We start from the raw sequence: 57,671 nt of genomic DNA, 5'->3' as shown, positions 1-57,671 counted from the left end.
GCGCGTTCGCGGGGCTGTACCAGGCGGGCGGTCAGCCTGCCATCGACGCGGCTCAGGCGTACCTCACCGGCCAGCCCTGACCCACCCCTTCGTTCGGGGCGCAGGGGTGAGCTTCTGCGTCCCGATGACCCGCGTACGTTTGGTCGACGCCGGGCGGAGTCTGTCGACAGCCTGCGCACGGCCGGAGCGAAGGCGGAGGTTTCGCCTAGCCGACGCAGCCGGACGGGGTCTGTCGATAGCCCGCGCACGGCCGCGGCGACGGCCGGGGTACGCCCAGTCGATGCTGCCGGGCGGAGTCTGTCGACAGCCTGCGCATGGCCGGAGCGAAGGCGGAGGTTTCGCCTAGCCGACGCGGCCGGACGGGGTCTGTCGATAGCCCGCGCACGGCCGCAGCGAAGGCGGAGGTGCGCCTACTTCCTTCTCGGCCGGATGACAGCGGTGAATCTCGCTGCGGCAACCGGCTTTCCGGCGCCGTCGGCAATCTCGACCGGCACCTCGAGCTCCACCGCGACGCGCCCCGCGATGTCCGAGCGAAGGCGCTCTAGGGTGTCCGCGTCGAATTCCGAGGTGGCGTGGAAGGGGCCCGCCGAGCCCTTGGCTCGCGCCAGATACTCGATGCGGCCGTCGCGGGCGACGATGAACGTCTCGCCCATCAGGTCCACGATGCCCGAGACGGCGGCGCCCATCGCGGCCGTCTCGGCCAGGCCGAACAGCACGGCCGCGTGCAGATCGCCGTTGTGGTTGAGGTGTTCGGCGCGCGGGGCGATGGCGACGACATTGCGTCCCGCGTCGAACTCGACGCCCTCGATGCCGGCGTACTGGATGAACCCCAGCTTCTGGAACCCGGCCATCACCAGGTCACCCATGGTCGCGCTGTCCATCCGAACTCCCACCGGGTCGCGGCAATTGAAACGTGTTCCAGTTTTACCCGACCCTCGCCGGGCTTGTCCACTTCGGGCGGGCGTTCGCGGAGACGTCGATCGGATTCGCGCGCGGGTATTGACTCGCGACCACGGGCTCGCAATACTGAACCTGATGGTTCAGTATGACTTCCTCGACGCCTCGTTCGGGGCGCTGGCGGACCCCACCCGGCGTGGGATCCTCGAGTGCCTCGGCCGCGGGCCCGCGACCGTCAGCGAACTGGCCGAGCGTTTCGAGATGACCCTCACCGGCATCAAGAAGCACATCCGGCTGCTGGAGGACGCGGGCATGATCGTCACGGAGAAGCGGGGCCGGGTCAGGTATTGCCGACTCGGCGAGAACGTCTTCGACCGCGAAGTGGCGTGGCTGCAGGGTTATCGGCGGATGGTGGAAGCCCGGATGGACCGTCTCGGTGAATTCCTCGAACGAACGGAGCCAGACCAATGAGCACGACAACCCGCGACGCCGACATCACCACTCCCGTCGATCGGGAGATCCACGTCGAGCGGATTTTCGACGCCCCGCTCGACCGGGTGTGGGACGCCTACAGTCGGATCGAGCAACTGGTCCAGTGGTGGGCGCGTGGCAATCGAATGGACGTGGAGCGCTGGGAATTCCGCAAGGGCGGCCACTACCGCTTCGTGGAGAACTCCGAGGACGGTTCGCACGGCTTCGAGGGGCGGTTCCGCGAGATCACCCCGAAGGAGCGGATCGTGCAGTCCTTCGAGTGGGACGGCATGCCCGCGCACGTCGCCATCGACGCCACCACATTCATCGATCTCGGCGACGGCCGCACCAAGGTCGTCACCGTCAGCCAGTTCCACACGCCGGAAGAGCGCGACGGCATGCTGCAGTCGGGCATGTCCGATGGACTCAACGCCAGCTACCGGAAGCTGGACGAACTGCTCGCCAAGTCGGCCTGAGCCGGATCGCCCGCGGGCGGGGTCGAGCTGCTTGTCGACTCCGCCCGGCGGATCCGCCGATCGCCCAGAGCGCCGGGCGATCTCGTCTGGCGCGAGCCGCCGAGTCCACGGATGCGGTGCCGGACTGGCCCGGAAAGCTCCGGGGCGGAACGTGATTCAGGAACGATCCACGCCGACGCGCCGCTTGCGCGGCTTCAGGTGCAACGCGGGCATCGGCGGCGCGGGGATGCGCTGCTCGGGCGAGTGACCGGCGATATCGGCGAATCGCTCGACCCGGCGGTTCTCCCAGTCCTCGCGCGCGGCCACGATCTCGTCGTGACTGCGCCCCACGAAGTTCCACCACATCACCAGTTCCTCGCCGAACGGCTCGCCGCCGATCAGCGCGAAGTGCGCACCGGTGCCGCTGACCAGCCGCAGCTCGGTGCGGTCGGAACCGAGGTAGAGCAGCGGACCCGGCTTGACCTCCGTGTCGGCGGCGGTCACCTCGCCCTCGATCACCAGCAGGGCGTGCTCGAAGGCCGGGTCGAGCGGAACGGTGATCTCGGCGCCGGGATCGATCCGCACGTCGGCGCCGACGGTCGGGGTATAGGCGATGGCGGGCGAGGTCAGGCCGGCGAACGAGCCGATCAGCACGATGGCGCGCACGCCGTCGGCCTCGTAGACCGGCAGGTCCCGATGCTGTTCGAAGTGCGGGTCGATGCCGGTGCGATGGCCGGGCAGCGCGATCCACAGCTGCAGGCCGTGGCCCGCGGGGGCGTCGGGGACGCTGTACTCCGAATGCGCGATGCCGCGGCCGGAGGTCATCAGGTTGAGCTGACCTGGATTGATCTCGACATCGGAGCCCACCGAGTCCCGATGCCGGATGCGGCCCTCGAACGGCCAGGTCACCGTCTGCAGACCGATGTGCGGGTGCGGTTCGATGTCGGGTGGTGCGTCGGTCTTGGTGACCGTCGGCGAGCCGAAATGATCGAGGAAACACCACGCGCCGACCGTCGGCAGATCCCGTTGCGGGAGCACGCGTTCCACGAAAACGCCGCGCACGCCGCCAAGCGGCACCTCCCGCGCGGGGTAGAGCTCGGCCACCGGACCCGGGCCCGGCGCCGGTTCACACACCGACTCCGCCGGATGCGGATCGAGATCGCTCACTGCTGCCCGCTCTTGGCGGTCATGTGCTTTTCGTACTCGGGGTGCTTCTCGATGTAGGCCTTGATGAACGGGCAGTGCGCGGTGATGGTCCGGCCGCGCGCGACCACGTCGTCGAGCGCTTCCTTGGCGAGCTTGCTGCCGAGGCCCTTGCCCTCGAAGGCCTTGTCGATCTCGGTGTGCACGAAGTCGCTGTCGTTGCCGCGTTCGACGTATTCGGTGAAGCCCGCGAGCTCGCCGCCGTAGTAGATCTCGTAGCGGTTCTGCTCCGCATTGCGCGCGACCTTGGTCTCCGCGAGATCGGTCATGGTTGCCTCCTCCTTGTGCGCCCGAACCGGGTGCTGGCTCATGATCGACACGCGGTTGAACGCGCCGATCGTGGTGGCCACCCAGACGATTACCGACATCTGGTCGTCCGACAAATGCTCTCGTGCCAAAGCGTACTCACGCTCGAGTGTCGCTTCATCCGGCAGAACGGCCGTGACCTCGGCGAGGGCGAGCGCGGCTCGGTCCAGTGCCGAGTACGGTCCGCCGCGCCGCCAGCCGGGCAGCACCGCGATCTCCTGCTCGGTGGCGCCCGCCCGCAGCGCCGCCCGGTGATGGACGTCCAGGCAGTGCGTGCAGCCGTTGAGCTGGGAAACCCGCATGTTGACCAGCTCGACGAGCCTGCGGTCGAGCCCGGCCGCCGCGGCCGCGGCCCTGACCTCTTTCGCCGTGGCGAGCAGGGCGCGGTAGGCGACGGGTGTTTGCTTGTCGACCCACACCCGGTTGTCGAGGTTCATGGTGTCGAATCGTAGCCGCATTTGGTTGACATGTCACCCTCAAGTGATCGATCGACGCCCTTTGCCCGACCGGGCGAGGATCGTGTCCTACTCCCGTCCGGCGGAAGTGAAAGACATATCCGCGTAACGGTTTCCGGCCACCTGCGCCGCGATCGGCTCGAGCGTCGCGAGCTCGTCGGCGGACAAGGTGAGCGCGGCGGCGGCCACGTTCTCGACCAGGCGCTTGCGGCTGCGGGTGCCGGGAATCGGAACCACCGGCAGACCGTGCGCGGCCGCCCTGCTGTGCACCCAGGCCAGCGCGACCTGCGCGGGCGTGACACCGCGCGCCTCGGCGACGGCGCGTACCGGGGTAAGCAGTTCGGCGTTGCGCGCCGCGTTGTCGCCGGTGAAGCGCGGCATCGCCCTGCGGAAGTCGTTCGTGTCGGCCAATTCGCCCGCCGCCTTGAACGATCCGGTGAGGAAGCCGCGGCCGAGCGGCGAATACGGGACGAAGGCGACACCGAGTTCCGCCGCGGCGGGCACCGCGGTGTTCTCCACGTCCCTGGAGAACAGCGACCACTCCGACTGCACCGCGGCGATCGGGTGCACCGCGTGCGCCGCGCGCAGTTCCGCGCCGGTCACCTCGGAGAGGCCGAGCGCGCGCACCTTGCCCGCCGCGACGAGCTCTGCGAGGACGCCGACCGTATCCTCGATCGGCACCCGCACATCGCGGCGGTGCATGTAGTAGAGGTCGATGGTCTCGATGCCGAGCCTGCGCAGGCTCGCGTCGACGGCGGCGCGGATGTACTCGGGGGAGTTGTCGATGCCGCGATAGGTGGGGTCGTCGGCCTTGCGGACGATGCCGAACTTGGTGGCGAGCACCACCCGATCGCGATTGGCCCGCACGAAATCGGCGAGGAATTCCTCGTTGTGCCCGGAGCCGTAGATATCGGCCGTGTCGAACAGGGTGACACCGAGTTCCAGCGCCCGATCCAGGGTGGCCCGCGACTCGGTGAGGTCGGACGCGCCGTAGAACTCGCTCATTCCCACGCAGCCAAGGCCCTGCGTCCCGACCTCGATGCCGCTCGCGCCGAGCGCGGTGGTGGGGAGCGTTTCGGTGATGGTCATGTCTTGATCCCTTCGCTGTCGTCCGTGGTGCTCGCGGCCGGCCGGACGGCGGATTTGCCCTCGTAGATGGCGATCTTGTAGTCCAGCACGGCCACGGTCCGTTGCAGTTCGGCGATCTTGGCGACTACTTCGGCGCGCGTCTCACGGAACATCGCGAGCCGCTCGGGGAAGGTGGAATCACCAGCGCGCACCAGCTCCGCGTAGCGGAGCATGTCGGCGACCGACATGCCGGTCGTGCGCAGCTTGCCGATCAGGTCGAGCCACTCCAGGTCCCGATCGCTGAACCGGCGCTTGCCCGTGTGGTCGCGGCCGATGTAATCCATCAACCCGATCCGCTCGTACCAGCGCAACGTGTCGCGGCTCAGACCCGACCGTTCGGCCGCCTCGCCGATCGAGTACCTCGGCCGTTCCCGCTCGCTGTCCCCGACGCTACGCGCCGTTGCCGTCACGACTCCGCCTCGCCGACGCTCGGCTGCGTCGTGCCCGTTGGCGGACTGTGCCTATGGTTCACTCGCTGACGCTCGCTCACGACTGCGCCTCGCTGCCGCTCGGCTCCGTCGTGCGCGATGGCGCGCTGTGTCGATGGTTCACTCGCTGACGCTGGCTCACTGAACTCGCCCCTCTCGTCGAACACGGACGACGCTAATCACCTGGAGTGCACTCCAAGCAACACCGATTCTGCCGACCGTGCGCGGCGTGCGGCACGACGTGGGGAAAGGCGCGGGTCAGTTGTACTTCGGCAGTTCCTGGACGGCCCACTTGTTGCCGTCGGGATCGCTGAAGAAGGTGAACAGGCCCCAGCCCATGTCCTGCACGGGTGTGGCGTCCACGCCCGCCTCGATCAGCTGCTGATAGGCCTTCTCGGCGCTGGCGACCACCATCTGCATGCCCTCGACACTGCCGGGGGCTGCCTCGGTGATGCCGCGCCCGATGCAGATCGAACAGCCCGAACCGGGCGGTGTCAGCTGCACGAAGCGGATGTCCTCGCTCGGCGAGTGGTCGTGGTCGGCGTTGAAGCCGATGCGGGTGTAGAAGTCCTTGGCCCGGTCGACGTCGGTGACGGGAATCGCGACGAGTTCGATTTTCCAATCCATCGGGTCAGCATCCCACCGCCCACCGACATATCGGCCGATATCGGCGGTACCGAGTCGGCGGGCCGAAACGGGCTTACTCTGGTGGCATGCCTGGAAAGGAAATCGACCGGATCCGGGCCCGCTCGGCCTGGGCCACGGTCAAGGAGAGTCCCGTGATCACCGCGATCGCAGTGGCGCCGTTCGTCGTCGCGCTGGGCGTCGTCTGGTGGCTGACAAACGGATTCGTGGCGTTCCTGCTGCTGATCCTGCTCGGCGTCGGCGTCGTGGTGGGCGGCAAACTGCTGAAATGACCGGCGGCAGCCGACGCCGGGGTAGCTCAGCGGGGAATGTGGAAGCGCACGAGTTCGCCGGTGCCCGCGTCGATGTCGGACCACGGACGGTCGAATTCGAGCACGGCGAGCGCCGACGTCGGGAACTTCCTGCTCAGCTCGACAGCCTGATTCGAATTGCGATTGGCCGCGAGTTCCCATGCGGTCCACGGCATTCCGGGTGCGTGGCCGATCAGCAGCAGGGTCTCGACGTCGTCGTCGCTGAGCTGGATCAGTTCGATGAGGGTCCGCGGCGACGCTTCGTAGATGCCGCGTTCGTAGACGACAGGGGCGGTGATGCCGGTGGCGGCCAGTGTTTCGCGGGTCCGTACGGCGGTCGAGCAGCGCACCGCGTCGATCGGCGGCTGGGTCTCGCGCAGCCAGTCGCCCGCAAGCCCGGCCTCCCGCTGTCCGCGCGGCGCGAGCGGGCGCTCGTGATCGCCGACGCCGTCCGGGTAACTGGACTTGCCGTGCCGCATCAGGATCAGGGTCCGAACCATGGCAATACCGTAAGCCTCCGCCTGTGACCGGGGTGTGATAGGCACGTAGGCAGTCCGAAGAGAGGCGTACGCCACTCTCGAGGCACACTGAAAGCGGCGTCACATATCGCTATCCGCTCGCTGTGACACCGCGGCCCACCGCAACCCAGGGTGGCACCAGCCCACGTACATTTTCGAGGATCTGCACAATATGGCCTACGTAATCACGCAGCGTTGTTGCAACGACGCCAGCTGCGTCTCCGAGTGCCCGGTCGACTGCATTCGTCCCACGCCGGACCAGCCGGAGTTCGCGACGACCGAAATGCTCTACATCGACCCGGACACCTGCATCGACTGCGGCGCCTGTGTGGACGCGTGCCCGGTCGAGGCCATCTTCCCCGAGGACGATCTGGCGGCCTCGCTCGCGCGGTTCCGCGACATCAATGCGGCCTACTTCGAACGGCACCCGCTCGAATCCAACTTCGACCCGATCGTGCCGCCGCAGCGCCCGCCGAAGGAACTCGGCACCCTGCGCGTCGCCATCGTCGGCGCCGGGCCCGCGGCCTGCTACGCCGCCGACGAACTGTTGCGCCGCTGCGATGCCGAGGTCGAGATGTTCGACCGGCTGCCGACGCCGTGGGGTCTGGTGCGCGCGGGCGTCGCCCCCGACCACCCGGGAACCAAGACGGTCTCGGGCATGTTCGAGTCCGCGTTCCGCCGCGAGACCCTGCAGTACTACCTGAATGTCGAGGTTGGCACACACATCTCGCACGAGGAGCTGCTCGGGCACCACCACGCGGTGATCTACGCGGTCGGCGCGGCCAGCGATCGCCACATGAACATTCCCGGTGAGGACCTGCCCGGCAGCCACTCGGCGACCGAGTTCGTCGCCTGGTACAACGGCCACCCCGACTACGCCGACCGGCAGTTCGACCTGTCCGGCGAGCGCGCCGTGATCGTCGGCAACGGCAACGTCGCGCTGGACGTGGCGCGCGTGCTCACCGTCGACCCCGACGAACTCGCCAAGACCGACATCGCCGACCACGCGCTGGATGCCCTGCGCGGCAGCAATATCCGCGAGGTCGTCGTGCTCGGCAGGCGCGGCCCGCTGCAAGCGGCCTACACCTCGCCGGAGTTCCTGGCGCTCGCCCACCTGAAGGGCGTCGACGTGATCGTCGACGAGGCCGAGCTCGAGCTCGACCCGGCCAGCCAGGCGCTGCTGGACGACCCGGAGGTCGAGCCGTCCTTGCAGCTGAAGTACACCCTGGCGAAGGAGTATGCCGCCGGTCGCCGCGACCCCGCCAACAAGCGGATCGTCTTCCGCTACCTGGCTTCGCCGACCGCGGTCACCGGCGCCGAGCGCGTCGACGGCATCGAATTCGTGCGCAACGAACTGGTCGAGGAAGGTGGCCAGCTGGTCGCCCGCGCGACCGACCGGACCGATCGGCTGGACGCCTCGCTGGTGCTGCGCTCCATCGGCTACCGCGGCGAGCCCGTCGCGGGACTGCCGTTCGACGAGCGCCGCGCAGTAGTGCCGAACGAGCACGGCCGGGTGCTGGGTGAGGACGGCGTCCCGCTGCCCGGCGTGTACGTCAGCGGCTGGATCAAGCGCGGTCCGCGCGGGGTCATCGGCTCGAACCGCGTCGACTCCGAGGAGACCGTCGAGCAGCTCGTCGCCGACTTCATCTCGGGCAAACTCGCTGCGCCGCAGGGTGATCGGGGCGCGCTGAAGGCGCTGATCGCGCAGCGGCAGGCCGATCTCGTCGACCGCGCCGGTTGGAAGTCCATCGATCAGGCGGAGAAGGCGGCGGGCAAGGCCGCTGGCCGTCCGCGCGTCAAGTTCACCACCCGCGAGGACCTGCTCAAGGCGGCGCGGGGCTGAGTGCCGAGGCCGTCGGGCGGGTCCGCGTGGTCTGCCCGGCGGTCGGATCGTCGGGCGTACGGGTTCGGCCGGAGGGCGTTCAGCGCGTCAGCCGGGCAGCGGCATGATGCGCACGACGGTCGTGGTCGTCCCGCCGACCACGAACCACAGCCGCAGCACCGGCCGCCCGTTGCGGTCGCCCGGTTCGTAGCGGCTGCGCACGCTGATGTGCTGGCGCGCGAGCACCGGGGCGACGTACTCGATCACCGCGCGGTGCGGACCCGCGACCAGCTTCGGATAGTCCACGAGGAACTGCTCGACGGCCTGCCAGTAGCAGGCGTTGTTCACGTGGTTGTACTGGTCGATGTCGGTGGCCCGCACCGGAAAAGGTAGGTCGGTGTCCGATTCCGGGGGAGTCGAGTCGGTCAGGTACGGCCGCCACCGCAGCCGGTGCTCGCTCGCGGTCCTGGCCAGGTAGGAAAGGCCCTCGTCGCTGATCCGGGTCGGCCGGTTGGTCGACTCGTTGATATTGATCCAGAAGCCCTCTGTCTCGATCAGCCCGCCGTTGTCGCTGGTGATCCGCACCCGCATGTTCGTCCACCTGGTCGACATGCTCGAACACCAGCGCAGCAGGTGCACCTGGTCCGGCCAGACGATCGGGCGGATGACGTCGATGACCGTGCGGCGAACGATCCAGCTCGGATCAGACCGGTGCAGGAACGTGTGATGCAACTGTTCCCAGGCGATATCCTGCAGGTATCTGGCGACGGCGTCGAACCTCAATCGGTCGTACGGATCCACATCGCCAGCCCGTACCGGCCACGCCGAGGCATAGCCCATGCCCTCCTGGGTCAGCGGGGCGAGTGGCTGATCGAGTGACACTTGTGCTCCTCGCGCTGCACGTTGTGCCGCGTCTTCTTGCGGTGCTGTTGTGAGACGACTTTACGGGGCGTACGTCACACCCTCGCGTCGAGCCGCCTGTACTCACTGGTATACGAACCCCCGCACCACACCCCGAATCGTCCACGGACCGGGCGGCCCGGTGAAATGCCCGAGCCGCGAAACCGCGGGTGATCAGTAGCCGACGTACCCCTCTCCCCGGCTCATCGCCGCGATACCTGGAACATTGCTGAGCGATCCGTAGCGCTCGATGGCGTAGCGCGTTCCGGCGATGATGTTGTCGACCGGGTTCCAGATGTCGTCGTGGCCGGGCAGCTTGTAGGAGTTGAACGTCGGGTCGATGGTCTGCATGATGCCCTTCGACGGAATGCCCGCCGCGGCGTTGCTGTCCCAGAGGTTGATCGCGTGCGGGTTTCCGCCGGATTCCTTGTCGATGATCATCGAGATGATCGCGGCGTCGCTGTCGCTGATGTCGTATCCCTTGGCGCGCAGCGCCTGGATCGCCTCTTGGATCCACTTGGCCTTGTCCCCGGTCGGCATTGGGCCGGTCGGGGCGCTCGAACTCGGCCCACCCGAGTACGAGGAATCGGAAGGTGAGCCGGAGTAGCTGTTGTTGCCGCCGGACATCACGTAGTTCGGCTTGCTCGGGGATTGCGTGGTGGGTGGGGTTGTGGCGGCCGGGGTAGTGGTGGTCGATGGGGGTGGGATGAGGTTGGGGTCGGCGAGGCCGTCGAGGGCCGACTGGAGTTTGGTGATCGCGGTGTCGACCTTGCGCTGTGCTTCGGTGGCCACGTTCTCGGCGGTTTGCAGCGCGGTGGTGATCTGGGTTTCCCAGTTCGCGGCGTCGGCGCGGATGCGAAGGCGCAGGTCGTCGGCGGCTTGGCCGGTGAGGTCGCGGAGCAGCTCCTCGGTGCGCGCGGTGGCGTCGACGGTGCCGTTGTCGTTCACGGTGAACCCGGTGATCAGACCCATGCCCGCGGCCGGGACCGGACCCGCGCTCGCCGCCTGGTCGCGCAGCCGCAGCACGTTGGATTTGGCTTCGTTCAGGTTGCCGACCTCGGCCTCGAAGGCGGTGGCGAGCTCGAGCAGGGCGGCGCTCACCGCGCCGGACCGGCTCTTCTCGGTGTCCATCCGCTGGTTGGCGGCGTCGGCGGCCGCGCCGGACCACACCCTGTCGGTGCCGAGCCGTGCGGTGTCGTCGGATCCCTTGCGCACCGCGGCGTCGAGTTGCTCGGAGAGCTTGCGGGCGTTCGCCCCCGCGGTGCCGATCTGGTCGGGCTGCCATGCGGAGACGTTCGCGATGGTGAGCGTCATGGCAGCTCGAGTGCGATGGTGCGGAGGCGGGCCGCGAAATCGTTCTCGGCGACTTCGTAGGCGCCTGCCGCGGTGCGGGTGCTCTGGGCGACCTTCTCCAGCCGGTCGGCGATGCGCTGCAGGCACTGGTTGGTCAGGTCGGTCGCGCGGCCCGCGGAGTTACCGAAGGGGGTGCCTCGCAGGGCGGAGACGGCCGGATTGAACCCGTTGCCGATGTTGAGCCCGCGAATCAGCCCCGCCTCGGCGCCCAAATTGTTCGCGAACGTCTGTAGCGCTTGCGGATTCACCTGCAACTGTGCGGCAGGCTGTGCGCCGTCGACCATGGAAAAGCCCCCTTCTCCCCGACCTGAAAGTCGCGCCCAGCTTAGCGTTATGTTGGTCACGGTGTCATCGACGACGACCGATGTCGTCGAATCGGACAGAGAGGTCGGCACATGCGCGCAGCCCAGGTCAGCAAGCTGGAAGGACCGGAAGCGGTCGAGGTCGTCGAGATTCCCGAGCCCGCTTCGTATCCGGGCGGTGTGGTGATCGACGTGCACGCCGCGGGTGTCGCGTTTCCCGATGTGCTGATGACGCGCGGGCTGTACCAGATGAAGCCGGAGCTGCCGTTCGTCGTGGGCGGCGAGGTCGCGGGCGTGGTGCGCGAAGCGCCCGCCGACGCGCATGTCGCGGCCGGTGACCGGGTTGTCGCGCTGACGCTGCTGGGCAACGCCATGGCCGAGGTCGCGGTCGCGCCCGCGCAGATGGTGTTCAAGCTGCCGGACAACATCTCCCTGGAGGCAGGCGCCGGCATCCTGTTCAACGATCTGACGGTGCACTTCTGCCTGCGCAACCGCGGCAGGCTCGCCGAGGGCGAGACGGTGCTCGTGCACGGCGCCGCAGGCGGCATCGGCACCTCGACGCTGCGGATGGCCGCGGCGCTTGGCGCGGGCCGGGTGATCGCGGTGGTGAGCACGCCGGAGAAGGCCGAGGTGGCCAAGGCCAACGGCGCCACCGACGTGGTGCTCACCGACGGCTGGCTCGCCGCGGTGAAGGAGCTGACCGGCGGCCGGGGCGTCGACATCGTGCTCGACCCGGTGGGCGGCGACCGCTTCACCGACAGCATCCGCTCGCTGGCCTCGGCCGGTCGGCTGCTCGTCGTCGGCTTCACCGCGGGGGAGATCCCGACGGTGAAGGTGAACCGCCTGCTGCTCAAGAACGTCGAGGTGACGGGCGCGGCGTGGGGCGAGTGGGTCATGACGCACCCGGGCTACCTGGCCGAACAGTGGGCCGAGGTGGAGCCGCTGCTGGCCTCCGGCAAAATCGCGCCGCCGCAGCCGGTGCTCTACCCGCTGGACCGGGCCGCCGAAGCCGTCGCCTCGCTGGACAACCGCACCGCGACCGGCAAAGTCGTCGTCACCCTGCGCTGATCGCTGCCACCGCGTCATGACGCTTTCCCACCGGGTGTTGAACCGGACCTTGTTGCAGCGCCAGCACCTGCTGGAGCGATCGTCGCTGACGGTGGCGCGGATGTGCGATCACCTGGTCGGCCTGCAGGCGCAGGACGTGCCGCCGCCGTTCGTCGGATTGTGGAGCCGCCTGGCGGATTTCGATCCCGAGGTGGTCTCGGCGGGGCTGGAGGACCGTTCGCTGGTCCGAATCACGTTGATGCGCGGCACCATTCACCTGGTGACGCCGCCGGACGCGCTGCGCATCGCGCCGCACATCCAGCCGGAGTTGGAGAAGGTCCCGTTCCGCAAGGGCTTCAACTTCGGCGCGATGGTCGGCCTCGACCCGGACGAAGTGCGGGCCCGCGGCGAGGAAGCGCTCGGCGACGAGCCGACGCCCGCCGCAGAGCTGCGGGCCCGCGCCGCCGCGTGCTATCCGGACCGCGATCCCGGCGCGGTGGTGCAGACCTGGCTGTATCAGTTGCCGGTCTTGCAGACGCCGCCGCGCGGAAAGTGGAAGGACAGCAGCCGTCCGGTGTGGTCGCGGGTGGAGCCGTGGCTCGGCGCGCCGCTGGACCCGGACTATCCGCTCGCGGAGCTGCTCGTCCGGTATCTGCGCGCGTTCGGCCCGGCGACGACCATGGACATGCAGACCTGGTCCAAGCTGACCGGATTGAAGAAGGCCGTCGACGCGCTCGGCGACCGGCTGCGCACCTACACCGACGAGCGTGGCCGCACCCTCTACGACCTCGCCGACGCCGAACTGGCCGACCCGGACCTGCCCGCGCCGGTCCGGCTGCTCGGTTGGTACGACAATGCCGTTCTCTCGCACCAGGATCGGAGCAGGATCGTGCCGAACGGTGCGACGCCGACCCTGCGCGCGTACGCGACGGCGGTGGCTCCGGTGCTGGTCGACGGCTTCGTCGCGGGTGTGTACAAAATCTTCCCGCAGTCCGGGGTCGCGCGGCTGCGGATCAGCCCGAGCCGCGCGTTGTCGTCCGCCGAGCGCGCCGAGGTGGAGGCGGAAGCGCTTGCGCTGCTTGCCTTTCTGGAGGACGACAAGCGGCCGAGTGTGGAGATTCTCGAGGTCGGCGCGGACCTGCGGCCGTGAGTCAGCGCTCGTGGGAGTCGCGGTAGGCGGGGGCCTTGCTGCTTCCGGTCGGCGTCAGCGTGCGCAGCAGCGGCAGCGTCCGGCGCGGCACCACCGTGGACAGCACGATGACGCTGTGCGACCGGTCCACCGAACTGGTCCGGTCGATGCTGAGCAGTACCGCTTGCAGCCCGGCGTGCGAGTCGGCGCCGATGCGGCACAGCACATCACCCGATCCGGTCGTCGCGTACGCCTCGAGCACGCCGGGGATGGCGTCGAGTTCGGCGGCGACGGTGTCGAGCGCGCCCTGGGCGATCTCCAGCGTGACGAAGGCCTGCACGTCGAAACCCGCTGCGGTGACGTCGATCTGCGGGTCGTAGGAGGCGATCACGCCCGCCTCCTCCATGCGCCCGATGCGCGACTGCACCGTCGCCCGCGCCACCCGGGTGCGCCGGGAGAGCTCCAGGATTCCGGCCTTCTGGTGCTCGTGCATCGCGGTCAGAATGGCGAGGTCGAGCTCGTCCAGCTTCGCCGGGGTGCGTGACATGGCGACCTCCTGTGGGGGCGCGGGCGGGGGCAGCGTGGTGTCCCGTGAGTACTATTCAAATTGTCCAGCATCTCGCGGGCTTTGCTAGCCGAATCCGCCACTGTGTCTACAGAAAATCGGAGCGGTTGCCTACCGGTCGGCGGCGGATATTTGCTTGATCCATGACCATCGAACTGCCGACCGACGGCGAGTTGCGCGGGCTCGTCGGACTCGTCGACCACGACGACAGCGTCGACCCCTTCCCGGTCATCGGCTGGGACGCGCTGGTCTGGGTGGTCGGCAACGCGACGCAGACCGCGCACTTCCTGGAATCGGCCTTCGGTATGCGGCTCGAGGCGTACTCCGGACCCGAGACCGGCAACCGCGACCACAAGGCGTTCGTGCTGCGCAGCGGCGCGGCGCGGTTCGTCGTCACCGGCGCGGTCCACCCGGACAGCCCACTGATCGCCCATCACCAGCGGCACGGCGACGGCGTCGTCGACATCGCGCTCGAGGTGCCCGACGTGGACCGCTGCATCGAGTGGGCCCGCACGCACGGCGCGACGGTCCTGGTCGAACCGCACGACGAGAGCGACGAGAACGGCACCATCCGCACCGCGGCGCTGGCCACCTACGGGGAGACCAGGCACACCCTCGTCGACCGTTCCAACTACTACGGTCCGTACCGACCGGGCTATGTGGCGCGGCGCTCCGGCTACCAGCCGCCAGAAGGCGCGCCGAACCGGCTGTTCCAGGCCATCGACCACGTCGTCGGCAACGTGGAACTCGGCATGATGGACCGCTGGGTCGAGTTCTACCGCCGCGTCATGGGTTTCACGAACATGGCCGAGTTCGTCGGCGACGACATCGCCACCGAGTACTCGGCGCTGATGAGCAAGGTCGTCGCGAACGGAAACCACCGGGTGAAGTTCCCGCTGAACGAGCCCGCCGTCGGCAAGAAGCGCTCCCAGATCGACGAGTACCTGGACTTCTATCGCGGGCCGGGCGTCCAGCACATCGCACTGGCCACCAGCGACATCCTGACCTGCGTCGACCACCTGCGCCGGGCGGGCGTCGAATTCCTCGAGACTCCCGACACCTACTACGAGGACCCGGAACTGCGCGCCCGCATCGGACGGGTGCGCGTGCCGGTCGCCGAACTGCAGCGCCGCGGCATCCTCGTCGACCGCGACGAGGACGGCTACCTGCTCCAGATCTTCACCAAGCCGCTGGCCGACCGCCCCACCGTCTTCTTCGAACTGATCGAGCGCCACGGCTCCCTAGGCTTCGGCAAGGGCAACTTCAAGGCCCTGTTCCAGGCGATCGAACGCGAGCAGGCCGCCCGCGGGAATCTTTGACCAGGAGGCCGCGCCCGCCGAACAAGTAGAGTTCGAATCATGCGGATCGCGTCGGCGCTCATCACTTGTCTCGCCCTGACATTGACGCTGTCGGCGTGCGGTTCGGACGATGATTCCGGGTCGTCGAACACCCCGCTTCGCCCGCCGCCGAAGGTCGCGACGCTCGGTCCGTTCGTCGGCGAATGCGGGCACGTCACCGACGACGAGGTGCGCGAGATCGCGGGGCTCGGCCAAATCTCGACCGTGTTCAAGAACTCGGTCGGCTGCAACTACCAGTCGGCCGGATTGGCTTCGCCCAGCGTCACCTTCGCGTCCTACCGTGGCAGCCCGATCGACCGGGAGAAGGCATGGGTGGCGAGCGTCGGCCGGGAGCCGGACAAGATCGAGGTGGGCGGCAAGCCGGGATTCCAGGCGCTGGATCCCAGTGGCACGGTCTGCGATCTGGCCGTGCAACTCGACGACGACTTCTTCGAATGGTCGATGTCGTACGGGGCGTTCGCACCCGCGGGGAATCCGTGCGAGAAGACGCGCAAGCTGGCCGAACTCACCGTGCAGCGGCTGAAGTGAGGGGACGGGCATGAGTGCACATTCGAAGACGCGCAACGCGGTGCTCGCCGCGACGGCCGCCGCGCTGGCGCTCACGATGACGGGCTGCGGCAAGACCATCGAGGGCGAGGCGTTCCCGGCCGGCGGCAGTCAGCAGATCAACACGAATTTCGACAAGCTGCTGCGCGAATGCGAGGTGGTGGAGCCAACCAAGATCGGCAAGGCGGTCGGCGACGCGCGGTTCGTGCAGGGCTCGTTCAACGGCGCGGTGTGCATGTGGGACGTCGAGGACGCGCCCGGCGGGCGGGCCATGGTCACCCTCAACTGGTACGAGATCGGCTCGCTGAACAACGAGAAGGCGACCAACGACAAGCTCGGCTACCTCTCGGAGAACACCACCGTCCAGAGCAGTCGCGCGTTGCAGACCCGCCGCCCCAATGACCCCGATTCGTGCGGCGTCAGCGCGAGCGCGGCCGACAGCGGCGTGGTCGGTTGGTGGATCAACTACCGTGCGGGTTCGACGCATCCCGATCCGTGCGCGGCGGCCAAGCAACTGGTGGAGCTGACACTGAATCTGGCCAGGTAAACGCGCCCACGCCGGACCCCGCTTTGACCCTTCGCGAAGCCCGCGAGTATCGTGGATCGCTGTGCCCGGAAGCATACGGGCAAGTTCGTGCGTTCGACGTAGGCCAGCGAAAGCGGCCGACCTCCCCGGCGTGCCCGGAATCAGGGTCCTGTCTCACGCACGACACGCCCGACCTCGGGACGCGAGAAACGTGGTTGGACGTGCGAGTGAAGACTCGATGAATACAAGACATAAGTTCCAGACACCGCGTTAGACAACAAGGAAAGCCGGTCTATGCCAACCATCAACCAGCTGGTCCGCAAGGGTCGCCGTGACAAGGTCGCCAAGACCAAGACCGCGGCCCTCAAGGGGAGCCCGCAGCGTCGTGGCGTGTGCACCCGCGTGTACACCACGACCCCGAAGAAGCCGAACTCCGCGCTGCGTAAGGTCGCGCGTGTTCGCCTGACCAGCGCGGTCGAGGTCACGGCTTACATCCCCGGCGAAGGCCACAACCTCCAGGAGCACTCGATGGTGCTCGTCCGTGGCGGTCGTGTGAAGGACCTCCCCGGTGTCCGCTACAAGATCATCCGTGGCTCGCTGGACACCCAGGGTGTGAAGAACCGCAAGCAGGCCCGCAGCCGCTACGGCGCCAAGAAGGAGAAGAGCTGATATGCCGCGCAAGGGCCCCGCTCCCAAGCGTCCGTTGATCAACGACCCGGTCTACGGGTCGCCGCTGGTCACCCAGCTGGTCAACAAGATCCTGCTGGACGGCAAGAAGTCCACCGCCGAGCGCATCGTCTACGGCGCGCTCGAGCAGGCGCGCGAGAAGACCGGCACCGACCCGGTCGTCACCCTGAAGCGCGCGCTGGACAACGTCAAGCCGTCGCTCGAGGTGAAGCCCCGCCGCGTCGGTGGCGCCACCTACCAGGTTCCGGTCGAGGTTCGTCCCGGCCGTGCCAACACCCTTGCGCTGCGCTGGCTGGTCAACTTCGCCCGCGCGCGTCGCGAGAAGACCATGGTCGAGCGTCTGGCCAACGAGCTGCTCGACGCCAGCAACGGCCTTGGCGCTTCGGTGAAGCGTCGCGAGGACACCCACAAGATGGCCGAGTCGAACCGGGCGTTCGCGCACTACCGCTGGTGATTGTCGGCCGGCCCGTCGCTCCGTGTCGGCGCCGGAAGGCTCACAGTCGAGAGGCGGCACTTCGGTGCCCCTCCCGGCGTTGACATAGTGATGACCCGACAGGGTCTGGAACCCGAAGATCCCAACTAGCTACGAGCGGGGAAGATTTCCGTGGCACAGGACGTGCTCACCGACCTGAACAAGGTCCGAAACATCGGCATCATGGCGCACATCGATGCCGGTAAGACCACCACTACCGAACGCATCCTCTTCTACACCGGCATCACCTACAAGATCGGTGAGGTCCACGATGGCGCGGCCACCATGGACTGGATGGAGCAGGAGCAGGAGCGTGGTATCACCATCACCTCCGCGGCTACCACGTGTTTCTGGAAAGACAACCAGATCAACATCATCGACACCCCCGGGCACGTCGACTTCACCGTCGAGGTGGAGCGTTCGCTGCGCGTGCTCGACGGCGCCGTCGCGGTGTTCGACGGCAAGGAAGGCGTCGAGCCGCAGTCCGAGCAGGTGTGGCGTCAGGCCGACAAGTACGACGTGCCGCGGATCTGCTTCGTCAACAAGATGGACAAGCTCGGTGCGGACTTCTACTTCACCGTGCGCACCATCAAGGAGCGCCTCGGCGCCAAGCCGCTCGTCATCCAGCTGCCGATCGGCGCGGAGGACACCTTCGAGGGCATCGTCGACCTGGTCGAGAACAACGCCAAGGTGTGGCGCGGTGAGACCAAGCTCGGTGAGCAGTACGAGGTCACCGAGATCCCGGCCGAGCTGAAGGAGCAGGCCGAGCAGTACCGCCAGGAGCTGCTCGAGACCGTCGCCGAGTCGGACGAGGCGCTGCTGGAGAAGTTCTTCGGCGGCGAGGAGCTCACGGTCGAGGAGATCAAGGGCGCCATCCGCAAGATGACGGTGAACTCCGAGCTCTACCCGGTGCTCTGCGGTTCCGCGTTCAAGAACAAGGGCGTGCAGCCCATGCTCGACGCGGTCATCGACTACCTGCCCTCGCCGCTGGACGTGGAGGCCACCACCGGCCACGTGCCCGGCAAGGAAGAGGAGCTGCTGACCCGCAAGCCGAGCGCCGACGAGCCGTTCGCGGCGCTGGCGTTCAAGATCGCGGTGCACCCCTTCTTCGGCAAGCTGACCTACGTCCGCGTGTACTCCGGCAAGGTCGACTCCGGCGCCCAGGTCATCAACTCGACCAAGGGCAAGAAGGAGCGTCTCGGCAAGCTGTTCCAGATGCACTCCAACAAGGAGAACCCGGTCGGTGCGGCCTCCGCGGGCCACATCTACGCGGTCATCGGCCTCAAGGACACCACCACCGGTGACACCCTGTGCGATCCGCAGAACCAGATCGTGCTGGAGTCCATGACCTTCCCGGACCCGGTCATCGAGGTCTCCATCGAGCCCAAGACCAAGTCCGACCAGGAGAAGCTGGGCACCGCGATCCAGCGTCTCTCGGAAGAGGACCCGACCTTCTCGGTCAAGCTGGACGCCGAGACCGGCCAGACCGTCATCGGCGGTATGGGCGAGCTCCACCTCGACATCCTCGTCGACCGCATGAAGCGCGAGTTCAAGGTCGAGGCGAACGTCGGCAAGCCGCAGGTCGCCTACCGCGAGACCATCACCAAGACGGTCGAGAAGCTCGAATTCACCCACAAGAAGCAGACCGGTGGTTCCGGTCAGTTCGCGAAGGTGATCATCGCCCTCGAGCCGTTCGTCGGCGAGGACGGCGCGCACTACGAGTTCGAGAACAAGGTCACCGGTGGCCGCGTGCCGAGGGAGTACATCCCTTCGGTCGACGCCGGTGCCCAGGACGCCATGCAGTACGGTGTGCTCGCTGGCTACCCGCTGGTCAACCTGAAGGTCACCCTGCTCGACGGTGCCTACCACGACGTCGACTCGTCGGAAATGGCATTCAAGATCGCAGGCGCGCAGGCCCTGAAGGAAGCGGCCCGTAAGGCCGGTCCGGTGATCCTCGAGCCGATGATGGCTGTCGAGGTCACCACGCCCGAGGATTACATGGGCGACGTGATCGGCGACCTGAACTCCCGCCGTGGCCAGATCCAGGCCATGGAGGAACGCAGTGGTGCCCGTGTCGTCAAGGCGCTGGTTCCGCTCTCGGAGATGTTCGGTTACATCGGTGACCTGCGGTCGAAGACCCAGGGCCGGGCGAACTACTCCATGGTGTTCGATTCGTACGCGGAGGTTCCGGCCAACGTGTCGAAGGAGATCATCGCCAAGGCGACCGGCGAGTAAATCGTTTGGGGCCAAGTGGCACACTTGGCCCCAGCCGGGCGTCAGTACTACCAGATCCCCGCATCCGCGGGGATGACCCACGCACTGCTGCAAATGCACGCACCAACAAGTCCAGGAGGACCCAAAAGTGGCGAAGGCGAAGTTCGAGCGGACGAAGCCGCACGTCAACATCGGCACCATCGGTCACGTCGACCACGGCAAGACCACGCTCACCGCGGCGATCACCAAGGTGCTGGCTGACAAGTACCCGAATCTGAACGAGAGCTTCGCGTTCGATCAGATCGACAAGGCGCCTGAGGAGAAGGCTCGTGGTATCACGATCAACATCTCCCACGTCGAGTACCAGACCGAGAAGCGCCACTACGCGCACGTCGACGCTCCTGGTCACGCTGACTACATCAAGAACATGATCACCGGTGCGGCCCAGATGGACGGCGCCATCCTCGTGGTCGCCGCCACCGACGGCCCGATGCCGCAGACCCGTGAGCACGTGCTGCTCGCCCGTCAGGTCGGCGTGCCCTACATCCTGGTCGCGCTGAACAAGTCGGACATGGTCGACGACGAGGAGATCCTCGAGCTCGTCGAGATGGAGGTCCGCGAGCTGCTGGCCGCCCAGGAGTTCGACGAGGACGCGCCGGTCGTGCGTGTCTCCGGTCTGAAGGCGCTCGAGGGCGACCCGAAGTGGACCCAGTCCGTGCTGGATCTGATGGACGCCGTCGACGAGTCGATCCCGGACCCGGTCCGTGAGACCGACAAGCCGTTCCTGATGCCGGTCGAGGACGTGTTCACCATCACCGGTCGTGGCACCGTCGTCACCGGTCGCGTCGAGCGTGGCGTGATCAACGTGAACGAGGAAGTCGAGATCGTCGGCATCCGTCCGGAGAAGACCAAGACCACGGTCACCGGTATCGAGATGTTCCGCAAGCTGCTCGACCAGGGCCAGGCGGGCGACAACGTCGGTCTGCTGGTTCGTGGTATCAAGCGCGAGGATGTCGAGCGCGGCCAGGTCATCGTGAAGCCGGGCACCACCACCCCGCACACCGATTTCGAGGGCCAGGCGTACATCCTGTCGAAGGACGAGGGCGGCCGCCACACCCCGTTCTTCAACAACTACCGCCCGCAGTTCTACTTCCGCACCACCGACGTGACCGGCGTCGTGACCCTCCCCGAGGGCACCGAGATGGTCATGCCGGGCGACAACACCGAGATGAGCGTCAAGCTCATCCAGCCGGTCGCCATGGAAGAGGGCCTGCGCTTCGCGATCCGCGAGGGTGGCCGCACCGTCGGCGCCGGCCGCGTCACCAAGATCATCAAGTGATTCCCTGAATCACCGATCTCCCAACGGCGCCGCTCCACCAGGAGCGGCGCCGTTCGGCGTTTCGGGGGTCCGCTCGGCTTCCGCCCGCATTGGCGCGGGCGCTGGCCAGTGAGGGGCACGATGCCGTCGATGTGGTCCAGCTGATCGAGGCGGGCGAGAAGGTCATCGAGGTTCGCTGATCGCCTGCCGAGGGGAGTAATTCGGTGGACGGTGGGGTGGGTGGGGCGGTAGATATGGGGCATGGTTACTTCGGGTCCGCGAGCGCGGGGGTAGATCGGCGGCGTGTCTTCGGCGCCGGTCGGCGTCGCGCGACACGATGCTCGTGCCGTCACCGGAGCGCACCAACTAGGCGAGCGTCGACTATTTCGACGGAACCAGTTGGGGGATCCCATGACTCGCGGGACGCCTGCCGATCTCGGCCGGGTACGCAATATCGGCATCATGGCGCACATCGATGCCGGAAAGACCACCACCACCGAACGAATCCTGTTCTACACCGGCGTCACTCACAAGATCGGTGAGGTGCACGACGGCAACGCGGCGATGGACCGCATGGTGCAGGAGCAGGAGCACGGCATCACGATCGCCGCTGCGGCAACGACCTGTTTCTGGAAACAGCACCGCGTCAACATCCTCGACACGCCCGGCCACGTCGACTTCACCGTCGAGGTGGAGCGTTCGCTGCGCGTGCTCGACGGCGCCGTAGCGGTTTTCGACGCCAAAGAGGGTGTCGAGCCGCAGTCCGAGCAGGTGTGGCGGCAGGCCGACAAGTACGACGTGCCGCGGATCTGCTTCGTCAACAAGATGGACAAGCTCGGTGCGGATTTCGACTTCACCGTGCGCACCATCGCGGAGCGTCTCGGCGTGCGGCCGCTCGTCGTGCAACTGCCGATCGGCGCGGAGGACACCTTCACCGGCGTCGTCGACCTGGTGGAGCAGAAAGCGCTTGTGTGGCAAAGCGATACGGATCTCGGCGCGCGCTACGCCGTCGCCGACATCCCGGCCGAGCTGCGCGAGCGGGCCGAGCACGAACGCGAGCGACTGCTCGAAACCCTCGCCGACACCGACGAGGAACTGCTCGAGCAGTATCTCGCGGGCGCGCCGACGATCGCGCAGATCAAGGCCGCCATCCGGCGGTGCACGATCGCCTCGCGGCTCCATCCGGTGCTGTGCGGTTCGGCGTTCCGGAACAAGGGCGTGCAGCCGATGCTCGACGCGATCGTCGACTATCTGCCCTCGCCCCTGGACGCGGGCGGCGTCGACGGCCACCTGCCCGGCGACGAGGACACGATCGTGCACCGCGACCCCCGGGTGGACGCGCCGTTCGCGGCGCTGGCCTTCAAGGTCGCGGCGCACCCGTACTTCGGCAAGCTCACCTACCTGCGGGTGTATTCGGGCCGCGCCGAAACCGGTGCCGCCGTGCTCAATTCGACGAAGGGAGGGAAGGAGCGGCTGGGCAAGCTGTTCCAGATGCATTCGAACATCGAGCGTCCGATCGCGGCCGCGTCGGCCGGTGACATCTGCGCGGTGATCGGCCTGAAGGACACCGCGACCGGCGACACCCTGTGCGACCCGCACGACCAGATCGTGCTGGAGTCGATGACGTTCCCCGATCCGGTGCTCCAGGTCTCGATCGAGCCGCGAACCAGGTCCGATCAGGAGAAGCTGAGCGAGGCGATCCAGCGCTTGGCGGACGAGGATCCGACGTTCTCGGTGCGGGTCGATGCCGAGACCGGGCAGACCGTCATCGGCGGCATGGGCGAGCTGCACCTGGAGATCCTGCTCGACCGGATGCGGCGCGAGTTCGGCGTCGCGGCGAACATCGGCGCGCCGCGGGTGGCCTACCGCGAGACCGTCACCGCCGCGGTGGACCGGTTCGAGTACACCCACCGCAAACAGGTGGGCGGACGCGGCCAGTTCGCGAAGGTGGTGCTCGCGGTGGAGCCCTTCGCCGCCGACGACGGCGCGAGCTACGAATTCGAGAGCCGGGTGACCGGCGGCCGGGTGCCGAAGGAGTACCTGCCCGCGGTGGACGCCGGTGCGCAGGACGCACTGCGCAGCGGTGTGCTGGCCGGGTATCCGGTGTTCGGCGTGCGTGTGGTGCTGCTCGACGGTGCCGCGCACGCGCAGGATTCGTCCGAGCTCGCGTTCCGGACCGCGGCCGCTCAGGCGGTGCGGGAGGCGGTGGTGCGGGCAAGGCCTGCGCTGCTCGAGCCGGTCATGGCGGTCGAGGTCGTCACCCCGGAGGAGTACCTCGGCGAGGTCATCGGTGATCTGAACGCGCGGCGCGGCCGGATCCAGACCGTGGCGCAGCGCGGCGGCGCGCGGGTGGTGCGGGCGCTGGCTCCGCTGACGGAGATGTTCGGCTACATCGGTGACCTGCGGTCGCGGACGCAGGGCCGAGGGAACTACGCCATGGTGCTGGATTCCTACGCCGAGGTGCCCGCCGCGCTCGCGCACGCGATCATCGCGGGCCGGTGACCTGGACGGCGCCGTTCCCCATGGGGAGCGGCGCCGTTCGCGTGTCGTAAGGGCGTGTCGCAACGACGGATTCGGTTCGTGCGATGCATCGGCTGTCGGCCCGGGCGGGTCGGGGAGAGGATGCGGTAACCGATGAGCAACGACCTATGCGCCGAGTGCGGACGGCGCGGAATCCCGATTCTCTACGGCATGCCCGCGCCTTCTGCCCGCGCTCTGGCGGCGGCCGGATTGATATCGCTCGGCGGTTGCGTCGTCGTAGCGGGCAACCCGGACTGGAGTTGTCGGGCCTGTGGGCATCTGTGGAGCGATCCGGAGGGGGCCGCACGAGCGCTGAAACTGATCTTCCAGCGGCTTCTAGACCCCGCAGACCGGACAGAGGCTCGTTAGGGGCGGTTGCGCATCGCGGCGAGCGGTGTCCCGAGGGCAGCTCGGTACCCGAGGTCGAGCCGACAGGGTTTCGACGCGAGGCCCACCTTCGACGATTTGTCGGAGCCTGCCGATACGGTCGACATGTCGAGCCGTCGCCGTCATCGGAGGGAAACATGAGCAGGTCCGCGCACACCGATCTCGATATCGTCGAGGGTGCGCTCGAGCACGGAATGCCTTATCTCGCCATGGGTTCCGGCCGTCCGCTGGTGTTCCTGCGGTGGTTCACTCCCAACCACGCCAACCCGACCGGGTGGATGCGTGAGTCCGAGATCAAGACTCTGACGCCGCTGGCCAGGCACTTTCGCGTGTACGCGGTGAACAGGGCGCCCGGCATGGCGGCGGGAACCACGATGTCCGAGATCGCCGCCCAGCACGCCGAGGCGCTGCGCGCCGAATTCGACACGCCCGTGGACGTTCTCGGCATCTCCTCCGGCGGGTCGCTCGCGCTGCAATTGGCCGCCGACCATCCGGATGTCGTGCGCAGGCTCGTCATCGGCGCCTCGGGCTATCGACTGGAGGACGCGGCGCGCGCCGCGCAGCTGAACTACGCCGAAGCGGCGGCCGAGGGCCGCAGAGCGCTGCACCACATGATTCCCGCGCCGTCCGGTTTCACCGACCGCCTCATGAAGGGCGCGATGTGGCTGCTCGATCCGTTCGCACGCCCGGCGAACCCGTCCGACACCCTCGCCTTCGTCCGCGCCGAGGACGCCTTCGACGTCTCCGACCGCCTCGGCGAAATCACCGCCCCCACCCTCGTCATCGGCGGCGAACGCGACGAGTTCTACTCCACCGCCACCTTCCGCCGCACCGCCGACGGCATCCCCGACTCCCGCCTCCACATCTACCCCGCCGCCTCCCACATGGGCACCGTCAAACACCCCCGCTTCGCCCCCGACGTAATCGAATTCCTCACCGACCACGAGGATTAGGGCCATTCAGCGGCACCAAACGTGTCGACTCCGCAGGTGCCTCAGGGCAGGAGCTTGAAGCCCGGCGTGTGCCTCGGTGTCACGGCGTGAAAGTGGCGATGATCCAGCGTGGCGATCTCGACCGCATCGAGGCGCTCGGCGACGGCTGTGACCGAGGCGTCCGCCACGCCGAGCGGAAAGCCACGGTACTGCGTCATCAATTCGGCCATCCGGTCCAGGTCGGCATCGGTGATGTCGACCTGTGTCAGGTCGCCCGCCGCGATCGCTTCGACGAGATTGATCTCGGCCGCCGCGCCGACGTACTTGCAGACCAGGTAGCAGGCCTCGGTGACGACATAAGGCGTCAGCAGCAACTCGTCGGTTCGTCCGGTGAAGAGTTCGGCGCAGCGCTGGTGGTCGTTGTCGTGGCGGTTGAGGTAGGCGACGAGTGGCCCGGTGTCAACGATCAGCATCGGATTCGCCGATTTCGTCGCGCAGGACGTCCTTGGCGCGCGCGCCGAGGTCTGTCGACGGACCGTCGAATGTTCGGAGGACCGAGAACCGCTCGGAACGGGGCTGGACCAGTCGCAGCACGTGGCGACGCACCTCGTCGGCCTGGCTGGGATTCAGCTGGTCGATGAGCGCGTGGAGCTCGGAATAGTCGCGCGCGGCGGTCACGATTTCCATGCTACGACAGCCGCCACGCCGATCGGCGTCAGCCGAGTTGGGTCATGCCTGCGGCGACGACCTGGGCGACGTTGAGGATTTCGTCGGTGGTGGGGAGGGGGATGCCGTCGAGGGCGTGTAGGCGGTCGGTGCTTGCGATGGCGAACATGGCCGAGACCCAGGCGGCGGCGCAGGCGCGCAGGGTGCCGGGGCGGACGGGGGCTGGTGCGCTGGCCTGGAGGACGCGGGCGGTCACGTCGAGGAGCTGGTCGCGCAGGTGGCGGAGTTGGCGGCGCACGTCGGGATGGGTGTCGGCCTCGCGCCACATGATCACCCGCAGCACCGAGGAGTGGTGGTCGCGCAGGTTCAGCGCGGCGTCGAGGTTGACCAGGCTGGTGGCCGGATCGCCGGGGGCGACGACGGCGCCGATGTCGTCGATCGGCTGCGTGGGCATGCGCTCGGCCATGAGCGCGGACAGGATCGAATCCTTGGTCGGGAAGTAGTAGAAGACAAGGCCTTTGGGGACGCCGGCGCCCGCGGCGATGGCCGCCGTCGCGGTGGCGTCGAATCCCTGTGCCGCGAAGAGATTCTCGGCGGCGTCCAGGATGAGTTGCCGGGCGTCGCCGTCGATCTTGGCGCTGCGGCGGCGCCCGGTCCGGGCGGGATCGTCCGGTCGCCGGACCAGGTGGCGACCGGGTTTGGGCATCTGCATCAGTGGTGCGTCCTCGTTGCCGTCCGGCCGAAGACCGGTTCGCGGTTCAGGATTCGCACGTCACGCATCAGAGGTGCGGAGCGACTCCGCCGCTCGTCGTCCGGTGCATGCGCGCCGTGACCGCGGGCAGCGCAGCGATCGCGACGACAACCGTGACCACGCCGACGACCCATGAGGTCCAGGATGCACCGCGGAACTCGGTGTAGTCCATCGCCCATGGCGCGATGAACAGCAGTGCGCCGAACAGCGCCATCGCGTAGTCGGCCATAGCCATGGCCGGTCGGGCCATCTGGGCCAGGCCGGTGAGGGCGATCAGGACGCCGAGGACGATCATCGTCCACATTGCCCTGTCGTTCGTGTCCACCCAGATGGGGGACAGCGCGGTGAAGGCGCCGAGGATGACGGCAAGCAGGTCCTGCGCGCGACTCTCGGTGAACATGGTGTGCCTCCTAGGGCTCGAATTATGTTCTGACCTCGGTATAGTCCTGATTGACCGCCCGATCAATATCGGTACGGACACGATTGCGTGGCGATCCCCAGCCCCCTTCGAGAGTGACCGCCGACACATCCGAACTGAACCAAGCAGACGCTAGGGTGAGGGTCGTACCGACGGATGAAGGGATTGCCGCATGACCGCGCCGATCGTGATCGTGGGGGCCGGACTCGCCGGGCTGCGCACCGCCGAGGAACTGCGCCGCGCCGGATACGCCGGCGAGCTGGTCCTGGTCGGCGACGAGTCGCGATTGCCCTACGACCGCCCGCCGCTGTCCAAGCAATTCGTCCGCGGCGAGACCGACGACACCACGCTGCGCCCCGCGGAATTCTTCGAGGAGAAGCGGATCGAGCTGCGCCTGAACGCCACGGCGACCGCCGTGGACACCGCGGCGCGGCGGATCACCCTGGCCGACGGCAGCACCATCGACTACGACCAGCTCGTCATCGCGACGGGTCTGCGTCCGCGCCGCCTGCCCGGCCTGCCCGAACTGACGGGCGTGCACGTGCTGCGCGGGCACGCGGACGCGGCCGCGCTGCGCGACGAATTGCGCGGCGCCACAAGGGCGCTCGTGGTCGGAGCGGGCTTCATCGGCTGCGAGCTCGCGGCCAGTTTCCGCGCGAGCGGCGTCGAGGTGACGCTGATCGAACCGCAACCGACGCCGCTGGCCTCCGTCCTCGGCGAGCGGGTCGGCGAGCTGGTCGCGCGCATGCACCGCGCCGAAGGCGTCGACCTGCGCTGCCACACCGGACTGGACACCTTCCTCGCCGACGCCGCGGGCCGGGTGCGCGGCGCGGTGTTGTCCGACGGCACCGAGCTGCTCGCTGACCTGGTCGTGATCGGTGTCGGCTCGCGACCGGTGACCGAATGGCTGACCGATTCCGGGATCGCGCTCGCCGAACCCGCCGACGGTGGCGGCGTGCTCGCCGACGAGGTCGGCCGGACCTCCGCGGATCGGGTGTGGGCCGTTGGCGATGTCGCCGCGTGGCGGCACGAGACGGGCGAGCGCAAGCGGGTCGAGCACTGGACCAACGCGGGCGAACAAGCCAAACTGCTGGCCTGCGCGCTGCTCGGCGCCGAGCCGCCGAGCGCGGCGCGGGTTCCGTACTTCTGGAGCGACCAGTACGACGTGAAGATCCAGGCCCTCGGCACCCCGAGCGCCGCCGACGAGGTCACCGTCGTCACCGACAACGGCCGCAAGTTCCTCGCCTACTACACCAAGAACGGCGTCCTCACCGGCGTCGTCGGGGCGGGGATGACGGGCCAGGTCATGAAGGCCCGCGCCAAGATCGCCGCGGCGGCGCCGGTCGCCGACCTGCTCGCGTCCACCTGAGACGGTTCGGCCGGGGGATGCGCCTGTAATACGGTGGTCGATGTGATCGTCGCGCTCATCGACTCGGGGCTGGGTTTGCTGCCCACGGCCGCTTGGCTGCGCAAGCTGCGGCCGGACGTGGACCTGCTGCTGCAACTCGATCCGGACGGCGCTCCCTGGGGCCCGAAGCCGGAGCGGTGGACCGTCGATCGCGTGGTGAGCGCGGCACGCACGTCGGTCGAGTCGGGCGCCGAAGTGATCGTGCTGCCCTGCAATACGGCCAGCGTCACCGCGCTGGAACACGTGCGCGCCGACGTCGGCCCCGGCATCCCGGTGATCGGCACCGTGCCCGCCATCAAGCCCGCGGCCGCGGCCTGTCGTTCGGTCGCGGTCTGGGCCACCGCGGCGACCACCGCGAGCAAGTACCAGGCCGACCTCATCGCGGAGTTCGGCGGCGACGCCAAGGTGGTCGGGGTGGCCTGCCACGGCCTCGCCGACGCCATCGACCGAGGCGATCTCGTGGCGGCCCGCGATTCCATCACCCGTGCCGCCGAGCAGACCCCCGACGACGTGGAGGGCGTCGTCCTCGGCTGCACGCACTACCCGCTGGTCATCGACGCCATCGTGGCGGCGCTGCCGGTCGGTGTTCGCCTGTTCGACAGCGCGCAAGCCGTTGCCGCGCAAACCATTCGGCGGATGGACGCGCTCGGCAGGCCGACCACCGGCAACGGCGTCGTGCGCGTCCTGAACAGCGGCCGCCCCGGCACACTCCCCGCCAGCGCCGCGGCCTTCGAATCCGGTCGCATTCTGGGCGCCCAGCCCTGACCATCGGCACTGGGACCCCCGACCGAGGGTGTCCCCGACCCGGTCGGACGGACTGAAAGTCACCTTCGATCCGAGGGACTCCCGCGACTGGAGGTGGCATCTGGTCGGACCGGTCGGCTGAATGTCACCTTCGGTCGTCTGCCGCTCGGCGGGTGTTGAATGGTGTGCGTTGCGCCGAGTCGAGGAATCGGAGGGCTGTTCATGATCGAAACCGCGCCGACCGCGGCGGATGTGCGGCAGGCGCTCGCCGAGGTCGCCGACCCCGCCGATGCGATCCATCTCCAGCGCTTCTTCAAGACCGGCCCCGGTGAGTACGGCGAGGGCGACGTGTTCATCGGGGTGCGCGTCCCGACGACCCGCGCGGTCGCCAAACGCTTTGCCGCACTGGACCTCACCGAGATCGACGACCTGCTCGACAGCGCCGTGCACGAGGAGCGCCTCGCAGGTCTGGTCATCCTGAACGCCCGTTTCGCGAAGGCGGCCAAGCCGCGCACGCTCGACGTGGCGGGACAGGAGAAGATGGTGCGGCTGTACCTGGACGCGGTGCGCCGCGGCCGGGTGAACAACTGGGACCTCGTCGACGTGTCCGCCGAGAACGTCCTCGGCCCGTGGTTGCTGGACCGGCCGCGGGATCTGCTCTTCGAACTGGCCGCCGCGGATTCGCTGTGGGAGCGCCGCGTCGCCCTGCTGACCACCTTCGCCTTCATCAAGGCGGGCGATCCGAGCACGACCTTCCAGCTCTGCGAACAACTCCTGACCGACCGCCGCGACCTCATTCAGAAGGCGGTCGGCTGGATGCTCCGCGAGGTCGGCAAGCGCATCGACCGTGCACTGCTGACCGGTTTCCTGGACGAGCACGCACCCCGAATGGGCCGCACCGCGCTCGGCTACGCCACCGAACACCTCGAAGCATCCGAGCGCAGCGCCTACCGAGCTGCGCGCTGACCGCCTAGCCGTCTGCGCCGCCCGGCGACCGGACCGCACCGAGCGCCGCGCGGCCCGGAGATCGCACGGCCCTCAGCACCCGACAACTAGCGGCCGGGGGAGCGCATGGTGCCGACCACTCGGCCGCTGGGTCGAGTGCGTGGCGCGAAGATCGCATCGCGCAGGGGCTCGCGTCGCTCGACCACGCGCACCCACGCTTCGCTCAGAACTGGATGCGCAAGCGATCCGTGACCGGCCGCGCCTGGCAACCGAGGATGTACCCGTTCTCGATGTCCTCGGGGTCGAGGATCTCGGCGTTCTCCATCTCGACCTTGCCCTCCAGCACCGTGCAGGCGCAGGACCCGCACTCGCCCTCCTGGCAGGAGTAGGGCACGTCGAGCCCCTTGGCGAGCATGATGTCGACCAGCGTCTGCTTGCGCGGCCAGCTCAGCTCGTGCACCTCGCCGTCGAGTTCCACCTCGACGGTCGCCGCGTCGGCGGCCTCCTCGTCGCTCACCTCGACCGGCGCCTGGTCGGCGAACGGGTCTCCGGCGAGGGAATTGAACACCTCGGCGTGCGTGCGCGAGCGCGGAACGCCGAGGTTGCCGAGCGCGTCGTGCACCCGGTCCATGAACGGCTTCGGCCCGCACATGAACGCCTCGTAGCCGGTGTAGGGCGCGACCAGGGTGGCGAGCGTGTCGGCGGTCGGCAGGCCGAGCAGCGGCTCGAGCCAGTGGATCACGGTGAGCCGCTGCGGGTGCTTCTCGACGAGCTCGCGCAGTTCGCCCGCGAAGATCACGGTGTCCGCGTCGCGGTTGGCGTAGACGAGCACGATCTTGCCGTTGCCGCGGGCCAGCGCGGACTTCAGGATCGACATGACCGGCGTGATGCCGCTGCCCGCGCCGAACAGCAGCAGATCCTCGTCGAGGTTCTTCGGTGTGAAGACGCCGGAGGGCGGCAGCACCTCGAGCTGATCGCCCGCTTTCACGTTGTCGCACACCCAGTTCGAGCCGTAGCCGCCGTCGGTGCGCTTCACGGTGACCTTGGGCTGGTCGTCGGTGTGTGGCGAACTGGCCAGCGAGTAGCAGCGGGCCACCGAGCCGGTCAGGTCGCTGGGGATGCGCAGCGTGAGGAACTGGCCCGGCTTGTACTGGAACTTCTCGCGCAACTCGTCGGGGACGTCGAAGACCAGCGAATTGGTGTCGGCCGTCTCGGTGATGACCGCGGCAACCCGCAGCACGACCGAGCGTGAGCCGTGGGGAACTTCGACGGTTGTCATGACGTCCTCTCGAATCCGGCACCGTCGGCGGCAGCTGGTCCGGCGGCCACCGACAAAACTAGAACGTGTTTCAGTTTCATCGTACGTCGCGGTCCGGCTGGTGGACAAGCTGGGCCTCTAGACCGGCGATCAGCACCTCCATGCCGAAGTCGTAGGCGTACTTGCCGCGCAGGTCGGATATGTACTTCGTGGCCCGCTCCACCGACTCCGGCAGCGCGACTTCCGACAGCGGGGCACGGTCGCGCGGGTTCACCCGGCTGCGGCCGAACAGGTAGGTGTGGATCGTCGCGTAGGCGGCGAGCACGTTGCGGTCGGAGAACCCCGCCTCGAACAGGATCTCCATGATGGCGGCGATCAGGTCGAGCTGTTTGCCCAGCATCTGCTCGATGAGCACATCGCCGAGTCCGGGGTGCTTGCGCAGTTTCTCATCGATCTGATCGATGAGTTCGCGCAGGCGCTGCTGCCAGGGCCCGGATTCCGGCGGTGGCTTGCGCACTCCGGTGAGCGCGGCGCTGGCGACGAGGTCGAGCAGCTCGCGCTTGTCGGCCACGTAGTAGTACGGCGCCATGGGGGAGACGCCGAGTTCGCGGGAAAGTCGCCGCATGGACAGCTTTTCCACGCCATCCGCGCGAACCACGCGCAGCGCGGCCTCGACGATCTCGGACTCCGACAGTGTGTTTCCGCCCCCGCTCGCCTGCATTCGACCGACTCCCATGCCACCTCTACTGCCGCGGGCATGTGCCGCCCGTCACGTTCTGTTCAGCTGCGCTACACCCGAAGTCTAGAGTGCGGCGCTGCCGACCGGTGGGGGTGCGGCCGGTGCCCGCGCGACCGGCGGTTGCGGCGCACTGGTGCGGCGACGGGGAAGGGTGGGTCCCATCGATTGGAACGTGTTTCACTTTTGCGGGGCTTGTCGCTATGGTGTGACAGGGACTACACAGGTGGTCGCGTTCCGTCGTCAACTCGGAGGTTCTCATGCCGCATCAGTTCATCGCACCGAGCGACACCGACGAAGCGGAGCTCGTCGAGGAGAGCCTCATCGAAGAGGTGTCCATCGACGGCATGTGCGGCGTCTACTGACGGGGCGACCGGCATGCTCGATCTCGATGCCCGATGGCAACTCCATCCGAGGGTGGCGCTGCGGCCCGAACCCTTCGGCGCGCTGCTCTACCACTTCGGCACACGCAAGCTCTCGTTCCTGAAGAGTCCGCGCGTCGTCGAGATCGTGCGGTCGCTGCCGGAGCACGCGTCGGCACGTTCGGCCCTGCGCGCGGCAGGTGTGGCCGACGAAGGCGCCGCGCCGTACGTGCGGGCGCTCGCGCAACTCGCCGAAGGTGACATGATCATCGGCGCGCCGGTGCATTCGGCCGGCGCCGCGGGAGCCAAGCCCGCGCTGGCGCAGGCCGTCCGGCCGGATGCGGGGGTGGTCCCGCGGTCGGGCGGCGCTGCATCGTCGAGCGCCGCGTCCGCCGGTGCCGCGTCTCGAGCCGATCGGGCGGTGCGGCTCGTCGATCGTTTCGAGAGCGGCCTCGCCGCGCCGATCTGCCTCACCTGGGAACTCACCTACGCCTGCAATCTGTCCTGCGTGCACTGTCTTTCGTCGTCCGGGCGTCGCGATCCGCGCGAGCTGAGCACCGAGCAGTGCAAGGCGCTGATCGACGAGTTCGAGCGCATGCAGGTGTTCTACGTCAACATCGGCGGCGGCGAACCCACTGTGCGCCCGGACTTCTGGGAGCTGGTCGACTACGCGACCGCGCACAACGTGGGAGTCAAGTTCTCCACCAACGGTGTTCGCATCACGCCGGATGTCGCGGCCCGGCTGGCCGCGAGCGACTATGTGGACGTGCAGATCTCGCTGGACGGCGCGGACGCGGCGGTCAACGACGCGGTGCGCGGACCCGGCTCCTACGACATGGCTATCCGGGCGCTGGAGAACCTGTCCGCCGCCGGTTTCAAGGATGCGAAGCTCTCCGTCGTGGCGACCAGGCACAACATCGGCCAGCTCGACGAGTTCCGCGCGATCGCCGAAAAGTACGGCGCGACATTGCGTCTCACCCGCCTGCGGCCCTCCGGTCGCGGCGCGGACGTGTGGGACGAGCTGCATCCCACGCCGGACCAGCAGCGGGTGCTCTACGACTGGCTGTTGCGCAACGGCGAGGGCGTGCTGACGGGCGACTCGTTCTTCCACCTCTCGGCCTTCGGGCAGGCGCTGCCCGGTCTGAACATGTGCGGCGCGGGCCGCGTGGTCTGCCTCGTCGACCCGGTGGGCGACGTGTACGCCTGCCCGTTCGCCATCCACGACCGCTTCCTGGCCGGAAACGTGGTGTCCGACGGCGGTTTTCGCGCCGTGTGGCAGACCTCGGAGCTGTTCTCCGAGCTGCGCGCGCCGAGCGGCGGCGGCGCCTGCTCGGGATGCGCGCACTACGACGCCTGCCGCGGCGGCTGCATGGCGGCGAAGTTCTTCACCGGACTGCCCGCCGACGGACCGGACCCCGAGTGCGTGCAGGGCTACGGCGAGGCCGCGCTTGCCGACACCGGACGGACCATTCCCCGCTCCACGGTGGACCACTCGCGCCGGGCGGCGCCGCGCCGAGGCACGGCACGCAAGGCGGGGCCGATCCCGCTCACCCTCTCGGCCCGGCGTCCGTCGCGCGCCTGTGACGAGAGTCCCCTGGCATGATCACCCGCCGGTTGCCAGCCGTGCGCTGCCAGCCGGCGAGCGCAGCGGATCGAGGGTCGGTCGATGAATAGCCGACGTGTTGCTGCACAGCGCGATCGACGTGCCCGCAACTTCACCGCAACACGCCGCGGTGCGGGTGGCGCACGGTCACGGGCCTATTCGCGCGGAATTCGATCCTTTTTTCGGGACCGATGATGCCCGCGCGCGAATCTCCGCCTAGCATGCCAGGAATGCGCCATGATCGACTGCCCGACGGCTTCGGGGTACGGATCGATCCACGGGTACGCGCATACTCCGGGGGACGCATCCTGATCGGGGGCTCACCCGCCAGGTTGCTACGACTTGCCCCGGAGGCCGCCGAGATGATCGGCGACGGGTACCTCGAGGTCACCGACCCCAAGTCGGCGGTTGTTGCCAGACGGCTGCTCGATTCCGGAGTCGCCAACCCGCGGCCGCAACTGCTGCCTTCGCCCGACGACGTGACCGTCATCGTGCCGCTGCACAACAACGCCGACGGCCTTGCCCGGCTGTTGGCTGCGCTGCGCGGCCACAACGTGATCGTCGTGGACGACGGCTCCGACCAACCGGTGCGGATTCCCGAATCGCGGGGCACCCGCTGCCGGGTCACCGTGCTGCGCCACGACCGGCGGCAGGGGCCCGCGGCGGCCCGCAATGCCGGGCTGCGGGCGGCGACAAGCGAATTCGTCGCGTTCCTCGACTCCGACGTGGTGCCGCGCAGCGGCTGGCTCGAGGTGATGCTCGGGCACTTCAGCGATCCCGAGGTCGCGCTCGTCGCACCGCGCATCGTGGCGCTCGATCCGGAGTCCAACGCGCTGGCCCGCTACGAGCACACCCGCTCCTCGCTCGACCTGGGCAGGCGGGAAGCGGCCGTGCAGTCCCGCGGCCTTGTCTCGTACGTGCCGAGCGCCGCGCTGCTGGTGCGGCGGCAGGCGCTGCTCGCCGAGGGCGGCTTCGACGAGACCATGCGGGTCGCCGAGGACGTGGACCTGTGCTGGCGGCTGGAGCGGGCGGGCTGGCGGCTGCGCTACGAGCCGGCCGCGCACGTGGCGCACGATCACCGCGTCTCGTTCCCGTCCTGGTTCGGGCGAAAGCTGTTCTACGGCACCGGCGCGGCGCCGCTCGGCGAGCGGCACGGCAACGGCATGGTCTCACCGCTGTCGGTGCCGTCCTGGACGGTGCTCGCCGCGGTGCTGTTCGGGACGATGACGAAGTGGGGCCTGCTCGGCGGCATCGTCACCCTGGCGACCGCGCTCGCGCGGCTGCGCCGGGTGTTCACCGCGCTGGACAACCCGACGCGCATCGCGGCCATCTACCTCGCCCGCGGGTTCTTCGCGGGGCTGTGGCGGCTGGCGTCGGCGATGTGCAGGCACTACTGGCCGGTGACCGTGCTCGCGATGCTGGTGTCCCGGCGTATCCGGCGGATCGCGGTGACCATGGCGGTGGCCGACGGCCTCGCCGACTGGTTCACCCACCGCGACGCGGGCGGGCTCGATCCGTTCCGCTACCTGGCCTACAAGCGCCTCGACGACATCGCCTACGGCACCGGGCTCTGGCTCGGCGCCTTCCGGGCGCGCAGCGTCGAGTCGCTCAAACCCACGGCGCCGTCGCGGTGAAATCCACCGCGCCACCGCGCTGATCGTTGTTTGCCGGGCCGACGGCCCGCCCGTCGGATGAGCTGGTTCCTATGGTCGACACCCTGATCGTCGGTGGCGGCACCGCGGGCTGCGTGCTCGCGGCAAGGCTGAGCGAACAGCCGGACCACACCGTGCGCCTGCTGGAGGCGGGCCCGGTGTGGTCGGCCGCGGCCGACATGCCCGCGGCGCTGCGCGATGCGACGCGGCTGCCGATCGGGCCGGAGTCGCGGTGGCTGTGGCGGTATTCCGCGACGCTGGCGGCGAGCTCGGACGACGCTCGCGCCGTCGAGGGAAACCTGGTGCGCGGGCGGGCGCTCGGCGGCTCGAGCACGATCAACGGCAGCTATTTCGTGCGCGCGCCCGCAGCCGATTTCGCGGCGTGGAGCGCGACGCTCGGCGGGGCGGCGGAATGGTCCTTCGAGTCCGTGCTGCCCGCCTATCGCAAGCTGGAGGACGACCGCGACTACGGCGACCGACCCGGCCACGGTCGCGGCGGCCCGATCCCGGTGCGTCGCACGGCCGTTCCGACGCCGGTGAGCCGCGAGTTCGCCGCGGCGGCGCGCGCCGCGGGCTTCGCCGAGGTGCCCGATTTGAACGCGCTGCCGGGGACGGGTCCCGCCGAAGGCGTCGGCCCGGTGCCGTGCAATGTCGACGGCGGTGCGCGGGTCGGCACCGCGTCGGCCTATCTGCTGCCCGCGCTCGGCCGTCCGAATCTGTCGGTGCGGGGCGGAGTTGTGGTCTCGCGCATCCTTTTCCGCGACAGCAGCGCGGTCGGCGTCGAGTACAAGCACGGCGAGACCACCGGCACGACGACGGCCGATCGGATCGTGCTGTGCGCGGGTGCGGTGGAGTCGGCGGCGTTGCTGCTGCGGTCCGGGATCGGGCCGCCGGACCAGCTCCGGGCGCTCGGCTTACCGGTCGTCGCTGCATCGCCTGTCGGCGCCCGGTTCGACGATCATCCCGAGATCGGTCTCGAATACCAGCTCGACGTTCCGACGCCCGCCGCGGTGCCGCTGGAGTACGTGCTGAGTCTCGACGACATCGAAATCCGGCCTTACACAGTCCCGTTCGCCGGTGACCGGCACCGCATGGGCGTCGCGCTGATGCGTCCCGAGTCCGCTGGCGTGTTGCGATTGCGCGGCCCCGATCCGCTCGCCCCGCTCCGGATCGAGCACCGCTACCTCGCGGGTTCGGTCGATCGTGCGCGGTTGCGGGAGGCCGTCGCGCTGGCCGCGGATGTGCTGCGACGAATACCGGGTGCGTACCCGTGTCACCCGCCGCCGGAGGGCGGCGACGACGCCTGGCTTCGCGCGAATCTTTCCACCTCGCAACATCTCTCGGGAACCTGCCGGATGGGCGGCGAGCGGGACGAGCACGCGGTGGTCGACGCACGATGCGCGGTGCGCGGGGTGAGCGGCTTGTCAGTGGTGGATCTGTCCGTGGTTCCGGTGCCGCTGAGTCGAGGACCGCAGGCCACGGCGGTGATGCTCGCCGAACACGCTGCGGGCTGGCTCACATCGTGAAGTGAAAGACGAATGGGTCACAAAATGAGGAGGTCCGTCCCGGGTGTGAGCTGGCGGACAAACCGAAATAACCGCCCTTACCCCTGAATACGCGCCGGTACAGTTTGTGGCGGAAAGAAAGGCAAATGGTCAGCAATCTTGCAGGTGGGCGGTCCCCACGGCACGGCGTCGAACCCGGCACGCAACTCGGCGCTTTGGAAGCCTATGCCGCACAAGCACACGGATATCTTAGCGCGGGCGGCGAACAGCTGTCGCAGCTAGCCGGTCTGCTGCGTCCGCTCGTGCTGGAATCCTGGCTGCGCAGCCTGCGTAGCGGCGTCGATCCGATGGACGTGCTCAGCGAGCGCGGCCTGCGCGGCGCCGATCTGCAACGCTACCGCGACGCCCATCCAATGGCCGCCCTGATGCCGCTCGTCGACAAATTGCTCGTCGAGGACGCGGCCCGCACCTGCTTGATCGTTTTGATCGCCGACCAATTCGGCCGAGTCCTTTGGGTGCACGGCAAACCCGAGCAAGTCGCCGCCGCCGCCGAAATCGGTTTGCGCGCGGGCGACGATCTGAGTGAGCGCCGGGTCGGCACCAATGCCGTCGGCTTGGTGGTCCGCACCGGCCGCGCCGCCTGGATCCACGGTCCCGAGCACTTCCTGCACCGCATGCACCAGATCACCGGCGCCGCAGCGCCCGTGCACGATCCGGACGGCAGGCTGGTCGGTGTCCTGGTGATAGCCGGGGGTGTGCGGGTGGCGAAGCCGGAGATCCTGGCGCTGGTCAAGGCGACGGCCACCGCGGCGGAGATGGACCTCCTGCTCAGCGCGATGCGCTCGGGCAGGCACGGCGGGCCGGGACGGGACCGGCCCGAACCCGCGGCGCCCGCCGAGTCGCGCGGGCTCGGACTCGACGTGCTCGGTCTCGGCCAGCCGCAGTTGACCATCGCGGGCGACCGAGTTCCGTTGTCGCAGCGGCACGCCGAGATCCTGCTGCTGCTGGCCGAACATCCGGAAGGGCTCGGCGCGGACCACCTCGCGCTGCTGCTGGACGACACCGACCTGGACAACGGAACGATCCGCGCCGCCATGTCCCGGCTGCGCTCGGTGGTCGGACCGACCGTATTCGGCTCGCGCCCATACAAGTTGCGCGTTCATGTCGCAACCGATGTGGAGGCGCTGCGGGCCGCGCTGGATTCCGGTGATGTCGATTCCGCATTACGTCTCTACGCCGGTCCGGTGCTGCCGCGTTCCACCGCTCCGGGAATTATCGATATTCGTGACGAACTGCGCGTCCGGTTGCGCACCGCGGTTCTCGGTTCGCGCGAGGCCTCGGTGTTGCGGCGGTGGACCGCGGGCGCGGAGGGCCGCGACGACGCCGCGGCATGGGCCGCGTACCGGTCGGTAGTAGATCGCGATTCTCCGCTGTATGCGCAGATCGAGGCCAAGATTCGGGTGCTCGATCGCCGCCTCGGCGCCGATGCAACGCGGATGCAACGTTCCGGCTCATAGTCTGCACATCCGAAAGTGCGCTAGCTCACACAGCGACCTTGATTGTGGTCGCGCGCACAAATCTGCTCGGAGTTAACTGTCTTCCGAGATTGAGATGGACAAGCGTCCAGATTTTTTTAGCTGAACTTGTTCCTTTTTATTTCCCGACCGCCTAATGTTCGCAATGCGCGGTGACATCCGTGTGATGTAGGAAACACCACCGGGGGCGTGGACCGACCCCCCGGCAGCGGAGTTGGAGGAACGATCAAGAGTTAGGCCCGGTGGCTCTCCGGCCGCCGATCTCGTCTCACCAATTGTTGGATCTCGCGGGGTGACGCCGTCACCGTCCGCGCTCTCGCCGAATCGCCTTACGGCGGCACCATGCCGCTCTATTCGTGCTGCCCAAAAGCGCTCGGCCAGCTGTTGTTTCGCTAACGAGGAGGCTCTGGTGCACGGTACGGAGTTGGGTGGGTTCAGCGCGCGGCCGAACGGGAACGCGGCGAGCCATACACCGTCCCCCACACCGTTTTCGCTAGCTCCCGCGCAGCTCGGCCTCTGGTACGCGCAGCTGCTCGAGCCCGAGATCCCGATCAATGTCGCGCAATACGTCGACGTCCATGGCGAGCTGGACGCCGCTCTGCTGCAAGAGGTTTCGCGCGAAGCGGCACTCGACTACGGGTCGACGCTGGTGCGGCTCGGCGAGGAAGGCGGCACGCCGTACCAGTGCGTCGATCCCGATTTGTCCATCGAGGTCCCGCTGATCGACTTCCGCTCGCACGCCGATCCGATCGCCGCCGCGACGGAGTGGATGCGCGCCGACGCCAGCGCACCGGTGGACCTGGTGCGCGACCGGCTGTTCGCAGGCGCGGTGCTGCGAGTCGCCGACCGGCGCTACTTCTGGTACCTGCGCGCCCACCACATCGTGCTGGACGGCTACGGCGCGCTGACCAACACCATGCGGGTCGCCGAGCGCTACACCGCGCGGGTCCTGGGCGCCGAGCCGGAAGCGATCCGGCCGGGCAGCCTGGAGGCGCTGGTCGAGGGCGAGATCGCCTACCGAGAGAGCGGGCGCTACCAGACCGACCGCGCGCACTGGGCCGAACGGGTTGCCGGGTTGGACGGCGTGACCAGCCTGGACCCGCGCACCGCGCCGCGTGCGGCGAGCAACCTGATCGTCGGACGCGGACTGCCCGACGAGTTGGTCGAACGAATGAACGCGGTTGCCGAGAGCCAGGATTCGACGATCGCGGTCGTACTGCTCGCGGCCTTCGCCGGTTACCTCGGCCGCCTGACCGACCGCGACGACGTGGTGCTGAGTCTGCCGGTCACCGCGCGCACCACCGCCGCGATGCGGCGCTCGGCGGGCATGCTCTCCAATATCGTGCCGCTGCGGATGACGTTGGGCGCCGCCACCTGGGGCGACCTGCTGCGCGCCACCCGCGTGGAGGTCGCCGGGGCGCTGCGGCACCAGCGGTACCGGCACGAGGACATCCGCCGCGACGCCGAACACGACGGCCGCCCGGCCCGGCGCGCGCTGTTCGGGCCGCTGGCCAACATCATGCTGTTCCGCAGCGACCTCACGCTCGGCACCACGACCGGCCGGTACCACGTGCTCTCGACCGGGCCGGTGGAGGATCTGAGCCTGAACGTCTACTACGGCGAACGCGACCGCGTGCACGTCGACTTCGAGGCGAACCCGAACCTCTACGCGGCCGACGATCTGGCTCGCCACCACGCCCGCTTCCTCCAGTACCTGGAGCGCTTGGTGGCCACGGACCTGGACACGCCGCTTGCCGCGATCGACGTGACGACCGAGCTGGAAGTCGAGGTGAGCACACGGCTTTGGAACGCCACCGGCTGCGACGTCGACGCGTTGCTCGCCGCCGACGCCCCCGGGGCGCATTCCCCCGCGACTCTGGTGTCGATGTTCGAGGCGCAGGTCGCCCGCACTCCGGACGCGGTCGCGCTTCGTTTCGCGGGCGTGCCGGAAGGCACCGTGACCTACCGTGAGTTGGCCGCCCGGGTGAACCGGCTGGCCAGGTATCTCATCGAGCGCGGTGTCGGGCCGGAAAGCCTGGTCGCGCTGCACCTGCGCCGGTCGCCGGAGCTCGTCGTCGCGATGTACGCGGTGCTCGCCGCTGGCGCGGCCTATGTGCCGCTCGACCCGGATCATCCGGCCGAGCGAACCGCGCACATCCTTGCCACCGCGCGTCCCGTCTGCGTCCTCGGCGCCGAGGATCTGGAGCTCGACGCGCCGACGGTGCGGCTGGATCGCCTGGACCTCGCCGGGTACCAGGAGGGCCCGGTGTGGGAGCGCGAACGGATCGCGGCGCTGCGAAAGGACCACCCCGCTTATGTGATCTTCACCTCTGGTTCCACCGGCAAGCCCAAAGGCGTCCTGGTGACCCACGGCGCCATCGTGAACCGGCTGGTGTGGATGCAGGAGACCTACCGGCTGACACCCGCCGACGTGGTGTTGCAGAAGACCCCCGCGACCTTCGACGTGTCGGTGTGGGAGTTCTTCTGGCCCTTGCAGATCGGCGCCGAACTGGTGCTCGCACAGCCCGACGGACACCGGGACCCGGCCTACCTGCGTGAAGTCATCGCCGAATACCGCGTCAGCGTCGCACATTTCGTGCCGCCGATGCTGGAAGCCTTTCTGGCGCACCAGGACATCGCGCGCGAGACGACCCTGCGCGCGGTGTTCGCGTCCGGCGAGGCTTTGCCCGCGTCGCTGGCCCAGCGACTGCGGGTGCTGACGGGAGCCCGACTGCACAACCTGTACGGTCCCACCGAAGCCGCGGTGGACGTCACCTTTCACGAGGTGACCGATACCGATACCCTCTCGGTGCCGATCGGCGCGCCGGTGTTCAACACCCGGCTCTATGTGCTCGACTCGCGGCTGCGGCCGGTTCCGGTCGGGGCTCCGGGTGAGCTGTATCTGTCGGGGGTACAGCTCGCCCGGGGTTACGTGGCCAGGCCCGGCCTGACGGCCGAACGTTTCCTCGCAGACCCGTTCGCCGGTCCGGACGGCCCCGCCGCGCCGGGCGACCGGATGTACCGCACCGGCGATCTGGTGCGCTGGAACACCAACGGCGAGCTGGAATACCTCGGCCGCACCGACTTCCAGGTGAAGCTGCGCGGCCTGCGAATCGAGCTCGGTGAGATCGAGGCGGTGCTCGGCACGGTCGACTCGGTGGTGCGCGCCGTCGTCGTGGTGCGCGACGACGCGGGCGCAGGCGAGCAGCTGGTCGCCTACGCGGTCGAATCCGAGCCCGGCACCGTGCGTCCCGAGCAACTGCGCGCCGCGGCGGCCGCGGCCCTGCCCGGCTACATGGTGCCCGCGGCCTACGTGGTGCTCGATGCCCTGCCGGTCAACGCCTCGGGCAAATTGGATCGCGGCGCGTTGCCCGCGCCGCTGCGCAGCACCGGCGAGTACCGCGCACCGGTCACGCCGGTCGAGCAGGCGGTCGCCCGCGTGTTCGGCGAGGTGCTCGGCCGCGAATCGGTCGGCCGCGACGACGACTTCTTCGCACTCGGCGGCAACAGCCTGGTGGCCACGCAGGTGGCCGCCCGGCTTGCCGCCGACTTGGGCTGCCCGCTCGGGGTTCGCGACTTGTTCACCGCCACCACGGTGACCGAACTCGCCGAACTGATCGAGCGGGCGGGCGGAACCGGCGGCGCGTCCGCGCCCCGCCTGCTGCGGGTGGTGCCGCGGCCGCCGCTGGTTCCGCTTTCTCTCGCGCAGCAGCGGATCTGGTTCCTGAACCGATTCGAACGCTCCGCCGACTACAACATGCCGTTCGTGGTGCGGCTGCGCGGCGACGTGGACGTCACCGCGCTGCGGCTGGCTGTGTCCGACGTGGTGGCGCGGCACGAGGTGCTGCGCACGGTGTTCCCCGCGGTGCTCGACGACTCCGGCGTTCCGGCCGAGCAGATCGTGCTGCCCGCCGACGAGGTCGAGGTGTTCGCGACGGCCGAGCCGATCGGCGCGGACGAACTGGACACGGAACTCGCCGGATTCGCCGCCACCGGATTCGACCTGGAGCGGGAGATCCCGCTGCGCGCCCGGCTGTTCGCCGTGGACGCCGACGGGTACGCGCTGGCGCTCGTGTTGCATCACATTGCCGCGGACGGACTTTCGCTGCGCGTGCTGGCCCGCGACGTGGCGACGGCGTACCGGGCCCGCCGGACGGGCGCCGCTCCGGACTGGGCGCCGCTCCCGGTGCAGTACGCCGACTACGGTCTGTGGCAGCGGGAGTCGCTCGGAGCGGCGTCGGACCCGGACGCGCCGCTGGCCCGTCAGCTGGCCTACTGGACCGAGGCGCTGGCCGACGCCCCAGATCTGCTGGAGTTGCCAACCGACCGGCCGCGTCCCGCGATCGCCACCGGACGCGGCGCGGTGTACCGCTTCGAGGTGCCCGCCGCGGTCGCCGAGCGCGTCACCGCGACCGCGCGCGCCAACGGCCTCTCCGAATTCATGGTGCTGCACGCCGCGCTCGCGGTACTGCTCGCCCGGGTGTCGGGGAGTGCGGACATCGTGATCGGCACTCCCGTGGCTGGACGCGGCGAACGCGAACTCGACGACCTGATCGGCATGTTCGTCAACACGCTCGTGCTGCGGACCAGGGTCGACGTCGCGGCGAGCGGCGCCGAGTTGCTCGCCGAAGCGCGCTCGGTCGACCTCGCCGCATTCGGCCACGCGCAGGTTCCGTTCGAGCAACTGGTCGAGGCGCTGAACCCGCCGCGCTCCCAAGCCAGGCATCCGCTCTTCCAAGTGCTGCTCTCCGTCGACAATGCCGCCGACATCGAGTTCGCGCTCCCCGGAATGTCGGTGCGCACCGGTACCCTGGACACCGGGGTGACCAAGTTCGATCTCCAGCTCACGGTCACCGCAGGCTTCGCCGGTGCCGGACTCGGGGAAGGTTCGGCACCGGCGGGGGTTCCGGCCGAATTCACTTACGCCACAGACCTGTTCGACGAGGCTACCGTCGCGGACTTCGCGCGGTGGTATCTGCGGGTGTTGGCAGCGCTGACCAGTAGTCCGGAGACCGCGGTCGGTGATCTGCCGCTGCTGGACACCGCCGAATTGCGGTGGGCGATCGAGCTGGGTACGGCCGTGGAACCGGGTTCGGCGGTCCCGGTCTCCGCGTTCGCGGCGCTCACCGCGGGGGAAACCGTGCTCGCGGCCTTCGAAGCGCAGGTCGGCCACACTCCCGCCGCCGTCGCGGTGATCGACGGCGAGTGCACCCTCACTTACGCGGAATTCGCGGCCAGGGTGCATCGGTTGGCCCGACACCTCATCGACGCCGGTGTCGGCCCGGAGACGCTGGTCGTGCTGGGCATGCGGCGTAGTGCCGACTTCGTGATCGCCGCCTACGCGGTGCTGACGGCGGGCGGCGGGTACGTCCCGGTCGATCCGGAGCAACCGGCGGCGCGGATCGCCCACGTGCTGGCCGCCGCCCGTCCGGCGTGCGTGCTGACCCGATCCGCCGACGGTTGGGCGTCCGACGCTGTCCCGGTCATCGAGGTGGACGCGCTCGACCTGACGGCATACGCGGACTCTCCGGTGCTCGACGGTGAACGCAGGCGACCGCTGCGCGCCGCCAACACCGCCTACGTGATCTTCACCTCCGGCTCCACCGGACGCCCGAAAGGCGTTGCGGTGCAGCATGGCTCGATGGCGAACCAGATCCGCTGGATCGTGGGCGAATACGGCGTCGGCCCCGCCGATGTCGTGCTGTTCAAGACACCGGCGACCTTCGACGTCTCGGTCTGGGAGCTGTTCGCGCCGTTGACGAGCGGCGCCCGGCTGGTGGTCGCGGCGCACGACGGGCACCGCGACAGCGCCTACCTCGCGTCGACCATCGCCGCGCACGGCGTCACGATGACCTCCTTCGTCCCCTCGATGCTCACGGTGTTCGCATCCGCCGCGCCCGCCGCCTCCCTCGCTTCCCTGCGTACCGTCCTGGTCGCGGGCGAGGCGATGACCGGCGAGGCCGCGTCGGCCTTCGCTGCCGTCAGTCACGCCGAACTACACAACCTCTACGGCCCAACGGAATTCACCGTCCACGCCACGCACGCGCCGGTGACCGCGGCGGCGGGGCCGACCCCGATCGGGCGGCCGGTGCGCGCCAGTCAGGTGCTGGTGTTGGACGGTCGGCTGCGGCCGGTGCCGGAAACCGTTGTCGGCGAGCTGTATCTGTCGGGGGTACAGGTCGCGCGCGGTTACCACGGCCGCGCCGAGCTCAGCGCCGAACGGTTCGTCGCCAATCCGTACGGATCCGCGGGCGCGCGGATGTACCGCACCGGCGATCTGGTGCGGCGCAACCGGAACGGGCAGCTGGAGTATCTGGGGCGCAGCGACTTCCAGGTGAAGCTGCGCGGTCAGCGCATCGAACTCGGCGAGATCGAGGCCGCACTGCTCGCCGCCGCGGATGTGCGGGCCGCCGCGGTGCGGATCTTCGCCCATCCGGCCGGTGAGCTGCTGGTGGCGTACGTGGTGACCGACCTCCCGGAGGACGAGGTGGCCGCGGCGTTGACGAGCAGGCTGCGCGCGACGCTGCCGTCCTACATGGTGCCGACCGCTTACGTTGCGCTGACGGCCATGCCGCTGACCCCCTCGGGCAAGCTGGATCGCAAGGCGCTGCCCGATCCGGTATTGGCGGCCAGAGAATTCCGCGCTCCAGTCACTTCGGCCGAACGCGCGGTGGCCGAGGTGTTCGCCGAAGTGCTCGAACTCGATCGCGTCGGCCTGGACGACGACTTCTTCGCCGTTGGCGGAAACTCGTTGGTAGCCACTCGAATCGCGGCGCGGCTCGCCGCACGCGCCGAAGTCGACGTGCCGGTCCGGCTGCTCTTCGAACACCCCACCGTGGCCGCACTGGCCGCCGCGCTCGCCGACGCGCGTGCCGCGCGAACCCGTCATCCGTTGGTCGCCGTCGAGCGCCCCGATCTCGTGCCGCTCTCCTACGCGCAGCAGCGCATGTGGTTCCTGAATCAGTTCGACGCGGCGTCCACCGCGAACGATCTGATCGCCGCGGTGCGCCTGACCGGCCCGCTGGACCGGGCGGCGCTGGCCGCCGCCGTCGGCGATGTCGTCGCCAGGCACGAGGCGTTGCGGACCAGGTACCCGGCCGTCGACGGCATCGCTCGGCAAGAGGTGCTGCCCGCCGAGCGCGGCCCCGTCTTGGCGATCGACGAGGAAGCCGGTGACCTGCTCGAACGGGTACATGCTCTGGCCGCAACGCCTTTCGTGGTGACCCAAGCGCCGCCCGTGCGGCTGACGCTGTTGCGGCGCTCCGATGACGAGCACGTGCTCGTCGTCGCCATGCACCACATCGCAGCCGACGGCTGGTCCATCGCGCCCTTCACCCGAGACCTGTTGAGCGCCTACGCCGCTCGCCGCGACGGCGTCGCGCCGGAGTGGTCGCCCCTCCCGGTGCAGTACGCCGACTACACGCTGTGGCAGCGCCGAACCCTTGGCTCGGCGGACGATCCCGGCTCGCTGCTGGCCGAGCAGCTGCGCTTCTGGTCCGCCGAACTGGCCGACCTGCCGGATCTCCTCGCCCTGCCCGCCGACCGGCCGCGCCCCGCCGCCGCTTCTGGGCGCGGCGCTCGGCACACCTTCCGCATCTCCGCCGCGACCCACTGCCGCCTGCGCGAGATCGCCGAGTCCGCCAACGCCTCGCTGTTCATGGTGCTGCACGCGGCCTTCGCCGCGACGCTGGCGAAGCTGTCCGGTCAGCGCGACATCGCGATCGGCACGCCGGTCGCCGGCCGCGGCGAGCAGGCGCTCGACGAGCTGGTCGGCATGTTCGTCAACACCCTGGTGTTGCGCGCCGACGTGCGTCCCGAGGCCACCTTCGCCGAGCTGGTCGCGGCCGTGCGCGACGGCGACCTGCGCGCGTTCGCCAACGCCGACGTGCCGTTCGAGCGGCTGGTCGAGGCGCTCGACCCCGAGCGGTCGGCGGCCAGGCACCCGCTGTTCCAGGTGATGCTGGACTTCCAGAACGCCGCGAGCGCCCCCGTCGAGCTGGCGGGCCTGCGCGTCGACCGGCTCGACATCGCCACGCACACGGCGAAATTCGACCTCCAGCTCACCCTCGCCGAGACGGCCGACGGCCTCGACGCCGCTTTCGAGTACGCGACCGACCTTTTCGACGCCGAGACCGTCGCCTCGTTCGCGGTCCGGTGGCAGCGCGTGCTCGACGCGGTCTGTGCCGACCCCGGGGTGCTCGTCGGCGATATCGACACGTTGTCGGCCGCCGAACGCACCCGGCTGCTCGGTACGTGGAACGCCACCGCGCGCGCCCTCGATCCGTCCGCGACGCTGGTGTCGCTGTTCGAGGCGCAGGTGCGGCGCACGCCGGACGCGGTCGCGGTGAGCTTCGATGGGGAGACGCCGGTCCTTCCGTCACCCGGCCACCACGCGGCGTCGAGTCGCTACGCCGCGCAGGCCAACGTGTTGCCGGACAACGACCCGGCATTGAGCCGCTACGCGGCGCTCGCCCACCCGTCGCCCGACCACCAACCCTCACCGAGTCGCTCCGCGACGCTGACATATGCCGAGTTCGCGGGCAAGGTCAACCGCCTGGCTCGGCTGCTGGTATCCATCGGTGTCGGCCCCGAGACCACCGTCGCGATCGGCATGCGCCGCTCGCTGGACATGGTCGTCGCCATGTACGCCGTGCTGACCGCGGGCGGCGCCTACGTCCCGGTGGACCCGGATCATCCGGCCGAGCGCATCCAGCACGTGCTGCGCGGGGCGCGGCCGGTGTGTGTGCTCAGCCGCACGGACGACGGACTGGATCTCACGTCGTCCGAGGGCGGTTCGCGGGAATGGGCGGTGCTGGACGTCGACCAGTTCGACTTCACCGACTATTCCGACGCCCCGCTGACCGACGCCGACCGGCTCGGCGCGCTCGTCCCGGCCAACGCGGCCTACGTCTTGTTCACCTCGGGGTCGACCGGCGAGCCCAAGGGCGTCGCGGTGTCGCACGCGGCGATCGTCAACCGGCTGCTGTGGATGCAAGCCGAGTACGAACTCACGGCCGAGGACGTCGTCCTCCAGAAGACGCCCGCGACATTCGATGTCTCGGTGTGGGAGTTCTTCTGGCCGTTGCAGATCGGCGCCAGATTGGCGGTGTCGCGCCCGGACGGCCATCGCGATCCGCGCTACCTTGCCGAGCTCATCCGCCGGGAGCGGGTGTCGGTGGCGCACTTCGTGCCGTCGATGCTCGCGGTGTTCGTCGCGGAACCCGAAGTGGCGCGGTGTGATTCGCTGCGGATGGTGTTCGCCTCCGGCGAGGCGCTGCCGCCGGGACCCGCGCAGCGGCTGCGTACGCTGACCGGCGCCCGGCTGCACAACCTGTACGGGCCGACCGAGGCGGCCGTGGACGTCACCTATCACGAGGTGGTCGACGCGGACACCGACAGCGTGCCGATCGGCGTACCCGTCGCCAATACCCGTGTCTACGTGCTGGATTCGCGACTGCGTCCCGTCCCGGTCGGCGTGCCGGGCGAGCTGTACCTCGCGGGCGCGCAGATGGCGCGCGGCTACGTGCGGCGGCCCGATCTTACGGCGGATCGGTTCGTGGCCAACCCGTTCGCGTGCGCCGAGCGCATGTACCGCACCGGCGATCTCGTCAGATGGGTGCCCGCATCGCGAGACGATTCGATGGGCGGCCGGGCGACGGGTCAGCATGAGCACGGGGAGCTGGAGTACCTGGGCCGCACCGATTTCCAGGTCAAACTGCGCGGGCTCCGTATCGAGCTCGGCGAGATCGAGGCCGCGCTCACCGCGCTGCCGGAGATCGATCAAGCCGTGGTCGTGGTGCGCGACGAAATCCAGCTCGTCGCCTACCTGATCAGCCCGTCCGTCATCGACGCGGACACCATCAAAGCCGCACTGGCGCAGCGCGTTCCGGGCTACATGATCCCCTCGGCCTTCGTTCCGATGGACGATTTCCCGCTCAACGCCTCCGGCAAGCTCGACCGCAAGGCGCTGCCCGCGCCGGTGTTCGAGGCGTCGGCCTTTCGCGCGCCGGAGACACCCGCGCAGCAGATCGTCGCGCGCGTCTTCGCCGATGTGCTCGGTGCACCGCGCGTCGGTCTCGACGACGACTTCTTCGCGCTCGGCGGCAATTCGCTCACCGCGACCAGGGTGGTCGCCAGGCTCGGCGCCGCGCTGGACACCCAGCTGCCGGTCCGGCTGCTCTTCGACGCGCCCACCGTGCTGACCCTCGCGACGCGAGCCGAAGCGCTGCGCGGCCGCGGCGGGCGTCCGGCGCTCACCGCGCGGCCGCGGCCGGAGCGGTTGCCGCTCTCGCCCGCGCAGCAACGGATCTGGTTCCTGAACCGATTCCTCGCCGACGCCGACGGACCGGGTGACGCGGTGAGCAACATCCCGGTCGCGCTCCGGCTCGGCGGTGCCCTCGATGTCGAGGCGCTCATCGCGGCGCTCGGCGATGTCGTCGAACGGCACGAGGCGCTGCGCACCGTCTACCCGGCCGGGCCGGACGGCGCGGAACAGGTGATCCTGCCGCGCCGGACGCCCGTGCTGCGCCGCGAGGCGGTGGCGGAGTCGGCGCTGACCGAACGCCTCGCCGCGTGCGCCGCAGTCGCTTTCGATCTGACCGAAGAGACACCGCTGCGCGCCCACCTGTTCGCGCTGACCGGGACCGAAACGGCCGAACACGTGCTGCTGCTCGTGCTGCACCACATCTCGGCCGACGGATTCTCGCTCGGCCCGCTGGCCACCGATCTGATGACCGCCTATGCCGCCCGCCGCGACGGCGAGGTGCCGGGGTGGGCTCCGCTGCCCGTGCAGTACGCCGACTACACCCTGTGGCAGGCCGGAATCCTCGGCGACGCCGACGATCCCGAGTCGCGCGCGCACCGCCAGCTGGAGTTCTGGCGGCGCGTCCTCGACGACCTGCCCGATCAGCTGGAGTTGCCCGCCGACCGCAAACGTCCGGCCGTGTCCACCCACCGCGGCGCGACGCACCGGCTGCGCATCGACTCCGACCTGCACAGCGAACTGCGCGAGCTGGCACGCAAGCGGGAGACGACGCTGTTCAGCACCGTGCACGCGGCGCTCGCGGTGCTGCTCGCCCGGCTGTCGGGCAGCGCGGACATCGCCATCGGCACCCCGGTCGCCGGGCGAGGCGAGGCCGAACTCGACGGCTTGGTCGGCATGTTCGTCAACACCCTGGTGCTGCGCAGCCGCATCGATCCGCGCGCGCGGTTCGAGACCGTCCTGGACGAGGTCAGGTCGCACGACCTGGAGGCGCTCGCGCACGCCGACTTGCCCTTCGAGCGGCTGGTCGAGCTGGTCGCCCCGAATCGGGCACGCAACCGCCACCCGCTGTTCCAGGTGGCGCTCACCATGCAGAACTTCACGGTGCCCGCGCTCGAGCTCGCCGGGCTTCGGGTGCGTCCGGTCGAGCTGGACGCGGTCGCGGCCGAGTTCGACCTCCAGTTCACCGTGCTCGCCGCCGACGACACGGACGGCCGCGCCGATGGCATCGACATCGAGATCACCTACGCCACCGACCTTTTCGAGCCGGACACGGTCGCGGTGCTGGCCCGCCGGTTTACCCAGGTGCTCGCCGCGGTCGCCGCCGACGCGACGGTGGTGGTCGGCGACATCCAGCTGCTCTCCGCGGAGGAGCAGCGGCGGGCGCTGGTCGAATGGGCGAGCACCGGAACCGATCTGGCGGCGGCCGACGAGACGCTGGTGGACCGCTTCCGCCGCGCCGCTGCGCTCGATCCGGCGGCCGTCGCCGTGCGTGCGGGCGAGGACACGCTGACCTACGGTGAGCTGTCCGCCAAGGCGAACCGGCTGGCCCGGCGGCTGATCGCCGCGGGTGTGGGTCCGGAAAGCCTGGTGGCGGTGGCACTTCCGCGTTCGGCCGAGCTGGTCGTCGCGCTGCTGGCCGTCCTGGAGGCGGGCGGCGCCTACCTGCCGATCGATCCCGACTACCCGGCCGACCGCATCGAGTACATGATCGACGACGCGCGCCCGATCTGCGCCGTCGGCTCCACGACGACGGGCCTGCCGCGCGACTGGTTCGGCGGCCCGGTGCTGGACGTGGACGCGGACCTCGAGTCGGTGAGCGCCGAGCCGCTGACCGACGCCGACCGCCGCGCGCCACTGCACCCGGCGCAGACCGCCTACGTCATCTACACCTCCGGGTCCACCGGCCGCCCCAAGGGTGTCGTCGTCCCGCACCGCAATGTGTTGCGGCTGCTGGACAACACCCGGCGCCACTTCGAGTTCGGGCCTTCGGACGTGTGGACGATGTTCCACTCCTATGCCTTCGACTTCTCGGTGTGGGAGCTGTGGGGGGCGCTGCTGTACGGCGGCGAACTCGTGGTGGTGGATTACTTCACCTCGCGGTCGCCGGAACAGTTCCGCCGCCTGCTCGTCGAGCGCAAGGTGACGGTGCTGAACCAGACACCGTCGGCCTTCTACCAGCTCATCGCCGCCGACGCCGCCGCCGAGCCCGCCGAATTCGCCTTGCGCCACGTCGTTTTCGGCGGTGAGGCGTTGGAGCCGCAGCGGCTCGCCGGCTGGTTCGCGCGGTATCCCGACAGGCCGCGCCTGGTGAACATGTACGGCATCACCGAGACCACGGTGCACGTGTCGTACCGTCCGATCGAGCCGGGCGCAGGCTCGGCGAGCGTCATCGGCGGCGCGATTCCCGGCCTCGCGGTGCGGGTGCTCGACGCGCGGCTGCGGCCGGTTCCGGTGGGTGTCCCCGGCGAGATCTACGTCTCCGGCGGCCAGCTGGCCCGCGGCTACCTCGGCAGGCCCGCGCTCACCGCGAGCCGCTTCGTCGCCGACCCCTACGCCGCGGACGGCTCGCTCGCCTACCGCTCTGGCGACCTGGCGCGCTGGACGGCCGACGGCGACCTGGAATACCTCGGCCGCGCCGACCAGCAGGTGAACCTGCGCGGCTTCCGCATCGAGCTGGGCGAGATCGAGGCGGCCGTGCTGGACACCGGAGCGGTCCGCGAGGCCGCGGTGGTGGTGCGCACCGATCTGGTGGACGAGGCGCGCATCGTCGCCTACGTCGTCGCCGACGGCTCGGTGGACGCGGCCGCGCTGCGGGGAGAGCTGGCGCGGACGCTGCCCGAGCACATGGTGCCCGCCGCGATCGTCACGCTGGAGCGAATCCCGTTGACGGTCAACGGGAAACTCGATCGCGCGGCGCTGCCCGCGCCGGTCTTCGCGTCGACCACCTACCGCAAGCCGGTGACGGTCGTCGAGGAGATCGTCGCCGGTGTGTACGCCGACGTGCTCGGTCTGACCGCCGAAGCGCGCCGGGTCGGCGCCGACGACGACTTCTTCGCCCTGGGTGGCAGCTCCCTGCTCGCCGCGAAGGCCGCAGCCCGCATCGGCGCCGCGCTGGGCAGGCCGGTCGGCGTGCGCGCGCTGTTCGAGGCGCCGCGGGTCGCCGAACTCGCCGCGACCGTCACCGCGGGCGAGGCCGGAACCGCGCGGCCGCCGCTGGTGGCCAGTGCGCGACCGGAGACGCTGCCGCTCTCGCCCGCGCAGCGGCGGATGTGGTTCCTGAACCGCTTCGACGGCGCGTCCGTCGCCTACAACATCCCGCTGGCACTGCGGCTGACCGGCGACGTGGACGTACCCGCGCTCCAATCGGCGCTGGCCGATGTCATCGGCAGACACGAATCGCTGCGCACCACCTATCCCGAGCTGGACGGCGTCCCGTCGCAGCGCATTCTCTCTGCGGCGCAAGCGGTTCCGGCGCTGTATCCCGTCGATGTCGCCGAAGCCGACCTGCCGCAGCGCGTTCGGGAGTTGGCGAGCACCGCTTTCGACGTCACCGCCGAGATCCCCGTGCGCATGCGGATGTTCCGCGTCGGCCCTGGCGATTTCGTGCTTGCGGGCGTGCTGCACCACATCGCCGCCGACGGATCCTCGATCGCGCCGTTCGTGCGCGATCTGATGACGGCCTACACCGCCCGCCTCGACGACCGCGCGCCGTCTTGGTCGCCGCTGGCGGTGCAGTACGCCGACTACGCGCTCTGGCAGCGGGAACTGCTCGGCGCGGAGGACGATCCGGACTCCCGCGCCGCCGAGCAGATCGCCTACTGGACCGAGGCGCTGGCCGGACTGCCCGATCAGCTCGCGCTGCCCACCGACCATCCGCGCCCGGCGCGGCAGAGTCTGCGCGGTGCGAAGACGACCCGGCCGGTGCCGCCGCGGCTGCACGAGCAGCTGATCGGCCTCGGCCGCGCGCACGGTGCGACGCTGTTCATGGTCGTGCACGCCGCGTTCGCCGCGCTGCTCGCCCGGTTGTCCGGCACCGGCGACATCGCCGTCGGCACCCCGATCGCCGGGCGTGGCGAGGCCGAACTGGACGACGTGATCGGCATGTTCGTCAACACCCTGGTGCTGCGCACCCGCGTCGAGGGCGCACAGACCTTCGCCGAGCTGCTCGGGCACGCCCGCGCCGCCGACATCGCCGCTTTCTCGCACGCCGACGTCCCGTTCGAGCGGCTGGTCGAGGTGCTCGAGCCGAACCGCTCCACCGCGCGGCATCCGCTGTTCCAGGTCGGGTACTCGTTCCAGAATCACGAGCGCGGCGAACTGCGGCTGCCCGGCCTCACCGTGTGCGAGCTCGAATTCGACAACGGCGTTGCGCAATTCGATCTGCACCTGTTCGCCGTCGACCGCTACGCCGCCGACGGCACGCCGGAGGGCATCGAGCTGACGCTCGGCTACGCGACCGATCTGTTCGAGTCCGGCACCGCCGAGCGGGTGATCAGCCGACTGGTGGATGTACTGGAATCCGTTGTCGCACAGCCCGACATGCTGGTCGGTGACCTGGATCTGCTCGGTGACGAGCGTGTGCGTGTGCTGGGGGAGTGGAACGCCACGGCCCATCCGGTCGAGCCGGTGACACTCGCCGACTTGGTGGACCGGCAGGCGGCGCGGACGCCGAACGCTCCGGCGCTGATCGATGCTGATTCTGGAAAGTCGTTGAGCTTCGCGGAGTTCGATGCCCGGGTCAACCGGCTGGCGCGGGCGTTGATCGGTCACGGGGTCGGCCCGGAGCGCACCGTGGTGCTGGCCATGCGCCGGTCCGTCGAGCTGGTGATCGCCATGTACGCGGTGGTGCGAGCCGGTGGCGCCTACGTGCCGGTCGATCCGGATCATCCGGCCGATCGCATCGCTTACATCGTCGACACCGCCGCTCCGGTCTGCGCGCTCACCACGGTGGTCGACGGCATGCCGATCGAGACTCCGGTGCGCGTGCTCGAGGTGGACTGGCTCGAGGCGGCGCACCGGTCGGCGGCGCCGATCACGGACGGCGAGCGGATTCGGCCGCTGCGCCCGGAGCACCCGGCCTACGTCGTCTTCACCTCCGGCTCGACCGGGCGGCCGAAGGGCGTCACCGTCCCGCACGCGGCGATCGTCAACCAGTTGAGTTGGCTGCGTGCGCGTTTCGCGCTCGGCCCGGCCGACCGCACCCTGCTGAAGACACCCGCGACCTTCGACCTCTCGGTGTGGGAGTTCTGGTCACCGCTGGTCACCGGCGGCGCGCTGGTGGTGACCCGACCCGGCGACGAGCGTGACCCGGACCGGCTGCGCGCGCTGATGGCGCGGCACGGCGTGACGGTGCTGTACGCGGTGCCGTCCCTGGTCGGCATGCTGCTCGCCGCGGCACCGGACGACCCGCTGCCCGCCGGGTTGCGGCAGGTACTCGCCATCGGCGAGGCGCTGCCGCCCGCGACCGCGGCCGAGTTCCTCGATCGGGCGGCAGGCGCGCGGCTGTACAACCTCTACGGACCGACCGAGGCGGCGGTCTCGATCACCGCGCACGAGGTGGTCGCTCGGCCCAGCCGTGCGGTGCCGATCGGCGCGCCCGCCTGGAACAGCCGGGTGTACGTGCTGGACGGCAGGCTCCAGCCGGTCCCGGTCGGTGTCGCGGGCGAATTGTATTTGGCGGGCGCGCAATTGGCACGCGGCTACCAGAGCAGGCCCGGACTGACGGCGGACCGCTTCGTGGCCGACCCGTTCGCGGGCGGGGCGTCGCGAATGTACCGCACCGGCGATATCGTCCGGTGGCGCGCCGACGGCGAGCTCGAATACCTCGAACGGGCCGATTTCCAGGTCAAGATCGGCGGCTTCCGCATCGAGCTCGGCGAGGTCGAGACGGCGCTGCTGCGCCTGCCCGAGGTACGGGCCACGGTGGCCGTCGCCAGGGCGGACGAGCGGGCGGGTGCGCGGCTGGTCGCGTACGTCGTACTGGGAACCGGGCATGCCGTATCCGCCGCGGACCTGCGGGCGACGCTCGCGACGCAGCTGCCGACGTACATGGTGCCCGCCGCCATCGTCGTGCTGGATACCTTGCCGCTCAACGTCAATGGCAAGGTCGATCGGGCGAAGCTGCCCGAGCCGGTGGTCGCCGACGCGACCTTCCGCGCACCGGCCACCGACCTGGAGCGACTTGTCGCCGCCACCTTCGCCGAGGTCATCGACGGCGCGCACGACCCCGAGACGAGCCGGGTCGGCGCCGACACCGACTTCTTCGCCCTCGGCGGCAATTCCCTGCTGGCGACGCGGCTGGCGGCCAGGCTCGGTGCCGGACTCGGGGTGCGGGTGCCGGTCGCCGCGGTGTTCGAGGAGCCGACGGTGGCCGGGCTCGCCCTGCGGCTCGCCGATCTGGACGACGCCGAGGCACGACCCGCTCTCGTGCGGCGCGACCTCACCCGCCCGGCTCGGCTCGCTCCGGCGCAGCAGCGCATGTGGGTGGTGAACCGGCTCGCGCCGGACTCGGCCGCGTACAACATCCCCGCGGCCATCCGGCTCATCGGCGCACTGAACCACGACGCGCTGACAGCGGCCGCGCGGGACGTCCTTGCGCGGCACGAGGCGCTGCGCACCCGCTATCCGGACCTACCGGAAGGTCCGGTGCAGGACGTGTTGGACGCCGCCGCGGTGGCTTTCGATCTGACGCCGATTCCCGTGCCGCCCAACGAGGTCGACACCCGCATCGCCGAATTCGTCGCCGTCGGGTTCGACGTGACCGCCGCACCTCCGGTCCGTGCCGCACTGTTCACACCGGCCGCCGACGAACACGTCCTCGTCGTGGTGCTGCACCACATCTGCGCGGACGGCTACTCCATCGCACCGCTGACCAGGGATCTGGTTCGCGCCTACGTCGATCGCGCGGCGGGCCGTGCGCCCGGCTGGGCCCCGCTCGAGATCCAGTACGGCGACTACAGCGAATGGCAACACGCCATGCTCGGCGCCGCGGACGATCCCGATTCGCTGCACGCACGGCAACTCGATTACTGGACAACGGAATTGGCGGGCGCGCCCGAAGTCTTGGGGCTGCCGACCGATCGCCCACGCCCGGCGCACCGCGATATGCGTGGCGCGGCTGTCGATTTCGAGATCGATGCCGAGCTGACCGCGAAACTCGAGCTGATCGCGCGCGAGCACGGCACCACGCTGTTCACCCTGATGCACAGCGCACTCGCGGTGCTGCTCGCCAAGCTGTCCGGCGCTTCCGACATCACCATCGGCGCACCGGTGGCCGGGCGCGGCGCGGCCGAACTCGACGACCTGATCGGCATGTTCGTCAACACCGTCGCGCTGCGCACCGAGATCGACCCGCGCTCCGGCTTCGCCGATCTATTGCGTCAGGCCAGGGATCGCGACTTGGCCGCGCTCTCGCACGCGGACGTGCCCTTCGATCAGGTGGTCGAAGCCATGGGCCGCACCAGATCCAGTGCCTACACGCCGCTGTTCCAGGTGATGTTCACCTTCCAGAACATGCCACCCGGCCGCGTCGAACTGCCTGGCCTCGCGGTCGAAGTCCTCGACCCCGCGCCCGACGAGGCGAAGTTCGACCTACAGCTCACCGGTATCGAGCGCTTCGACAGCGCTGGCGCGCGATCCGGGCTCGCGCTCCGATTCGGTTACTCGACGGACATTTTCGACGGCTCGACCGTCGAGCGCTACGCCGAACGGTTGCTGCTGGTGCTCACCGCCGTGGCGGCGGACCCGACCGTCGCGATCCGCGCCATCGACATCCGCACCGACGGAGAGCAGCGCCCCTCGGCAGCGCCGACGGCAACGATCGCCGATCTGCCCGATCTGATCGCCTCCGCCGCCGCTGTCGCCCCTGACGCGCTCGCCTTCGGTCATGGCGAGCACCGGGTGTCCTACGCCGATCTCGCCGCGAAGCTGGCCACCGTCGCCAAGGCCATGGGCGCGGCGGCGACGCCGGAAGTCCTCATCAACGTCTCGCTCGCCGGGCTGGTGCCCGGCGTGCTCGCGGCGCTCGGCGGCGATGGCCTCGCCGCCGCGCTGCACCGCCTCCTCGCCGAGGCTCAGGCCGTGGTCTCCGAAAGGAATTAGCTGATGTCTCACGCAGAATCGGTCGCATCCAGCGGGCTCGGCAACCGCAACCACCCCCGACATGCCATGCTGCGCCGGGCATACGGCGTCGAGGACCTACCCGGCCTCATCGAGACCGTGGCCGACCTGGCGCCCGACCGGATCGCGCTGCGGCACGGCGACACCGTGATCGCCTACGCGGCGCTGGCCGCCGATATCGCCGCACTCGGCGCGGCCATGGGTGGTGGTCTGAGCCCGGACGCCCTTGTCTCCGTGGTGATCTCCGGCCAACTGCCCGAGCTGCTCGAGTCCGGCGACGGAGCCCTCGGCGCGGTCCTGGACCAACTGCTCGACGACGCGCTGCTGATCGCCGCCGACGTGCTGCCGACCGCCTTCACCCCCGTCGAGACGCTGGTCAGCGAATTCGAAGAGCAGGTGCGGCGCACCCCCGACGCCGTCGCGCTGCAATACGGCGACGCCACCCTCACCTACGCCGAGTTCGACGCGCGCGCCACCGCGCTGGCACGGCGGCTGCACGAGCTCGGTGTCGGACCGGACGCCCTGGTCGGGCTGGCCGTGCGGCGCTCGTTCGAACTGCTCGTCGGCATGTACGCGATCCTGAAGGCGGGCGGCGCGTACGTGCCGATCGACCCGGAGCATCCGGCCGAGCGCATCGCCTATGTGCTCCAGACCGCGGCGCCGATTCTGGTGCTCACCACTACCGCCGACCAGCCGGAGTCGCTGGCCGACAGCCGGGTGCTGCGCATCGATGAATTCGAGGCCGCCCTCCGCGCAGCGGGTAGACAGCACGGCGCAGCGGGTAGACAGCACGGCGCAGCGGGTAGACAGCACGGCGCAGCGGGTAGACAGC

At 69.3% G+C, this 57,671-nt stretch carries 43 protein-coding genes and 2 pseudogenes (1 of these 45 cut by a window edge); 27 read left to right on the top strand and 18 right to left on the bottom strand.

The window, feature by feature from the left end:
• Nucleotides 1-80, top strand: the final stretch of a protein-coding gene (locus tag CRP45_RS12620; protein WP_097245181.1) for a DUF8020 domain-containing protein. The gene continues 568 nt to the left of window position 1, outside the view; the window shows 80 of its 648 coding nt (coding positions 569-648); its start codon lies beyond the left edge, outside the window; its stop codon occupies nt 78-80.
• A gap of 330 nt (nt 81-410) precedes the next feature.
• On the opposite strand, the gene CRP45_RS12615 is transcribed toward CRP45_RS12620, so the two are convergent.
• Complete coding sequence (locus tag CRP45_RS12615) at nt 411-881, bottom strand: PaaI family thioesterase (RefSeq protein ID WP_097245180.1); 471 nt, start codon at nt 879-881, stop codon at nt 411-413.
• 154 nt (nt 882-1,035) lie between these two features.
• Here CRP45_RS12615 and CRP45_RS12610 point away from each other — a divergent pair, with 154 nt between their 5' ends.
• A complete protein-coding gene (locus CRP45_RS12610; RefSeq protein ID WP_097245484.1) occupies nt 1,036-1,368 on the top strand; it encodes an ArsR/SmtB family transcription factor in 333 nt (110 codons plus the stop codon).
• Nucleotides 1,365-1,844, top strand: coding sequence for an SRPBCC family protein (locus tag CRP45_RS12605; RefSeq protein WP_097245179.1), 480 nt, complete (start codon nt 1,365-1,367; stop codon nt 1,842-1,844). Before CRP45_RS12610 ends, CRP45_RS12605 begins: the two co-directional genes overlap by 4 nt.
• 156 nt (nt 1,845-2,000) lie before the next feature.
• Here CRP45_RS12605 and CRP45_RS12600 read toward each other — a convergent pair whose 3' ends face one another.
• The 6 genes and pseudogenes from CRP45_RS12600 to CRP45_RS12580 form a co-directional block, all read right to left on the bottom strand.
• A complete protein-coding gene (locus CRP45_RS12600) occupies nt 2,001-2,990 on the bottom strand; it encodes a pirin family protein (protein ID WP_097245178.1) in 990 nt (329 codons plus the stop codon).
• Nucleotides 2,987-3,295, bottom strand: a complete 309-nt coding sequence (locus CRP45_RS35115; protein WP_308209806.1) for a GNAT family N-acetyltransferase — start codon at nt 3,293-3,295, stop codon at nt 2,987-2,989. The genes CRP45_RS12600 and CRP45_RS35115 overlap by 4 nt, the downstream gene beginning before the upstream one ends.
• Nucleotides 3,296-3,316: 21 nt before the next feature.
• Nucleotides 3,317-3,769 (bottom strand): annotated as a pseudogene (locus CRP45_RS35110) (carboxymuconolactone decarboxylase family protein); the annotation flags it as partial.
• Nucleotides 3,770-3,856: 87 nt separating this feature from the next.
• Nucleotides 3,857-4,876 carry an aldo/keto reductase gene (locus CRP45_RS12590; protein WP_097245176.1) on the bottom strand — a complete coding sequence of 340 codons (1,020 nt, stop codon included), beginning with the start codon at nt 4,874-4,876 and terminating at the stop codon, nt 3,857-3,859.
• On the bottom strand, nt 4,873-5,325 hold the full coding sequence (locus CRP45_RS12585) for a MerR family transcriptional regulator (RefSeq protein ID WP_097245175.1): 453 nt from the start codon (nt 5,323-5,325) through the stop codon (nt 4,873-4,875). Before CRP45_RS12585 ends, CRP45_RS12590 begins: the two co-directional genes overlap by 4 nt.
• Nucleotides 5,326-5,601: 276 nt before the next feature.
• Nucleotides 5,602-5,970 (bottom strand): VOC family protein, encoded by a 369-nt coding sequence (locus tag CRP45_RS12580; protein WP_067784007.1) that lies wholly within the window; start codon nt 5,968-5,970, stop codon nt 5,602-5,604.
• 86 nt (nt 5,971-6,056) lie between these two features.
• Between CRP45_RS12580 and CRP45_RS12575 the strand changes: the two genes are divergently transcribed.
• Complete coding sequence (locus tag CRP45_RS12575; RefSeq protein WP_067784009.1) at nt 6,057-6,260, top strand: hypothetical protein; 204 nt, start codon at nt 6,057-6,059, stop codon at nt 6,258-6,260.
• Nucleotides 6,261-6,286: 26 nt separating this feature from the next.
• Here the strand turns inward: CRP45_RS12575 and CRP45_RS12570 are convergent, their stop codons facing one another.
• Nucleotides 6,287-6,778, bottom strand: a complete 492-nt coding sequence (locus CRP45_RS12570; RefSeq protein ID WP_067784011.1) for a SixA phosphatase family protein — start codon at nt 6,776-6,778, stop codon at nt 6,287-6,289.
• Between the two features lie 190 nt (nt 6,779-6,968).
• Here CRP45_RS12570 and CRP45_RS12565 point away from each other — a divergent pair, with 190 nt between their 5' ends.
• On the top strand, nt 6,969-8,639 hold the full coding sequence (locus CRP45_RS12565; protein ID WP_097245174.1) for an FAD-dependent oxidoreductase: 1,671 nt from the start codon (nt 6,969-6,971) through the stop codon (nt 8,637-8,639).
• Nucleotides 8,640-8,726: 87 nt separating this feature from the next.
• On the opposite strand, the gene CRP45_RS12560 is transcribed toward CRP45_RS12565, so the two are convergent.
• From CRP45_RS12560 to CRP45_RS12550, 3 genes are all read right to left on the bottom strand, one after another.
• Nucleotides 8,727-9,500, bottom strand: a complete 774-nt coding sequence (locus CRP45_RS12560) for an acyl-[acyl-carrier-protein] thioesterase (protein ID WP_067784015.1) — start codon at nt 9,498-9,500, stop codon at nt 8,727-8,729.
• Between the two features lie 192 nt (nt 9,501-9,692).
• Entirely contained in the window at nt 9,693-10,832 is a 1,140-nt protein-coding gene (locus CRP45_RS12555) for a transglycosylase SLT domain-containing protein (RefSeq protein ID WP_097245172.1), read from the bottom strand.
• The gene (locus CRP45_RS12550; RefSeq protein ID WP_097245171.1) at nt 10,829-11,155 is read right to left on the bottom strand and encodes a type VII secretion target; all 327 of its coding nucleotides are present in this window, start codon (nt 11,153-11,155) and stop codon (nt 10,829-10,831) included. The genes CRP45_RS12555 and CRP45_RS12550 overlap by 4 nt, the downstream gene beginning before the upstream one ends.
• 111 nt (nt 11,156-11,266) lie before the next feature.
• Here CRP45_RS12550 and CRP45_RS12545 point away from each other — a divergent pair, with 111 nt between their 5' ends.
• Together CRP45_RS12545 and CRP45_RS12540 are read left to right on the top strand one after the other, a co-directional pair.
• The gene (locus tag CRP45_RS12545) at nt 11,267-12,241 is read left to right on the top strand and encodes an NADPH:quinone oxidoreductase family protein (RefSeq protein ID WP_067784018.1); all 975 of its coding nucleotides are present in this window, start codon (nt 11,267-11,269) and stop codon (nt 12,239-12,241) included.
• A 16-nt stretch (nt 12,242-12,257) separates the two neighbouring features.
• A complete protein-coding gene (locus tag CRP45_RS12540) occupies nt 12,258-13,370 on the top strand; it encodes a winged helix DNA-binding domain-containing protein (RefSeq protein WP_097245170.1) in 1,113 nt (370 codons plus the stop codon).
• A gap of 1 nt (nt 13,371) precedes the next feature.
• On the opposite strand, the gene CRP45_RS12535 is transcribed toward CRP45_RS12540, so the two are convergent.
• Nucleotides 13,372-13,896: an Lrp/AsnC family transcriptional regulator gene (locus CRP45_RS12535; RefSeq protein WP_067784021.1), complete on the bottom strand. Its 525-nt coding sequence runs from the start codon at nt 13,894-13,896 to the stop codon at nt 13,372-13,374.
• Nucleotides 13,897-14,057: 161 nt separating this feature from the next.
• Here CRP45_RS12535 and hppD point away from each other — a divergent pair, with 161 nt between their 5' ends.
• From hppD to CRP45_RS12485, 9 genes are all read left to right on the top strand, one after another.
• Nucleotides 14,058-15,233 (top strand): 4-hydroxyphenylpyruvate dioxygenase, encoded by a 1,176-nt coding sequence (gene hppD, locus CRP45_RS12530; protein WP_097245169.1) that lies wholly within the window; start codon nt 14,058-14,060, stop codon nt 15,231-15,233.
• A gap of 39 nt (nt 15,234-15,272) precedes the next feature.
• Nucleotides 15,273-15,800, top strand: a complete 528-nt coding sequence (locus CRP45_RS12525) for a DUF3558 domain-containing protein (protein WP_067784025.1) — start codon at nt 15,273-15,275, stop codon at nt 15,798-15,800.
• Nucleotides 15,801-15,810: 10 nt separating this feature from the next.
• Entirely contained in the window at nt 15,811-16,365 is a 555-nt protein-coding gene (locus tag CRP45_RS12520; RefSeq protein WP_097245168.1) for a DUF3558 domain-containing protein, read from the top strand.
• Between the two features lie 273 nt (nt 16,366-16,638).
• Nucleotides 16,639-17,013, top strand: coding sequence for a 30S ribosomal protein S12 (gene rpsL, locus CRP45_RS12515; protein WP_014353064.1), 375 nt, complete (start codon nt 16,639-16,641; stop codon nt 17,011-17,013).
• A gap of 1 nt (nt 17,014) precedes the next feature.
• Nucleotides 17,015-17,485 (top strand): 30S ribosomal protein S7, encoded by a 471-nt coding sequence (gene rpsG / locus CRP45_RS12510; protein WP_011211611.1) that lies wholly within the window; start codon nt 17,015-17,017, stop codon nt 17,483-17,485.
• Between the two features lie 150 nt (nt 17,486-17,635).
• A complete protein-coding gene (gene fusA, locus CRP45_RS12505) occupies nt 17,636-19,738 on the top strand; it encodes an elongation factor G (protein ID WP_067784029.1) in 2,103 nt (700 codons plus the stop codon).
• 127 nt (nt 19,739-19,865) lie between these two features.
• Nucleotides 19,866-21,056: an elongation factor Tu gene (gene tuf / locus CRP45_RS12500; protein ID WP_067784031.1), complete on the top strand. Its 1,191-nt coding sequence runs from the start codon at nt 19,866-19,868 to the stop codon at nt 21,054-21,056.
• 390 nt (nt 21,057-21,446) lie between these two features.
• The gene (fusA, locus tag CRP45_RS12495; protein ID WP_097245167.1) at nt 21,447-23,537 is read left to right on the top strand and encodes an elongation factor G; all 2,091 of its coding nucleotides are present in this window, start codon (nt 21,447-21,449) and stop codon (nt 23,535-23,537) included.
• Between the two features lie 542 nt (nt 23,538-24,079).
• Entirely contained in the window at nt 24,080-24,895 is an 816-nt protein-coding gene (locus CRP45_RS12485) for an alpha/beta fold hydrolase (protein WP_097245166.1), read from the top strand.
• Between the two features lie 41 nt (nt 24,896-24,936).
• Here CRP45_RS12485 and CRP45_RS12480 read toward each other — a convergent pair whose 3' ends face one another.
• The 4 genes from CRP45_RS12480 to CRP45_RS12465 form a co-directional block, all read right to left on the bottom strand.
• Nucleotides 24,937-25,347 carry a type II toxin-antitoxin system VapC family toxin gene (locus CRP45_RS12480; RefSeq protein WP_097245165.1) on the bottom strand — a complete coding sequence of 137 codons (411 nt, stop codon included), beginning with the start codon at nt 25,345-25,347 and terminating at the stop codon, nt 24,937-24,939.
• Nucleotides 25,334-25,552, bottom strand: coding sequence for a hypothetical protein (locus tag CRP45_RS12475; protein ID WP_067784041.1), 219 nt, complete (start codon nt 25,550-25,552; stop codon nt 25,334-25,336). Before CRP45_RS12475 ends, CRP45_RS12480 begins: the two co-directional genes overlap by 14 nt.
• Before the next feature lie 37 nt (nt 25,553-25,589).
• Nucleotides 25,590-26,246 carry a TetR/AcrR family transcriptional regulator gene (locus tag CRP45_RS12470; protein WP_067784203.1) on the bottom strand — a complete coding sequence of 219 codons (657 nt, stop codon included), beginning with the start codon at nt 26,244-26,246 and terminating at the stop codon, nt 25,590-25,592.
• Between the two features lie 73 nt (nt 26,247-26,319).
• On the bottom strand, nt 26,320-26,691 hold the full coding sequence (locus tag CRP45_RS12465) for an SPW repeat domain-containing protein (protein WP_067784047.1): 372 nt from the start codon (nt 26,689-26,691) through the stop codon (nt 26,320-26,322).
• A gap of 190 nt (nt 26,692-26,881) precedes the next feature.
• Between CRP45_RS12465 and CRP45_RS12460 the strand changes: the two genes are divergently transcribed.
• The 3 genes from CRP45_RS12460 (at nt 26,882) to CRP45_RS12450 (ending at nt 29,827) form a co-directional block, all read left to right on the top strand.
• A complete protein-coding gene (locus CRP45_RS12460; protein ID WP_097245164.1) occupies nt 26,882-28,078 on the top strand; it encodes an NAD(P)/FAD-dependent oxidoreductase in 1,197 nt (398 codons plus the stop codon).
• 42 nt (nt 28,079-28,120) lie between these two features.
• On the top strand, nt 28,121-28,882 hold the full coding sequence (locus CRP45_RS12455; RefSeq protein WP_067784205.1) for a glutamate racemase: 762 nt from the start codon (nt 28,121-28,123) through the stop codon (nt 28,880-28,882).
• A gap of 201 nt (nt 28,883-29,083) precedes the next feature.
• On the top strand, nt 29,084-29,827 hold the full coding sequence (locus CRP45_RS12450; protein WP_067784053.1) for a DNA alkylation repair protein: 744 nt from the start codon (nt 29,084-29,086) through the stop codon (nt 29,825-29,827).
• A gap of 202 nt (nt 29,828-30,029) precedes the next feature.
• Here the strand turns inward: CRP45_RS12450 and CRP45_RS12445 are convergent, their stop codons facing one another.
• Nucleotides 30,030-31,085 (bottom strand): ferredoxin--NADP reductase, encoded by a 1,056-nt coding sequence (locus CRP45_RS12445; RefSeq protein ID WP_097245163.1) that lies wholly within the window; start codon nt 31,083-31,085, stop codon nt 30,030-30,032.
• 76 nt (nt 31,086-31,161) lie between these two features.
• Nucleotides 31,162-31,800, bottom strand: coding sequence for a mycofactocin system transcriptional regulator MftR2 (gene mftR2 / locus CRP45_RS12440; protein ID WP_245910086.1), 639 nt, complete (start codon nt 31,798-31,800; stop codon nt 31,162-31,164).
• A gap of 260 nt (nt 31,801-32,060) precedes the next feature.
• On the opposite strand from mftR2, the gene mftA reads away from it, so the two are divergent.
• From mftA to CRP45_RS34245, 8 genes and pseudogenes are all read left to right on the top strand, one after another.
• Nucleotides 32,061-32,165 carry a mycofactocin precursor MftA gene (mftA, locus tag CRP45_RS12435; protein ID WP_067784055.1) on the top strand — a complete coding sequence of 35 codons (105 nt, stop codon included), beginning with the start codon at nt 32,061-32,063 and terminating at the stop codon, nt 32,163-32,165.
• Nucleotides 32,166-32,178: 13 nt separating this feature from the next.
• Nucleotides 32,179-32,370: pseudogene (gene mftB / locus CRP45_RS34610) on the top strand (mycofactocin biosynthesis chaperone MftB); the annotation flags it as partial.
• 213 nt (nt 32,371-32,583) lie between these two features.
• A complete protein-coding gene (gene mftC / locus CRP45_RS12430; protein ID WP_245910136.1) occupies nt 32,584-33,765 on the top strand; it encodes a mycofactocin radical SAM maturase in 1,182 nt (393 codons plus the stop codon).
• 230 nt (nt 33,766-33,995) lie between these two features.
• Nucleotides 33,996-35,399, top strand: coding sequence for a mycofactocin biosynthesis glycosyltransferase MftF (mftF, locus tag CRP45_RS12425; protein WP_097245483.1), 1,404 nt, complete (start codon nt 33,996-33,998; stop codon nt 35,397-35,399).
• Between the two features lie 71 nt (nt 35,400-35,470).
• Complete coding sequence (gene mftG, locus CRP45_RS12420) at nt 35,471-36,943, top strand: mycofactocin dehydrogenase MftG (protein ID WP_097245161.1); 1,473 nt, start codon at nt 35,471-35,473, stop codon at nt 36,941-36,943.
• 125 nt (nt 36,944-37,068) lie between these two features.
• Nucleotides 37,069-38,439: a GAF domain-containing protein gene (locus CRP45_RS12415; RefSeq protein ID WP_097245160.1), complete on the top strand. Its 1,371-nt coding sequence runs from the start codon at nt 37,069-37,071 to the stop codon at nt 38,437-38,439.
• Nucleotides 38,440-38,866: 427 nt separating this feature from the next.
• Entirely contained in the window at nt 38,867-56,821 is a 17,955-nt protein-coding gene (locus tag CRP45_RS12410) for a non-ribosomal peptide synthetase (RefSeq protein WP_097245159.1), read from the top strand.
• A 3-nt stretch (nt 56,822-56,824) separates the two neighbouring features.
• On the top strand, nt 56,825-57,671 hold an 847-nt coding region (locus CRP45_RS34245), incomplete at its 3' end, for an AMP-binding protein (RefSeq protein WP_218841134.1).

Source organism: Nocardia amikacinitolerans, assembly GCF_900215415.1.
Lineage (GTDB): Bacteria > Actinomycetota > Actinomycetes > Mycobacteriales > Mycobacteriaceae > Nocardia > Nocardia amikacinitolerans.
Note: the sequence above shows the minus strand (reverse complement) of the source record. Positions and strands in the feature narration are given on the sequence as shown.

What these genes read in the sequence shown, in the direction of transcription:
- CRP45_RS12615 (WP_097245180.1), bottom strand. Translation starts at nt 881, where the DNA reads ATGGACAGCGCGACCATGGGTGACCTGGTGATGGCCGGGTTCCAGAAG.
- CRP45_RS12610 (WP_097245484.1), top strand. Translation starts at nt 1,036, where the DNA reads ATGGTTCAGTATGACTTCCTCGACGCCTCGTTCGGGGCGCTGGCGGAC.
- CRP45_RS12605 (WP_097245179.1), top strand. Translation starts at nt 1,365, where the DNA reads ATGAGCACGACAACCCGCGACGCCGACATCACCACTCCCGTCGATCGG.
- CRP45_RS35115 (WP_308209806.1), bottom strand. Translation starts at nt 3,295, where the DNA reads ATGACCGATCTCGCGGAGACCAAGGTCGCGCGCAATGCGGAGCAGAAC.
- CRP45_RS12590 (WP_097245176.1), bottom strand. Translation starts at nt 4,876, where the DNA reads ATGACCATCACCGAAACGCTCCCCACCACCGCGCTCGGCGCGAGCGGC.
- CRP45_RS12580 (WP_067784007.1), bottom strand. Translation starts at nt 5,970, where the DNA reads ATGGATTGGAAAATCGAACTCGTCGCGATTCCCGTCACCGACGTCGAC.
- CRP45_RS12575 (WP_067784009.1), top strand. Translation starts at nt 6,057, where the DNA reads ATGCCTGGAAAGGAAATCGACCGGATCCGGGCCCGCTCGGCCTGGGCC.
- CRP45_RS12570 (WP_067784011.1), bottom strand. Translation starts at nt 6,778, where the DNA reads ATGGTTCGGACCCTGATCCTGATGCGGCACGGCAAGTCCAGTTACCCG.
- CRP45_RS12565 (WP_097245174.1), top strand. Translation starts at nt 6,969, where the DNA reads ATGGCCTACGTAATCACGCAGCGTTGTTGCAACGACGCCAGCTGCGTC.
- CRP45_RS12555 (WP_097245172.1), bottom strand. Translation starts at nt 10,832, where the DNA reads ATGACGCTCACCATCGCGAACGTCTCCGCATGGCAGCCCGACCAGATC.
- CRP45_RS12550 (WP_097245171.1), bottom strand. Translation starts at nt 11,155, where the DNA reads ATGGTCGACGGCGCACAGCCTGCCGCACAGTTGCAGGTGAATCCGCAA.
- CRP45_RS12545 (WP_067784018.1), top strand. Translation starts at nt 11,267, where the DNA reads ATGCGCGCAGCCCAGGTCAGCAAGCTGGAAGGACCGGAAGCGGTCGAG.
- CRP45_RS12540 (WP_097245170.1), top strand. Translation starts at nt 12,258, where the DNA reads ATGACGCTTTCCCACCGGGTGTTGAACCGGACCTTGTTGCAGCGCCAG.
- CRP45_RS12535 (WP_067784021.1), bottom strand. Translation starts at nt 13,896, where the DNA reads ATGTCACGCACCCCGGCGAAGCTGGACGAGCTCGACCTCGCCATTCTG.
- hppD (WP_097245169.1), top strand. Translation starts at nt 14,058, where the DNA reads ATGACCATCGAACTGCCGACCGACGGCGAGTTGCGCGGGCTCGTCGGA.
- CRP45_RS12525 (WP_067784025.1), top strand. Translation starts at nt 15,273, where the DNA reads ATGCGGATCGCGTCGGCGCTCATCACTTGTCTCGCCCTGACATTGACG.
- CRP45_RS12520 (WP_097245168.1), top strand. Translation starts at nt 15,811, where the DNA reads ATGAGTGCACATTCGAAGACGCGCAACGCGGTGCTCGCCGCGACGGCC.
- rpsL (WP_014353064.1), top strand. Translation starts at nt 16,639, where the DNA reads ATGCCAACCATCAACCAGCTGGTCCGCAAGGGTCGCCGTGACAAGGTC.
- rpsG (WP_011211611.1), top strand. Translation starts at nt 17,015, where the DNA reads ATGCCGCGCAAGGGCCCCGCTCCCAAGCGTCCGTTGATCAACGACCCG.
- fusA (WP_097245167.1), top strand. Translation starts at nt 21,447, where the DNA reads ATGACTCGCGGGACGCCTGCCGATCTCGGCCGGGTACGCAATATCGGC.
- CRP45_RS12485 (WP_097245166.1), top strand. Translation starts at nt 24,080, where the DNA reads ATGAGCAGGTCCGCGCACACCGATCTCGATATCGTCGAGGGTGCGCTC.
- CRP45_RS12480 (WP_097245165.1), bottom strand. Translation starts at nt 25,347, where the DNA reads ATGCTGATCGTTGACACCGGGCCACTCGTCGCCTACCTCAACCGCCAC.
- CRP45_RS12470 (WP_067784203.1), bottom strand. Translation starts at nt 26,246, where the DNA reads ATGCCCAAACCCGGTCGCCACCTGGTCCGGCGACCGGACGATCCCGCC.
- CRP45_RS12465 (WP_067784047.1), bottom strand. Translation starts at nt 26,691, where the DNA reads ATGTTCACCGAGAGTCGCGCGCAGGACCTGCTTGCCGTCATCCTCGGC.
- CRP45_RS12460 (WP_097245164.1), top strand. Translation starts at nt 26,882, where the DNA reads ATGACCGCGCCGATCGTGATCGTGGGGGCCGGACTCGCCGGGCTGCGC.
- CRP45_RS12450 (WP_067784053.1), top strand. Translation starts at nt 29,084, where the DNA reads ATGATCGAAACCGCGCCGACCGCGGCGGATGTGCGGCAGGCGCTCGCC.
- CRP45_RS12445 (WP_097245163.1), bottom strand. Translation starts at nt 31,085, where the DNA reads ATGACAACCGTCGAAGTTCCCCACGGCTCACGCTCGGTCGTGCTGCGG.
- mftR2 (WP_245910086.1), bottom strand. Translation starts at nt 31,800, where the DNA reads ATGGGAGTCGGTCGAATGCAGGCGAGCGGGGGCGGAAACACACTGTCG.
- mftA (WP_067784055.1), top strand. Translation starts at nt 32,061, where the DNA reads ATGCCGCATCAGTTCATCGCACCGAGCGACACCGACGAAGCGGAGCTC.
- mftF (WP_097245483.1), top strand. Translation starts at nt 33,996, where the DNA reads ATGCGCCATGATCGACTGCCCGACGGCTTCGGGGTACGGATCGATCCA.
- mftG (WP_097245161.1), top strand. Translation starts at nt 35,471, where the DNA reads ATGGTCGACACCCTGATCGTCGGTGGCGGCACCGCGGGCTGCGTGCTC.
- CRP45_RS12415 (WP_097245160.1), top strand. Translation starts at nt 37,069, where the DNA reads ATGGTCAGCAATCTTGCAGGTGGGCGGTCCCCACGGCACGGCGTCGAA.